The organism is Sphaerotilus sp., from assembly GCF_013299175.1.
Taxonomy (GTDB): domain Bacteria; phylum Pseudomonadota; class Gammaproteobacteria; order Burkholderiales; family Burkholderiaceae_C; genus Sphaerotilus.
This window is the reverse complement of record NZ_JAAFKF010000021.1, coordinates 1-44,146: the sequence shown is the minus strand read 5'-3', so window position 1 is coordinate 44,146 and position 44,146 is coordinate 1. Positions and strand designations below refer to the sequence as shown.

General features: G+C 67.4%; 39 protein-coding genes, 1 tRNA gene and 1 pseudogene. 27 read left to right on the top strand and 14 right to left on the bottom strand.

Translation table 11 applies throughout. From position 1 onward, the window contains the following. The 17 genes from QZW52_RS05865 to QZW52_RS05785 all read left to right on the top strand — a co-directional run. Positions 1-123 (top strand): EF-Tu C-terminal domain-related protein (locus tag QZW52_RS05865; protein WP_473964388.1); only part of this gene is annotated, 123 nt, incomplete at its 5' end. A gap of 28 nt (positions 124-151) precedes the next feature. Then, positions 152-227, top strand: a tRNA-Trp gene (locus QZW52_RS05860). 149 nt (positions 228-376) lie between these two features. Then, positions 377-760 carry a preprotein translocase subunit SecE gene (secE, locus tag QZW52_RS05855; protein ID WP_293996267.1) on the top strand — a complete coding sequence of 128 codons (384 nt, stop codon included), beginning with the start codon at positions 377-379 and terminating at the stop codon, positions 758-760. Between the two features lie 33 nt (positions 761-793). Continuing rightward, positions 794-1,360 (top strand): transcription termination/antitermination protein NusG, encoded by a 567-nt coding sequence (gene nusG / locus QZW52_RS05850; RefSeq protein WP_293996265.1) that lies wholly within the window; start codon positions 794-796, stop codon positions 1,358-1,360. Positions 1,361-1,464: 104 nt separating this feature from the next. Continuing rightward, positions 1,465-1,899, top strand: a complete 435-nt coding sequence (gene rplK, locus QZW52_RS05845; RefSeq protein ID WP_293996263.1) for a 50S ribosomal protein L11 — start codon at positions 1,465-1,467, stop codon at positions 1,897-1,899. A 2-nt stretch (positions 1,900-1,901) separates the two neighbouring features. Next, complete coding sequence (gene rplA / locus QZW52_RS05840) at positions 1,902-2,618, top strand: 50S ribosomal protein L1 (RefSeq protein ID WP_293996261.1); 717 nt, start codon at positions 1,902-1,904, stop codon at positions 2,616-2,618. A 306-nt stretch (positions 2,619-2,924) separates the two neighbouring features. Next, positions 2,925-3,467: a 50S ribosomal protein L10 gene (gene rplJ, locus QZW52_RS05835; protein ID WP_293996259.1), complete on the top strand. Its 543-nt coding sequence runs from the start codon at positions 2,925-2,927 to the stop codon at positions 3,465-3,467. A gap of 52 nt (positions 3,468-3,519) precedes the next feature. Further along, positions 3,520-3,897: a 50S ribosomal protein L7/L12 gene (rplL, locus tag QZW52_RS05830; RefSeq protein WP_293996257.1), complete on the top strand. Its 378-nt coding sequence runs from the start codon at positions 3,520-3,522 to the stop codon at positions 3,895-3,897. A gap of 331 nt (positions 3,898-4,228) precedes the next feature. Next, the gene (gene rpoB, locus QZW52_RS05825) at positions 4,229-8,356 is read left to right on the top strand and encodes a DNA-directed RNA polymerase subunit beta (RefSeq protein WP_293996255.1); all 4,128 of its coding nucleotides are present in this window, start codon (positions 4,229-4,231) and stop codon (positions 8,354-8,356) included. 11 nt (positions 8,357-8,367) lie between these two features. Next, positions 8,368-12,585: a DNA-directed RNA polymerase subunit beta' gene (rpoC, locus tag QZW52_RS05820; protein WP_293996253.1), complete on the top strand. Its 4,218-nt coding sequence runs from the start codon at positions 8,368-8,370 to the stop codon at positions 12,583-12,585. Between the two features lie 134 nt (positions 12,586-12,719). After that, a complete protein-coding gene (locus QZW52_RS05815; RefSeq protein WP_293996251.1) occupies positions 12,720-13,166 on the top strand; it encodes a Fur family transcriptional regulator in 447 nt (148 codons plus the stop codon). A gap of 82 nt (positions 13,167-13,248) precedes the next feature. Further along, positions 13,249-13,929 (top strand): metal ABC transporter ATP-binding protein, encoded by a 681-nt coding sequence (locus QZW52_RS05810; RefSeq protein ID WP_293996249.1) that lies wholly within the window; start codon positions 13,249-13,251, stop codon positions 13,927-13,929. Then, complete coding sequence (locus tag QZW52_RS05805) at positions 13,926-14,813, top strand: metal ABC transporter permease (RefSeq protein WP_293996247.1); 888 nt, start codon at positions 13,926-13,928, stop codon at positions 14,811-14,813. The genes QZW52_RS05810 and QZW52_RS05805 overlap by 4 nt, the downstream gene beginning before the upstream one ends. Beyond that, positions 14,810-15,721, top strand: a complete 912-nt coding sequence (locus tag QZW52_RS05800; RefSeq protein WP_293996245.1) for a metal ABC transporter substrate-binding protein — start codon at positions 14,810-14,812, stop codon at positions 15,719-15,721. Before QZW52_RS05805 ends, QZW52_RS05800 begins: the two co-directional genes overlap by 4 nt. Further along, positions 15,718-16,440, top strand: a complete 723-nt coding sequence (locus QZW52_RS05795; protein WP_293996243.1) for an ABC transporter ATP-binding protein — start codon at positions 15,718-15,720, stop codon at positions 16,438-16,440. The genes QZW52_RS05800 and QZW52_RS05795 overlap by 4 nt, the downstream gene beginning before the upstream one ends. Continuing rightward, positions 16,437-17,732 (top strand): ABC transporter permease, encoded by a 1,296-nt coding sequence (locus QZW52_RS05790; protein ID WP_293996241.1) that lies wholly within the window; start codon positions 16,437-16,439, stop codon positions 17,730-17,732. Before QZW52_RS05795 ends, QZW52_RS05790 begins: the two co-directional genes overlap by 4 nt. A gap of 11 nt (positions 17,733-17,743) precedes the next feature. Further along, positions 17,744-18,322 carry a DUF3299 domain-containing protein gene (locus QZW52_RS05785; RefSeq protein WP_293996239.1) on the top strand — a complete coding sequence of 193 codons (579 nt, stop codon included), beginning with the start codon at positions 17,744-17,746 and terminating at the stop codon, positions 18,320-18,322. A 32-nt stretch (positions 18,323-18,354) separates the two neighbouring features. Here the strand turns inward: QZW52_RS05785 and QZW52_RS05780 are convergent, their stop codons facing one another. After that, positions 18,355-19,101, bottom strand: a complete 747-nt coding sequence (locus tag QZW52_RS05780) for a Crp/Fnr family transcriptional regulator (RefSeq protein WP_293996237.1) — start codon at positions 19,099-19,101, stop codon at positions 18,355-18,357. Positions 19,102-19,286: 185 nt separating this feature from the next. On the opposite strand from QZW52_RS05780, the gene QZW52_RS05775 reads away from it, so the two are divergent. The 7 genes from QZW52_RS05775 (at position 19,287) to QZW52_RS05745 (ending at position 27,523) form a co-directional block, all read left to right on the top strand. Further along, positions 19,287-20,072 carry a transporter substrate-binding domain-containing protein gene (locus QZW52_RS05775; protein WP_293996235.1) on the top strand — a complete coding sequence of 262 codons (786 nt, stop codon included), beginning with the start codon at positions 19,287-19,289 and terminating at the stop codon, positions 20,070-20,072. Positions 20,073-20,082: 10 nt separating this feature from the next. Further along, positions 20,083-20,775: an amino acid ABC transporter permease gene (locus tag QZW52_RS05770; RefSeq protein WP_293996233.1), complete on the top strand. Its 693-nt coding sequence runs from the start codon at positions 20,083-20,085 to the stop codon at positions 20,773-20,775. 1 nt (position 20,776) lies between these two features. Continuing rightward, entirely contained in the window at positions 20,777-21,427 is a 651-nt protein-coding gene (locus QZW52_RS05765) for an amino acid ABC transporter permease (RefSeq protein ID WP_293996231.1), read from the top strand. A gap of 13 nt (positions 21,428-21,440) precedes the next feature. Then, complete coding sequence (locus QZW52_RS05760; RefSeq protein WP_293996271.1) at positions 21,441-22,184, top strand: amino acid ABC transporter ATP-binding protein; 744 nt, start codon at positions 21,441-21,443, stop codon at positions 22,182-22,184. Between the two features lie 68 nt (positions 22,185-22,252). Beyond that, positions 22,253-25,162: an excinuclease ABC subunit UvrA gene (gene uvrA, locus QZW52_RS05755; RefSeq protein WP_293996229.1), complete on the top strand. Its 2,910-nt coding sequence runs from the start codon at positions 22,253-22,255 to the stop codon at positions 25,160-25,162. A gap of 2 nt (positions 25,163-25,164) precedes the next feature. Beyond that, positions 25,165-26,538 carry a DNA cytosine methyltransferase gene (locus QZW52_RS05750; RefSeq protein ID WP_293996269.1) on the top strand — a complete coding sequence of 458 codons (1,374 nt, stop codon included), beginning with the start codon at positions 25,165-25,167 and terminating at the stop codon, positions 26,536-26,538. Between the two features lie 4 nt (positions 26,539-26,542). Beyond that, positions 26,543-27,523: a PDDEXK family nuclease gene (locus tag QZW52_RS05745; protein ID WP_293996227.1), complete on the top strand. Its 981-nt coding sequence runs from the start codon at positions 26,543-26,545 to the stop codon at positions 27,521-27,523. 106 nt (positions 27,524-27,629) lie between these two features. On the opposite strand, the gene QZW52_RS05740 is transcribed toward QZW52_RS05745, so the two are convergent. After that, complete coding sequence (locus QZW52_RS05740) at positions 27,630-28,658, bottom strand: GGDEF domain-containing protein (RefSeq protein WP_293996225.1); 1,029 nt, start codon at positions 28,656-28,658, stop codon at positions 27,630-27,632. A 199-nt stretch (positions 28,659-28,857) separates the two neighbouring features. Between QZW52_RS05740 and QZW52_RS05735 the strand changes: the two genes are divergently transcribed. Together QZW52_RS05735 and QZW52_RS05730 are read left to right on the top strand one after the other, a co-directional pair. Next, the gene (locus tag QZW52_RS05735) at positions 28,858-30,801 is read left to right on the top strand and encodes a putative bifunctional diguanylate cyclase/phosphodiesterase (RefSeq protein ID WP_293996223.1); all 1,944 of its coding nucleotides are present in this window, start codon (positions 28,858-28,860) and stop codon (positions 30,799-30,801) included. A gap of 87 nt (positions 30,802-30,888) precedes the next feature. Beyond that, positions 30,889-33,252: a putative bifunctional diguanylate cyclase/phosphodiesterase gene (locus QZW52_RS05730; protein ID WP_293996221.1), complete on the top strand. Its 2,364-nt coding sequence runs from the start codon at positions 30,889-30,891 to the stop codon at positions 33,250-33,252. Here QZW52_RS05730 and QZW52_RS05725 read toward each other — a convergent pair. The 10 genes from QZW52_RS05725 to QZW52_RS05680 form a co-directional block, all read right to left on the bottom strand. After that, complete coding sequence (locus tag QZW52_RS05725; protein ID WP_293996219.1) at positions 33,236-35,161, bottom strand: polysaccharide biosynthesis protein; 1,926 nt, start codon at positions 35,159-35,161, stop codon at positions 33,236-33,238. The genes QZW52_RS05730 and QZW52_RS05725 overlap by 17 nt on opposite strands. Before the next feature lie 216 nt (positions 35,162-35,377). Then, positions 35,378-35,647 (bottom strand): Txe/YoeB family addiction module toxin, encoded by a 270-nt coding sequence (locus tag QZW52_RS05720; RefSeq protein ID WP_293996217.1) that lies wholly within the window; start codon positions 35,645-35,647, stop codon positions 35,378-35,380. Then, positions 35,640-35,927 (bottom strand): type II toxin-antitoxin system Phd/YefM family antitoxin, encoded by a 288-nt coding sequence (locus QZW52_RS05715; protein WP_293996215.1) that lies wholly within the window; start codon positions 35,925-35,927, stop codon positions 35,640-35,642. The genes QZW52_RS05720 and QZW52_RS05715 overlap by 8 nt, the downstream gene beginning before the upstream one ends. Beyond that, positions 35,924-36,289, bottom strand: a complete 366-nt coding sequence (locus tag QZW52_RS05710; protein WP_293996213.1) for a hypothetical protein — start codon at positions 36,287-36,289, stop codon at positions 35,924-35,926. Before QZW52_RS05710 ends, QZW52_RS05715 begins: the two co-directional genes overlap by 4 nt. Before the next feature lie 64 nt (positions 36,290-36,353). Next, positions 36,354-37,112, bottom strand: coding sequence for an ABC transporter ATP-binding protein (locus QZW52_RS05705; protein ID WP_293996211.1), 759 nt, complete (start codon positions 37,110-37,112; stop codon positions 36,354-36,356). Between the two features lie 3 nt (positions 37,113-37,115). Beyond that, positions 37,116-37,877 carry an ABC transporter ATP-binding protein gene (locus tag QZW52_RS05700; protein WP_293996209.1) on the bottom strand — a complete coding sequence of 254 codons (762 nt, stop codon included), beginning with the start codon at positions 37,875-37,877 and terminating at the stop codon, positions 37,116-37,118. Positions 37,878-37,880: 3 nt separating this feature from the next. After that, entirely contained in the window at positions 37,881-38,888 is a 1,008-nt protein-coding gene (locus QZW52_RS05695; protein WP_293996207.1) for a branched-chain amino acid ABC transporter permease, read from the bottom strand. 40 nt (positions 38,889-38,928) lie between these two features. After that, positions 38,929-39,804: a branched-chain amino acid ABC transporter permease gene (locus QZW52_RS05690; RefSeq protein ID WP_293996205.1), complete on the bottom strand. Its 876-nt coding sequence runs from the start codon at positions 39,802-39,804 to the stop codon at positions 38,929-38,931. A 124-nt stretch (positions 39,805-39,928) separates the two neighbouring features. Beyond that, entirely contained in the window at positions 39,929-41,080 is a 1,152-nt protein-coding gene (locus QZW52_RS05685; protein ID WP_293996203.1) for an ABC transporter substrate-binding protein, read from the bottom strand. Positions 41,081-41,145: 65 nt separating this feature from the next. After that, positions 41,146-42,000, bottom strand: coding sequence for a shikimate dehydrogenase family protein (locus QZW52_RS05680; protein WP_293996201.1), 855 nt, complete (start codon positions 41,998-42,000; stop codon positions 41,146-41,148). 139 nt (positions 42,001-42,139) lie between these two features. On the opposite strand from QZW52_RS05680, the gene QZW52_RS05675 reads away from it, so the two are divergent. Then, positions 42,140-42,904, top strand: coding sequence for an IclR family transcriptional regulator domain-containing protein (locus tag QZW52_RS05675; RefSeq protein WP_293996199.1), 765 nt, complete (start codon positions 42,140-42,142; stop codon positions 42,902-42,904). Between the two features lie 7 nt (positions 42,905-42,911). Here QZW52_RS05675 and QZW52_RS05670 read toward each other — a convergent pair whose 3' ends face one another. Together QZW52_RS05670 and QZW52_RS05665 are read right to left on the bottom strand one after the other, a co-directional pair. After that, positions 42,912-44,003: a CorA family divalent cation transporter gene (locus QZW52_RS05670; RefSeq protein ID WP_293996197.1), complete on the bottom strand. Its 1,092-nt coding sequence runs from the start codon at positions 44,001-44,003 to the stop codon at positions 42,912-42,914. Between the two features lie 13 nt (positions 44,004-44,016). After that, a pseudogene (locus QZW52_RS05665) lies at positions 44,017-44,146 on the bottom strand (porphobilinogen synthase); the annotation flags it as partial.

Here is a 44,146-nt window from a genome sequence, read left to right as displayed (position 1 = left end):
GACAACGTGTCGATCACGGTCAAGCTGATCGCCCCGATCGCCATGGAAGAAGGTCTGCGCTTCGCCATCCGTGAAGGCGGTCGCACCGTCGGCGCCGGCGTCGTCGGCAAGATCATCGCCTGAGCTTCGCCAAACGCATCAATCAGGCCGCAGGGGCATAGCTCAATTGGCAGAGCGTCGGTCTCCAAAACCGAAGGTTGGGGGTTCGATTCCCTCTGCCCCTGCCAAATCTAATCGCTGACAAGCGATCAAGATTTGTTGCCTGATCGGCAGCCCGCAGGACGTATAGCGCCCTGGCGGGCTTTCCTGCTCATGGGTCTTGGTGGTTTTTGGCCCGATGGTTGTGGTCTGTCCACCCCTGAACCAAGTGAATGTGATGAACGCTCCCCAAGTCGAAACTGTTTCCACCAACGCTGACAAGACCCGGCTCATTGCTTCGGGTTTGCTGCTGCTTGGGGGGTTGGTGGCGTTCTATCTGCTCTCGGCGCAAGGGTCTTATGCCCAGTGGGCGGCCTTGCTGCTGCTGCTGGGTGGTGCTGTTGCCGTGTTCTTTGCTTCTGAATCCGGCAAGGCGCTGATCGCCTACGGTCGCGAGTCGGTGAAAGAGTTTTACAAAGTTGTCTGGCCGACCCGCAAGGAAGCGGGCCAGATGACGGGCTATGTCTTCGCCTTTGTCGTGGTCATGGCCCTGTTCCTGTGGATGACCGACAAGACCCTGGAGTGGGTGTTGTATGACCTGATCCTCGGCTGGAAACGCTGATCGCGGTGTGACGCTGTACAACAAGGGTTCAAGATGAGCGATATCCAGTCCACTTCTCCTGCTGCTGTGGCCATGCGCTGGTATGTTGTCCATGCGTATTCGGGCATGGAAAAAGCCGTGGAGCGCAATCTGCGTGAGCGCATCGATCGTTCGGGCATGCAGGCCAAGTTTGGCCGCATCTTGGTACCGACCGAAGAAGTGGTCGAGATGAAAAATGGCAAGAAATCGGTCACTGAGCGCCGTTTCTTTCCGGGTTATGTGCTGGTCGAGATGGTCATGGACGACGAGTCCTGGCACTTGGTCAAGAACACCAGCAAAGTCACCGGCTTCGTTGGTGGTGCCAAAAACCGTCCTTCGCCGATCTCCGAGGACGAGGTCATGAAGATCGTGACCCAGATGCAGGAAGGTACCGAGAAGCCCCGTCCGAAGGTGGAATGGGTAGTCGGTGAAGTCGTTCGGGTCAAGGATGGTCCGTTCACCGATTTCAACGGTGCCATCGAAGACGTCAATTACGACAAGAACAAGATGCGGGTGTCCGTCACGATCTTTGGTCGTGCGACACCAGTGGAACTCGACTTTCACCAAGTCGAGAAAGTCTGACGCTTCACGGCGGCGGATCGGGTGGCGGGTGCATGGTGTACCCGCGTATCTCACATGACGAGGAGCCTGCTTCAGTGGCGGGCGCTTGAACTCGAGGAGCCATCATGGCAAAGAAAATCGTCGGCTTCATCAAGCTGCAAGTTCCGGCAGGCAAGGCCAATCCTTCGCCCCCGATCGGCCCCGCTCTCGGTCAGCGCGGTCTGAACATCATGGAGTTCTGCAAGGCGTTCAACGCACAGACGCAGCAGGGCTTCGAAATCGGCATGAAGCTGCCGGTGGTCATCACCGCCTTCGCCGACAAGTCGTTCACCTTCATCATCAAGAGCCCGCCGGCCACGGCCCTCCTGAAGAAGGCTGCCAAGATCGAACGTGGCTCGGCCCGTCCGCATCTTGACAAGGTCGGCAAGCTGAACCGTGCCCAACTGGAAGAGATCGCCAAGATCAAGGTCAAGGATCTGACGGCTGCCAATCTGGACGCCGCTGTCAAGACCATCGCGGGCTCGGCCCGTTCGATGGGCATCAACGTGGAAGGGGTCTGACCATGGCAAAGCTGACGAAGCGCGAAAAAGCGTTGCAGGGCAAGATCGAGACGACCAAGCTGTACCCGATCGACGATGCACTGGGCCTGCTGAAGGCTTGCGCGACTGCCAAGTTCGATGAATCCATCGACGTGGCCGTGCAGCTTGGTGTGGATGCCAAGAAGTCGGACCAAGTGGTGCGTGGCGCCGTCGTGATGCCCAACGGCACCGGCAAGGTCAAGCGCGTCGCCGTGTTCACGCAAGGCGCCAAGGCTGACGAAGCCCGTGCTGCTGGCGCGGACGTGGTCGGCATGGACGACCTGGCGGCTGAAGTCCGGGCTGGCAACATCAACTTCGACGTGGTGATCGCCTCGCCGGACGCGATGCGCGTGGTCGGTCAACTGGGCCAGATCCTCGGCCCGCGCGGCCTGATGCCTAACCCGAAGGTCGGCACCGTGACCGCTGACGTGGCCACCGCCGTGCGCAACGCCAAGGCCGGTCAGGTCCAGTTCCGCGTCGACAAGGGCGGCATCATCCACGGCACCATCGGTCGCCGCTCGTTCGAAGACGGCAAGCTCAAGGGCAACCTGCAAGCGCTGCTGGACGCGCTGAACAAGGCCAAGCCGGCATCGAGCAAGGGCGTTTACCTGCGCAAGGTTGCCGTCTCGTCGACGATGGGCGTGGGCGTCCGCGTGGACATCGCCAGCGTCACCGCCGGCATGGGCACCAGCCAGAACTGATCTGATCGCAAGATCCGGAGCCTGCGCGAGTCTGGCGCAGGCACTCCGCAAGCATTTGGTGGGCTGAACGGTGCAAGCCGCTCAGGTCATCGAAGACCGCTGGCGAGACGCTCCCCGGAACTCCGGTGCGGGTGGCTCTTAATTGGCGAGGTCCGGATTCCGATCCGGCCAGAACCGGCCAGCGCAGATGGCGTACCCGCCGCAAAGGTTGACCCCGTGGTGACACGGGCTCCTGAACGGCAAGGTCGCTGAACCCGGTGTGCCCTGAGCGTGCAAGCGCGACGGGCATGTTTTAAGGAGTGGACCTTGAGTCTCAATCGCAACGAGAAAGCAGCCGTTGTCGAGGAAGTGATCGCCCAGGCGGCGAAATCACAGACCTTGACCGTGGCCGAGTACCGTGGCCTCACCGTCGCTCATCTGGATGCTCTGCGCAAGACCGCGCGCGAAAAGGGTGTGTATCTTCACGTGCTGAAGAACACCCTGGCCCGCCGCGCTGTTGCCGGAACGCCGTTTGAGGTCGCCGAGAGCCTGTTCGTCGGACCGCTGATCTATGGCTTCTCTGAAGATGCCGTGGCAGCCGCGAAGGTCGTTTCCGACTTCGCCAAGACGAACGACAAGCTGGTCATCAAGGGCGGTGCCTACGGTGGCAAGGTGCTGGACGTCGAAGGCGTCAAGGCGCTGGCCAACGTGCCCAGCAAGGAAGTCCTGCTGGCGCAACTGCTGGGCCTGCTGCAAAGCCCGATGTCCGGTCTGGCCCGTGTGCTGGCCGAAGTGGCCAAGCAGCGTGATGTCGTCGCCGAAGCGCCTGTCGCTGAAGCCGCGGCTGCTGAAGAAGCGCCCGCCGCCTGATCCCTGGTCACACGACCTGTTTTCTCGAATTCACTGTATTTAGGAGCCCCAAATGGCATTCGATCAAGAAAAATTCCTGTCCGACCTGGACGGCATGACCGTTCTGGAACTCAACACCCTGGTCAAGGCGGTTGAAGTCAAGTTTGGCGTGTCGGCTGCCGCCATGGCGGTCGCCGGTGGCGGCGGTGGTGCTGCTGCTGCTGCGGTCGTTGAAGAGAAGACCGAATTCAACGTCGTGCTGCTCGCAGCCGGCGCTCAAAAGGTGCAGGTCATCAAGGCCGTGCGCGAACTGACGGGCCTCGGCCTGAAGGAAGCCAAGGACCTGGTGGACGGCGCCCCGAAGAACGTCAAGGAAGCCATCCCCAAGGCCGACGCAGACGCCGCTGTCAAGAAGCTGGTCGACGCTGGCGCCCAAGCCGAAGTCAAGTAATTCAGCGTGCGCCACAAGCGCATCTGAATCACAGCAGGCTGGTCCGACAGGGCCAGCCTTTTTGTGCTTCTCTTGGGATTGCGGGTTAATCCTTAGAGATCACCTGAAAAAGCCGTCCGGGGTATTCTGGAAGGCTTTTTCAAGTGTTCTCTGAACCGACTGCAGAGAACCGGTTTGGTCGGACCAGGGTGCAATGCCCTGGTTGTCCGCCAGCGGCTGGTAGTGGCCAGCCACCAAGCTTCAGGCGCAAGGCCTGGTGCCAGTCGTCCCGATTTTCGGCCGAATGAACTGCTGCCTTGGCCTGGCGGCGGACTTCGACACGGAGTGATTGATGGCGCAAGCAACCCCCTATAGCTACACCGAGCGCAAGCGAATCCGCAAGAGCTTCGGCAAGCGCGCGAGCGTGCTGAACGTTCCCTATCTGCTCACCATGCAGAAGGACAGCTACGTCGCTTTCCTGCAAAAGGATGTCCCCCCGCTGAAACGCAAACCAGAAGGTTTGCAAGCCGCGTTCCTCTCGGCGTTCCCGATTGTTTCGCACAACGGGTTCGTGGAGATGAAGTTCCTCGAATTCAACATTGCCAAGCCGCCGTTCGACGTGCGCGAGTGTCAGCAGCGTGGTCTCACGTTCGCTGCCGCCGTGCGGGCGCGCTTGCAGATGATCATCTACGACCGCGAGAACTCGACCAACCAGTCGAAGGTGGTCAAGGAGATCAAGGAGCAAGAGGTCTACATGGGCGAAGTACCGCTCATGACGGACTACGGCTCGTTCATCGTCAACGGCACGGAGCGCGTCATCGTGTCGCAGCTCCACCGTTCGCCCGGCGTGTTCTTCGAGCACGACAAGGGCAAGACCCACTCGTCCGGCAAGCTGCTGTTCTCGGCGCGGATCATTCCGTACCGTGGCTCGTGGCTCGACTACGAGTTCGACCCGAAGGACATCCTGTTCTTCCGCGTGGACCGCCGCCGCAAGATGCCGGTCACGATCCTGCTCAAGGCCATCGGCCTGAACCCCGAGCAGATCCTCGCGCACTTCTTCGACTTCGACAATTTCCGCCTGATGGACTCGGGCGCGCAGCTCGAATTCGTGGCGGATCGTCTGAAGGGTGAAATCGCCCGCTTCGACATCACCGACAAGAACGGTGTCGTCGTCGTCGAGAAGGACAAGCGGATCACCGCGAAGCACCTGCGCCAGATCACCGCGTCCGAGACGCAGTTCATCAGCGTGCCGGAAGACTTCCTGGTGGGCCGTGTCATCGCCCGCAACATGGTCGATGCCGACACCGGCGAGATCGTGGCGAAGGCGAACGAGGAAGTCACCGAAACGCTGCTGAAGAAGCTGCGCTCGGCCGGCATCCGCGACGTGCAGTGCCTGTTCACCAACGAGCTGAACCAGGGCGCCTTCATCAGCCAGACCCTGGCGGCCGATGAAACCGCGGACCAGCTCGCTGCCCGTGTCGCCATCTACCGCATGATGCGTCCCGGCGAGCCGCCGACGGAAGACGCGGTCGAAGCGTTGTTCCACCGCCTGTTCTACAGCGGTGACACCTACGACCTGTCGCGCGTGGGTCGCATGAAGTTCAACGCCCGCGTGGGCCGCGATGGCTCCGAAGGTCCGATGACGCTGACCAACGAGGACATCCTTGACGTGGTCAAGATCCTCGTGGACCTGCGCAACGGCAATGGCGAAGTGGACGACATCGACCACCTCGGCAACCGCCGCGTGCGCTGCGTGGGCGAACTGGCCGAAAACCAGTACCGCTCGGGCCTCGCCCGGATCGAGAAGGCCGTCAAGGAACGCCTCGGCCAGGCCGAGACCGAAGCCCTGATGCCGCACGACCTGATCAACTCCAAGCCGATTTCCGCGGCGCTCAAGGAGTTCTTCGGGGCGTCGCAGCTCTCGCAGTTCATGGACCAGACCAACCCCCTGTCGGAGATCACGCACAAGCGCCGTGTCTCCGCCCTGGGCCCGGGCGGTCTGACCCGCGAGCGCGCCGGCTTCGAAGTCCGCGACGTGCATCCGACGCACTACGGCCGTGTCTGCCCGATCGAGACGCCGGAAGGCCCGAACATCGGCCTGATCAACTCGCTGGCCCTGTTCGCACGGCTGAACGAGTACGGCTTCCTGGAAACGCCGTACCGGCGCGTCAAGGACGGCATCGCCTCCCTGCAGATCGACTACCTGTCGGCCATCGAGGAAGGCAAGTACATCATCGCGCAGGCCAACGCCTCGCTCGACGAGAACAACCGCCTGTCCGACGAGCTGGTCTCGGCCCGTGAAAAGGGTGACTCGGTCCTGACCGGTCCGGAGCGCATCCAGTACATGGACGTGGCCCCGACGCAGATCGTGTCGGTCGCCGCTTCGCTCGTGCCTTTCCTGGAGCACGACGACGCGAACCGCGCACTGATGGGCGCCAACATGCAGCGTCAGGCTGTGCCGACCCTGCGTCCTGAAAAGGCGCTGGTCGGCACGGGCGTCGAGCGTGTGGCGGCGGTGGACTCGGGCACCGTCGTGACGGCACGCCGTGGCGGCATCGTGGACTACGTGGACACCAACCGCATCGTGATCCGCGTGAACGACGCGGAAACGGTGGCCGGTGAAGTCGGCGTCGACATCTACAACCTGATCAAGTACCACCGCTCGAACCAGAACACCAACATCCACCAGCGTCCCATCGTCAGCCGCGGCCATCTGGTCGGCTGTGGCGACGTGATCGCGGACGGTGCATCGACCGACCTGGGCGAACTCGCCCTGGGTCAGAACATGCTGGTCGCGTTCATGCCGTGGAACGGCTACAACTTCGAAGATTCGATCCTGATCTCCGAACGCGTGGTGGCCGAAGACCGCTACACCTCGATCCACATCGAGGAACTGGTGGTCATGGCGCGTGACACGAAGCTCGGGCCTGAGGACATCACCCGCGACATCCCGAACCTGTCCGAGGCGCAACTGTCGCGTCTGGACGAGTCCGGCATCGTCTACGTGGGCGCCGAAGTGAACCCGGGCGACGTGCTGGTCGGCAAGGTCACGCCGAAGGGCGAGACCACGCTGACGCCGGAAGAGAAGCTGCTGCGCGCGATCTTCGGCGAGAAGGCGTCCGACGTGAAGGACACCTCGCTGCGCGTGGACCAGGGCACGATGGGCACCGTCATCGACGTGCAGGTCTTCACCCGCGAAGGCATCCAGCGCGACAAGCGCGCCCAGCAGATCATCGACGACGAGCTGAAGCGTTTCCGCCTGGACCTGAACGACCAGCTCCGCATCGTCGAGGCCGACGCCTTCGACCGGATCGAGAAGCTGCTGACCGGCAAGGTCGCCAACGGTGGTCCGCGCAAGATCGCCAAGGGCACGGTCATCGACAAGGCCTACCTGACCGAGGTCGAGAAGTACCACTGGTTCGACATCCGCCCGGCGGAAGACGAAGCGGCCAACCAGCTCGAATCGATCAAGAACTCGCTGGAGCAGACGCGCCACAGCTTCGACCTGATGTTCGAAGAGAAGCGCAAGAAGCTCACGCAGGGCGACGAGCTGCCCGCTGGCGTGCTGAAGATGGTCAAGGTGTACCTGGCCGTCAAGCGCCGCCTGCAGCCGGGTGACAAGATGGCCGGCCGCCACGGCAACAAGGGTGTCGTGTCCAAGATCGTCCCGATCGAAGACATGCCCTACATGGCCGACGGTACCCCCGCCGACATCGTGCTCAACCCGCTCGGCGTGCCGTCGCGGATGAACGTGGGTCAGGTGCTGGAAGTCCACCTGGGCTGGGCCGGCAAGGGCATTGGCCAGCGCATCGGCGACATGCTGCAGCAAGAGGCCCGCGTGGCCGAGCTGCGCAAGTTCTTCGATGAGCTGTACAACCACTCCGGCGGCCGTCCGGAGCAGATCGAGGAACTGACCGATGACGAAGTCGTCGAGATGGCCCGCAACCTGACCAACGGCGTGCCATTCGCGACGCCGGTGTTCGACGGGGCGAAGGAATCCGAGATCCGCGCGATGCTCAAGCTCGCGTACCCGGACGACATCGCGGCGAAGAAGGGCCTGACCCCGACCCGCACGCAGGCTTACCTGTACGACGGCCGCACCGGCGACCAGTTCGAGCGTCCGACCACCATCGGCTACATGCACGTCCTGAAGCTGCACCACCTGGTGGACGACAAGATGCACGCCCGTTCGACCGGTCCGTACTCGCTCGTCACCCAGCAGCCGCTGGGCGGCAAGGCGCAGTTCGGCGGCCAGCGTTTCGGCGAAATGGAAGTCTGGGCGCTGGAAGCCTACGGCGCGGCTTACGTGCTGCAGGAAATGCTGACGGTCAAGTCCGACGACGTGAACGGCCGCACCAAGGTCTACGAGAGCATCGTCAAGGGTGAGCATTCGATCGAAGCCGGCATGCCGGAATCGTTCAACGTGCTGGTCAAGGAAATTCGCTCGCTCGGTATCGACATCGAGCTTGAGCGCAACTAAGGAGAAGATGCATGAAGGGATTACTCGACCTTTTCAAGCAGTTCACCCCGGATGAACACTTCGACGCGATCAAGATCGGGCTGGCCAGCCCGGAAAAGATCCGCTCGTGGTCGTTCGGCGAGGTGAAGAAGCCCGAGACGATCAACTACCGCACCTTCAAGCCGGAACGCGACGGCCTGTTCTGCGCCAAGATCTTCGGTCCCATCAAGGACTACGAGTGCCTGTGCGGCAAGTACAAGCGCCTGAAGCACCGCGGCGTGATCTGCGAGAAGTGCGGCGTCGAAGTGACGCAGACCAAGGTCCGCCGTGACCGCATGGGCCACATCGACCTGGCGGCCCCGTGTGCGCACATCTGGTTCCTGAAGTCGCTGCCGTCGCGTCTGGGCATGGTGCTCGACATGACACTGCGCGACATCGAGCGCGTGCTGTACTTCGAAGCCTATGTGGTGGTGGATTCGGGCATGACCCCGCTGAAGAAGTTCAGCATCATGTCCGAGGACGACTACGACACCAAGAAGCGCGAATACGGTGACGAGTTCACCGCGCTGATGGGCGCCGAAGGCATCAAGCAGCTGCTCGAAGAGATGGATCTCGACGTCGAGATCGAGAAGCTGCGCGGCGACATGACCGGCTCCGAGCTGAAGGTCAAGAAGAACTCCAAGCGCCTCAAGGTGATGGAAGCCTTCAAGAAGTCGGGCATCAAGCCGCACTGGATGATCATGCAGGTGCTGCCGGTGCTGCCGCCGGACCTGCGTCCGCTGGTGCCGCTGGACGGCGGTCGTTTCGCGACCTCCGACCTGAACGACCTGTACCGCCGCGTCATCAACCGCAACAACCGCCTGGCGCGTCTGCTGGAGCTGAAGGCCCCTGAAATCATCGTGCGCAACGAAAAGCGCATGCTGCAGGAAGCCGTCGACTCGCTGCTGGACAACGGCCGCCGCGGCAAGGCGATGACGGGTGCGAACAAGCGCGCGCTCAAGTCGCTGGCCGACATGATCAAGGGCAAGTCGGGTCGCTTCCGCCAGAATCTGCTGGGCAAGCGGGTGGACTACTCGGGCCGTTCGGTCATCGTGGTGGGCCCGACGCTCAAGCTGCACCAGTGCGGCCTGCCCAAGCTGATGGCGCTGGAGCTGTTCAAGCCGTTCATCTTCTCGCGCTTGGAGGCGATGGGCATTGCGTCCACGATCAAGCAGGCCAAGAAGGAAGTGGAATCGGGCACGCCGGTGGTGTGGGACATCCTTGAAGAAGTCATCAAGGAACACCCGATCATGCTGAACCGTGCGCCGACGCTGCACCGCCTGGGCATTCAAGCCTTTGAGCCGGTGCTGATCGAAGGCAAGGCGATCCAGCTCCACCCGCTCGTCTGCTCGGCCTTCAACGCCGACTTCGACGGCGACCAGATGGCCGTCCACATCCCGCTGTCGATCGAAGCGCAGATGGAAGCCCGCACGCTGATGCTGGCCTCCAACAACGTGCTGTTCCCGGCCTCGGGCGAGCCGTCGATCGTGCCGTCGCAGGACGTGGTGCTGGGTCTGTACTACGCGACCCGCGACCGCATCAATGCCAAGGGCGAAGGCATGATCTTCTCCGACACCATCGAACTCCAGCGCGCGCTGGACAACGGTGTGGTCGAGATCACCGCCAAGATCAATGTGCGCCTGACCGAGTACAGCCGCGCCTCGGCCGACGCCCCCTGGGTGCCCGAGACCAAGCTGGTGGAAACCACCGTCGGTCGCGGCCTGCTGTCCGAGATCCTGCCGAAGGGCCTGCCGTTCACCAACCTGAACAAGGCGCTCAAGAAGAAGGAAATCTCGAAGCTGATCAACACCTCGTTCCGCAAGTGCGGTCTGAAGGCGACGGTCGTGTTCGCCGACAAGCTGCTGCAGGCCGGTTTCCGGCTCGCCACGCGCGCCGGCATCTCGATCGCCATCGACGACATGCTGGTGCCGAAGGAGAAGGTCAAGCTGCTGGAGCGCGCCGAAAAGGAAGTCAAGGAAATCGAGCAGCAGTACGTCTCGGGCCTGGTGACCTCCGGCGAACGCTACAACAAGGTCGTGGACATCTGGGGCAAGACGGGTGACGAGGTGGGCAAGGTCATGATGGCCCAGCTCTCCAAGCAGAAGACCATCGACCGCCACGGCAAGGAAGTCGATCAGGAGTCGTTCAACTCCATCTACATGATGGCCGACTCGGGCGCACGGGGTTCCGCCGCCCAGATCCGACAGCTCGCCGGCATGCGCGGCCTGATGGCCAAGCCGGACGGCTCGATCATCGAGACGCCGATCACCGCGAATTTCCGCGAGGGTCTGAACGTTCTGCAGTACTTCATCTCCACCCACGGCGCCCGCAAGGGCCTGGCGGACACGGCGCTGAAGACCGCGAACTCGGGCTACCTCACGCGCCGTCTGGTGGACGTGACGCAGGATCTGGTGGTCATCGAGGACGATTGCGGCACCGACAACGGCATGGCGATGCGTGCCCTGGTCGAAGGCGGCGAAGTCATCGAAAGCTTGCGTGACCGCATCCTCGGCCGCGTCACCGCGATCGACGTGCTGCACCCCGAGACCCAGGAAGTGCTGGTCACCCGCGGCAAGATGCTCGACGAGGATCTCCTCGACGTGCTCGAATCCGTGGGCGCCGACGAAGTCAAGGTCCGCACCGCGCTGACCTGCGGCACGCGCTTCGGCATCTGCGCCAAGTGCTACGGCCGCGACCTCGGCCGCGGCGGCCTGATCAACATCGGCGAAGCGATCGGCGTGATCGCCGCGCAGTCGATCGGCGAGCCGGGCACGCAGCTCACGATGCGGACCTTCCACATCGGTGGTGCCGCGTCGCGTGCGGCCATTGCGTCGAGCGTCGAGGCCAAGTCCGAAGGCCGCATCGGCTTCAACAGCACGATGCGCTACGTGACCAACGCCAAGGGCGAGCTGGTGGTGATCTCGCGTTCCGGCGAAATCATCATCTCCGACCCGCACGGCCGCGAGCGCGAGCGCCACAAGGTGCCGTATGGCGCGACCTTGAACATCAAGGCCGACCAGCAGATCAAGGCCGGCACGATCCTGGGCAACTGGGATCCGCTGACGCGCCCGATCATCACCGAGTTCGCCGGCAAGATGCGCTTCGAGAACGTCGAAGAAGGCGTCACCGTGGCCAAGCAGGTGGACGAAGTGACGGGCCTGTCGACGCTGGTGGTCATCGACCCGAAGCGCCGCGGCTCCATCAAGGTCGTGCGTCCGCAGGTCAAGCTGCTGGACTTCGCCGGCCAGGAAGTGAAGATCCCCGGCACCGACCACTCGGTGACGATCGGCTTCCCCATCGGCTGTCTGATCCAGGTCCGCGACGGCCAGGACGTGATGCCCGGCGAGGTGCTGGCCCGCATCCCGGTCGAAGGCCAGAAGACACGCGACATCACCGGCGGTCTGCCGCGGGTGGCCGAGCTGTTCGAAGCCCGCACGCCCAAGGACAAGGGCACGCTGGCCGAGATGACCGGCACGGTGTCGTTCGGCAAGGAGACCAAGGGCAAGGTGCGCCTGCAGATCACCGACCCGGAAGGCCGTGTGTCCGAGGAACTCGTGCCCAAGGAAAAGAACATCCTGGTCCACGAAGGCCAGGTGGTCAACAAGGGCGAGTCGATCGTGGACGGCCCGGCCGATCCGCAGGACATCCTGCGCCTGCTGGGCGTCGAGGAGCTGGCGCGCTACATCGTCGACGAAGTGCAGGACGTGTACCGGCTGCAGGGCGTGAAGATCAACGACAAGCACATCGAGGTGATCGTTCGCCAGATGCTGCGTCGTGTGCAGATCGCCAACTCGGGTGACTCCACGTACATCGTCGGCGAGCAGGTCGAGCGTTCGGAGCTGTTCAACACGAACGAGCGCCTGCAACGCGAAGGCAAGCTGCCGGCGACGTATCTGGACGTGCTGCTGGGCATCACCAAGGCATCGCTGTCCACCGACTCGTTCATCTCCGCGGCGTCCTTCCAGGAAACCACCCGCGTGCTGACCGAAGCGGCCATCATGGGCAAGCGCGACGAGCTGCGTGGCCTGAAGGAAAACGTCATCGTGGGTCGCCTGATCCCGGCTGGCACGGGTCTGGCCTTCCACCAGGCGCGCAAGGCCAAGGAGTCGATGGACGACACCGAGCGCCGCGCCATCGCGATGCAGGAAGCGCAGGAAGCACTGGCGGCGGTCGATGCCGATGCCGCTTCTGGCGTCGATGTGCAGGGCTGACGCTTGACGGGATGACCTCGCACTGGCGCTGCTGGTGTGCGGTTTCCACCCCGAACACCCCGAGCTGGCTTGTCCACCTCGGGGTTTTTTACGCCCGGACACTGTTGCAAATGCTTTTGCATTAGCATGTGGGCATGGAACCCCGTGAACGCCAGACCCGCCAGCGCGACGCGCTCCTGCAAGCCCTGCAAGGCAGCGCCCGCGCGCTGACGCCGGTCGAACTGTGCGAGCTGGCGCAGCAGCAGGTCGCCACGCTGAACCTCTCCACCGTCTACCGGCAGCTCAACGCGCTGCAGGAGCTGGGCGTGGTGACACGGGTGGATCTGCCAGGGCAGTCGGCGCGCTACGAGGCCGCCTGCGAGCAACACCACCACGGCGTGGGCACGCACGGCGAGCAGGACCACCACCACCACCATTTCCACTGCACCCAGTGCGACCGCGTGTTCCCCATCCACGCCTGTCCCGGCACGATGTCCGAACTTGCGCCGCCCGGTTTCCAGGTCCAGCGCCATGACCTGACGCTGCACGGCCTGTGCGCCGACTGCGGCAGTGCCCCGGCCACAGGGAGTGCCGCATGTTGATGGCGAGCGCGGCGGTGCGGTGTGCGGGGGCGCTGGCGCTGGTGGCGCTGCTGTGGCTGGCGGTGGGCTGGGGGTTGTCGGCATGAGCGCGGCGGTGTTGACGCTCGACGGCGTGGGGGTGCGGCGCGGGGAACGCTGGGCGCTGGAAGGCGTCAGCGGCGTGATTCGGCGTGGTGCGATGACGGCCATCGTCGGCCCGAACGGCGCTGGCAAGAGCACGCTGCTCGACACGCTGGCGGGACAGATCACCCCGCAGCAAGGCCGCCTCACCCGCGCCGCCGGCGTGACCGTCGCCTACCTGCCGCAGAGTGCGCGCATCGACCGCAGCTTCCCCATCCGCGTCGGCGACGTGGTGGCGCTGGGCGCGTGGTCGCGCATCGGCCTGTGGAAGGCGCTCGGTGGCGGCCTGCGCCGCGAGGTGGCCGAGGCGCTGGTGGCGGTGGGGCTGGCGGGGTGTGAGCGCCGCGCCATCTCCGACCTGTCGGCGGGGCAGTTCCAGCGGGTGCTGTTCGCCCGGCTGATGCTGCAGAACGCCGACCTGATCCTGCTCGACGAGCCGTTCAACGCCATCGACGAAGCCACCACCGCCGACCTGCTGGCGCTCATCCACCACTGGCACGCCCAGGGCCGCAGCATCGTCGCCGTGCTGCACGACATGGCGCAGGTGCGGGCGCACTTCGACCAGACCGTGCGGCTGTCGCAGCGGGTGCTGGGCTGGGGGGCGACCGACGCGGTGCTGTCGGCCGACGAGGCCACCGCATGACGCTGCCGGGTCCGGGGGACTGGTCGGCCCTGCTGTTCCAGGGGATGTTCCAGCCCTTTGTCGAATTCGGCTTCATGCGCCGGGCGCTGGTGGCCGTGGTCGCGCTGGCGATGGGGGCGGCGCCGCTGGGCTGCCTGCTGGTGCTGCGCCGGATGAGTCTGGTGGGCGACGCGATGGCGCATGCGCTGTTGCCCGGCGCGGCGGTTGGCTACCTGATGGCCGGGCTGTCGCTCACGGCGATGAGCCTTGGGGGCTTCATCGCGGCGCTGCTGGTGGCCCTTGGCGCAGGCGCCGTGACGCGGCGCACCGGCCAGCGCGAGGACGCCAGTTTTGCTGCTTTCTACCTGATCGCGCTGGCGCTGGGCGTGCTGCTCATCTCCACCCACGGCAGCAGCATCGACCTGATCCACGTCCTGTTCGGCAGCGTGCTGGCGGTGGACGACGCGGCGCTGATCCTGGTCGCTGCCATCGCCAGCGTGACGCTGCTGGCGCTGGCACTGCTGTACCGGCCGCTGGTGGTCGAGAGCTTCGACGCGGTCTTTCTGCGCTCGGTGGGTGGCCCCGGTGCGCTGAGCCACAACGTGCTGCTGGTGCTGACGGTGGCGAACCTCGTCGGCGGCTTCCAGGCGATGGGCACGCTGATGGCGGTCGGTCTGATGATGGTGCCGGCCATCGCGGCGCGCTTCTGGGTGCGTGACCTGGGGCACCTCGCGCTGCTGGCGGCGGTGATCGCGGTGGTGTCGGGCTGGGTCGGGCTGCTGCTGTCGTTCCATGCCGAGTTGCCGTCGGGGCCGGCGATCGTGCTGGTGGCGGGTGGGTTCTACGCTGTGTCGCTGCTGTTCGGGCGACAGGATGGCTTGCTGCGGCGCCGGGCCACGCCATGACGACGCGCCGACACGGTCTGGTCGGTCTGGTCGGGGGGCTCGCCGCGGTGGCGTGGCCGCTGGCATGGGCACAGACACAGGACAGCAGCACCCGCCCGTTGCGCGTGGTCGCCAGCTTCTCGATCCTGGCCGATCTGGTCGCCAACGTCGGCGGCCCGGCGGTCGAGGTCCACGCCCTGGTCGGCCGCGACGCCGACGCCCACGTCTTCCAGCCCGCCCCCGCCGACGTGAAGCGCGTCGCGCAAGCCGACCTCGTGGTCGTCAACGGCCTGCATTACGAAGGCTGGCTGACGCGGCTGGTGCAGACCGCCGGGTTCAAGGGGCCGGTGCTGGTCTGCAGCGACGGCCTGACCCCGCGTCGCCTCGGCAGCGACACCGATCCCCACGCCTGGCAAGACCTCGCCAGCGCCCGCCACTACGTCGCCCGCATCCGCGACGCGCTGGTGCAGGCCCGCCCCGCGCAAGCCGAGGCCCTGCGGCGCCGCGCCGCCGACTACACCGCCCAGCTCGACGCCCTCGACCGCCAGACCCGCGCCGACTTCGCCGCGCTGCCCGCCGACCGCCGCCGCGTGGTCAGCACGCACGATGCGTTCGGTTATTTCGCCGCGGCCTACGGCATCGAATTCCTGGCCGCCCAACGCTGGAGCACCGACAGCGAGCCGTCCGCCGCCGACGTGGCGCGGCTCATCCGCCAGCTCCGCCAGCAGCGGGCGGCGGCGCTGTTCGCCGAGAACATCGCCGACCCGCGCCTGATGCAGCGCATCGCCAAGGAGTCGGGCGCTGTCGTCGGCGGCACGCTGTATTCCGACGCGCTGTCGGCCCCTGGCACGGCGGCCGACACCTACCTCAAGCTGTTCCGCCACAACGCGCAAACGCTGCTGGCCGGACTGAAGGGCGTGCCCCGATGAACATGCAGCCGAACACCGCGACCGCCCATAACCTGTTGCAGGTGAACGCGCTCGGCTACCGCTGGCCGGGCGCGGCGGCCGAGGCGGTGGACTTGCCGCGGCTGGCGCTGGTTGCCGGGGAATCGCTGTTCCTGCGCGGCCCGAGCGGCTGCGGCAAGAGCACGCTGCTGTCGCTGCTGGCGGGGGTGCTGGTCGCCGATCGGGGCGAGGTGGCCTTGCTGGGGCAGGACTGGCGCGGGCTGTCCGCCGCGCAGCGCGACCGGCGGCGGGCGGACCACGTCGGCTACGTCTTCCAGCAGTTCAACCTGTTGCCCTACCTCTCGGTGCTGGACAACGTGCGCCTGCCGTGCCGCTTCTCGCGGCGGCGGGCGGCGCACAGCCCGGCGGGCGAGGCCGAGCGGCTGCTGGAGCGGCTCGATCTGGACCCGGCGCTGTGGACCCGCCCCGCCGCGCAGCTCTCCGTCGGCCAGCAGCAGCGCGTGGCCTGTGCCCGTGCGCTGATCGGCCAGCCGGCGCTGGTCATCGCCGACGAGCCGACCTCCGCGCTCGACGAAGCCCTGCGCGACCGCTTCATGGCGCTGCTGCTGGGCGCGTGCCGCGCCGCGGGCAGCGCACTGGTGCTGGTCAGCCACGATGCGCGGCTGGCGGTGCATTTCGAGCGGCACTTGGACCTAGGCCACGGCCCGGACGTGAAACCCCACACCGGGAGTGCCGCATGAACGCGCTGTTGTCCCTGGCCGCCCGCAGTGCGTGGAACCGGCGCTTCGTGCTCGGGCTGGTGGTGGCGTCGATCGCGCTGTCCACCTTCTTGCTGCTGGGCATCGAGCGGGTGCGGCAGGACGTGCGGCACAACTTTGCACAGGCCGTTTCCGGGACGGACCTGATCGTCGGGCCGCGCACGGGGTCCGTGCAGTTGCTGCTGTACGCCGTCTTCCACCTCGGTGGCGGCACGCAGAACATCCGCTGGGACAGCGTGCAGGCGCTGGCGCAACAGCGGCAGGTGGCCTGGGTCGTGCCGATTTCGCTGGGTGACACGCACCGGGGCTTCCCGGTGGTCGGCACCACGGCGGACTACTTTGTCCACTTCCGCCACGGCGAACAGCAGTCGCTGGCGCTGGCGCAGGGCAGGGCGTTCACGGACGCCGCCGTGCAGGTCCACGACGCGGTGGTCGGCGCCGAGGTGGCGCGGCGGCTGGGCCTCACGCTCGGGCAGCGGCTGGTGCTGAGCCACGGTGACGGCGCCTTCGCCGACAACGACCACACCGACGATCCCTTCACCGTGGTCGGCGTGCTGCAGCCCACGGGCACGCCGGTCGATCGCTCGGTCCACATCCCGCTGGGCGGGGTCGAGTCGGTGCATGGGGACTGGGTGGCCGGGATGCGGATGCCGCACGCCCAGGGCGCCCCGGCGCAGGAGCATGACCACGACCACGACCCCCATGACCATGACCTCACGCCCCGCAGCGTCACCGCCGCGCTGGTCGGCTTGAAGAACCGCGCCGCGGTGTTTTCGGTGCAACGCTGGGTGGCGGGGTACGGCGACGAGGCGCTGATGGCCGTGCTGCCCGGCGTGGCGCTGGACGAGCTGTGGACGGTGGTCGGCGCGGGCGAGCGGGCGCTGCTGGCGGTGAGCGTGCTGGTGTCGGTGGTGAGTCTGGCGGGGCTGGTGGCGGTGATCCTGGCCGGCTTGAACGAACGCCGGCGTGAACTGGCGATCCTGCGCTCGGTGGGCGCGGGGCCGTGGCAGATGCTGGGGCTGCTGGCGGTGGAGGGCGCGCTGGTGACGGGCTGCGGCGTGGTGCTCGGTGCGGTGGTCTGCTACGGGCTGATCGCGGCGCTGGGTGACTGGGCCGGGTTGCACTGGGGGGTGTCGCTGCGGCTCGGCTGGCCGGGGCCAGGGGAGTGGCTGCTCCTTTGCGGCTTGCTGATGGGGGGCTGGCTGGCGAGCCTCGTTCCGGGCTATCGTGCGTATCGCCTGTCGCTGGCCGACGGGCTGTCTCCGAGGATTTGAGGAACCGCACCATGTCGAATGCGCTGAACCGCCGTCTGCTCCTGGGCGTCCTGCTGGCGGCACCGCTGCTGGTCCAGGCCGCGACACCCACCAAGGCCGTGAAGCCGGGCGGTGTCCGCGAGATCAAGTGGGAAGAACTGGTCCCGCCCGGCTGGGATCCGACCAAGACGCTCAAGAGCAAAGGCGACCTCAACCGGCTGCAGGATGGCGATCCCAAGACCTCCGCGCTGATGCGCGAGGTCCGCGAGGTCTGGGACAACGCGCCGACCCGGCCCGAACTCGCCGGCCAGAAGGTCAAGCTCCCCGGCTACCTCGTCCCGCTCGAAGGCCAGAGCGGCGAGTGGAAGGAGTTCCTGGTCGTGCCGTACTTCGGCGCCTGCGTCCACTCGCCGCCGCCGCCGGCCAACCAGATCGTGCGCGTGAAGGCGGCAATCCCCGCCAAGGGGCTGCGCAGCATGGACACTGTCTGGGTCACGGGCACGATGCGCACCGAGCGCGGCGACACCGACATGGGGGTCAGCGGCTACACGATCGACGGTGCGGTGGTGGAGAAGTACGTGGAGCCGCCGTTGCCGCCTGCGACGAAGTGAAGTGAAGTGAGGGCGGGCGGGCGGCGAGGTGTTCAACGCCCCGCGCTGTCGTCCTTGAGCGCCTGCATCAGCACGTCCATGTCCAGCCGCGCATGGCGCGCATCGACGGCATGCAGCACCCCCTCGCGCCGCAGCGCCGACACCAGCCGGCTGGCGGTCTCGAAGGTCATGTCCAGCATCGCGCCCATTTCCTGGCGCGTCGGCATCCAGATCCGCCCCTGCGCCTCGCCGAACTCGCTGAGCTTGAGCAGCAGCCGCAGCATCCGGTGGCGCGCCGGGCCGCGGGCGAGTTCGGTCAGCCACTCGTCGGCGTCGTCGAGCGCCCGCTGCCAGCGTTTCATCAGGTCCAGGGTGATTTCCGGGTGAGTGGCGGAGAGTTCGTCGATCAGCGCCCGCGGAATCCGGCAGACCTGCACCTCGGTACACGCCACCGCGTCGGCCGCATAGGTCTGGTGCAGGATCGACTCCAGCCCGAGCAGGTCGGTGCGCCCGGCCAGCCGGAGGATGCGGCGCTCGCCGGCCTCGCTGGTGCGCTCCAGCCGCAGCACGCCGCTGCGCACGGTGAACACCGCGTTGCCGCTGTCCTGCGCGGCGTAGAGCCGCTGGCCGGGTTCGAGCGTCAGGTCGGCGATGCGGTAGTGGATCTGGGCCAGCGCCGCCTCGTCGAGCGCGCCGAACAGCGCGAACTGGCGCACCCCGCAGCTCGCGCAGACCTGGGCTTGCGGGTTGTAGGGACCGGGTGCTGCGTGCTGGGGGTAGAGCGGGATGGGCTGGACCATGGGCGGGCGGTCTCGGATCAGGAACGTTCGGACACGGGGTGGAGTATGGCGTGTCCGGACCCGTGCAGGGCTGACGCGTGCGGGGCGCACAGGTGCGGTGCGCGGAGGCGGTGGAACAGGGTGGCGTGCAATTTGCAACACGCTTGTTTTGGTTTTGTTTTGCATACACCGCTGGAGACGCCCCCATGTTCCGACGCCACATCCTCGCCTTGTCCTGGTTGCTCGCTGCCCTGGCCCCCGCCGTGTCGAACGCCCAGTCGGCGCTGGACGACATCACCGCCCGCAAGCAGATCAATATTGCCATCCCGACCGACTTTCCGCCCTACGGCTTCGTCAGCACCGACCTGAAGCCGCAGGGCCTGGACATCGACATGGCGAACTACATCGCCGCCAAGCTCGGCGTGAAGGCCGAGCTGGTGCCCGTGACCAGCGCCAACCGCATCCCCTACCTGCAGACCAAGAAGGCCGATCTCGTCATCTCGACGCTGGGCAAGAACGCCGAGCGCGAGAAGGTGATCGACTTCACCGCCGCCTACTCGCCGTTCTTCCAGGCGGTGTTCGCGGCCAAGGGCGTGGCGATCAAGTCCGCCGCCGATCTGGCCGGCAAGAGCGTGGCCGTGACCCGTGGCGCGATCGAGGACATGGAACTCACCAAGATCGCCCCCGCCAGCGCCGACATCAAGCGCTTCGAGGACAACAACGCCACCGTCTCGGCCTTCGTCTCGGGCCAGGTGCAGGTGATCGCCACCGGCGCCTCGGTGGCCGGCAACCTGATGGTGCGCAACCCGCAACTGGGCACCGAGTTCAAGTTCGTGCTCAAGGACTCGCCCAACTTCATCGGCGTGGCCAAGGGCGAGGACAAGCTGCGGCTGAAGGTCAACGAGATCCTGGCGCAGGCCAAGGCCTCGGGCGACCTCGACAAGATGGCCGTGCGCTGGCTGGGTCGGCCGGCGGGCGATCTGCCGCAGTGAGGCGCGGGCCATGGTCACGCTCGATTTCGGTGCCGTGCTGGTGGAGTGGCCGCTGCTGCTGCGCGGCGTGGGGATGACGATCGGGCTGACCGTGGTGGCCGCCGTGCTGGGGGCGGCGCTGGGCGTTGCCTGTGCCTGGGCGCGTCTGCATGGCCGCCCGCTCCTGCGCGCCGTGGCGGGGGGCTATGTGGAGCTGATCCGCAACACGCCGTTCATCGTGCAGCTCTTTTTTCTGTACTTCGGGCTGCCGGGGCTGGGGGTGCGGCTGTCGCCGGAGGTGGCGTCGGTGCTGGCGATGGTGATCAACCTGGGGGCCTATGCGGGCGAGATCGTGCGCTCGGGGCTGGAGAGTGTGCCGCGGGGCCAGATCGAGGCCGCCCGCAGCCTGGCGATGACCGACTGGCAGGTCTTCACCCGCGTGGTGTTGCCGCCCGCGCTGGGGCGGGTCTGGCCGGCGCTGGTGAGCCAGATCGTCATCGTGATGCTCGGCTCGGCGGTCTGCGGCCAGATCGCCACCGCCGAGCTGAGCTATTACGCCAACCTCATCCACAGCCGCAACTTCCGCGCTTTCGAGGCCACGATCCTGGCCACCGCCGCCTATCTGCTGCTGTCGATCGCGCTGCGCCAGACGCTGCACTGGCTGGGGCCGCGCTGGGTGTTCGGCCGGGTCGCGTCGCTGGGCTGGTCGGGCGGGGGGCACTGAGTTGGTCGATTTTTCCTTGTGGGACATCCTGCGCAACCTGCTGCTGGCGGCGCGCTGGACGGTGGGGCTGTCGCTGGTGGCCTTTGTGGGCGGGGCGCTGGTGGGCGGCCTGCTGCTGCTGGCGCGGCTGGCGCGCTGGCCGGGGGCGGCGGCGTTCGTGTCGGGCTACGTGCAGCTTTTCCAGGGCACGCCGCTGCTGATGCAGTTGTTCCTGGCGTACTTCGGGCTGGCGCTGCTGGGCTGGAACGTGTCGGCGTGGGGCGCGGCCAGCGTGGCGCTGACGCTGTACGCGAGTGCCTTCCTGTGCGAGATCTGGCGCGGCTGTTTCATGGCCATCCCGCGCGGTCAGTGGGAAGCGGCCGACAGCCTGGCGCTGAGCCTGGGCGAGAAGCTGCGCCACGTCATCGGCCCGCAGGCGCTGCGGCTGGCGATCGCGCCGACGGTGGGGTTTGCGGTGCAGGTCATCAAGGGCACGGCGCTGGCCTCGGTCATCGGCTTCGTCGAGCTGACCAAGGCCGGCTCGATGATCACCAACGCCACCTTCCGTCCCTTCACCGTGTACGCCTGCGTGGCGTTGATGTACTTTGCGCTGTGCTTCCCGCTGTCGCTGTGGAGCCGGGCGCTGGAGAGGAAACTGCAACGTGCCCACTGAGAACCCTGCGGCGTTGGCCGACCCGTCCACGCTGGTGCGCCTGCGCGGCCTGCACAAATACTATGACCGCCACGAGGTGCTCAAGGGCATCGACCTCGACGTGGCGCCGGGCGAGGTCATCGCGCTGATCGGCCGCAGCGGCTCGGGCAAGAGCACGCTGCTGCGCTGCATCAACGGACTCGAAGCCTTCCAGGCTGGCACGCTGACCGTGCAGGGCGCACCGCTGCAGCACGGCAACGCCGAGGCGATGCGCCGGCTGCGCCAGCAGGTCGGCATGGTCTTCCAGAGCTTCAACCTGTTCCCGCACCTCACCGTCGGCCGCAACGTGATGCTGGCGCCGTCGCTGGTGCAGGCCCGCGATGCATCGGCGGGTGAGGCGCAGGCGCGTGACCTGCTGCAGCGCGTCGGGCTGGCCGACAAGTTCGACGCCTGGCCGGACCAGCTCTCGGGCGGGCAGCAGCAGCGGGTGGCGATCGCGCGGGCGCTGGCGATGCAGCCGAAGGTGCTGCTGTGCGACGAGATCACCTCGGCGCTCGACCCGGAGCTGGTGGGCGAGGTGCTGCGCGTGGTCGAGGGGCTGGCCGACGAGGGCATGACGCTGCTGATGGTCACGCACGAGATGGGCTTCGCCCGCAAGGTGGCCGACCGGGTGGTGTTCATGCACGCCGGGCGCATCCACGAGGCGGGCACGCCCGAGGCGCTGTTCGGCGCGCCGCAGACACCGGAGCTGCAGCAGTTCCTGTCCGCGTTGCACTGAGGCTGCACCCGCGCGAGGGGGGTCGGTATCATGGCCGGTTGCCCTCGCGCCGCCGGAAGCTGCCTGCCATGCCCCTCGAATCCTCCAAGTCGCCCGTCACGGCGCCTGCTCGCCAGTCGCTGATTTCCGTCCGTGGTGCCCGTACCCACAACCTCAAGAACATCGACCTCGACCTGCCCAAGCACGCGCTGGTCGTGATCACGGGGCTGTCCGGGTCGGGCAAGTCGAGCCTCGCGTTCGACACGCTGTACGCAGAGGGCCAGCGCCGCTACGTCGAGAGCCTGAGCGCCTACGCCCGGCAGTTCCTGCAACTGATGGACAAGCCGGACGTGGACGTGATCGAGGGGCTGTCCCCTGCCATCTCCATCGAGCAGAAGGCGACCAGCCACAACCCGCGCTCCACTGTCGGCACGATCACCGAGATCCACGACTACCTGCGCCTGCTCTACGCCCGCGCGGGCACGCCGTTCTGCCCCGACCACCGCCTGCCGCTGGAGGCGCAGAGCGTCAGCCAGATGGTGGACGCCGCGCTGGCGCTGCCCGAAGAGACGAAGCTGATGGTGCTCGCGCCCGTTGTGCGCGACCGCAAGGGCGAGTTCGTTGAGCTGTTCGAGGGGATGCAGGCGCAGGGCTATGTGCGCTTCCGGGTCGATGGCCAGATCGTCGAGGCGGCTGACGTGCCGCCGCTGAAGAAGACCGAGAAGCATGACATCGACGTGGTGATCGACCGTCTGAAGGTGCGCCCGGATGCGCAGCAGCGGCTGGCCGAGAGTTTCGAGGCGGCGCTGCGCATCGCGGAAGGGCGTGCCCTGGCGCTGGAGATGGACACGGGCCGCGAGCACCTGTTTTCGAGCAAGTTCTCGTGTCCCGTGTGCAGCTACTCGCTGTCGGAGCTGGAGCCGCGGCTGTTCTCGTTCAACTCGCCGGTCGGCGCCTGCCCGAGCTGCGACGGGCTGGGGCATGTGAACGTGTTCGACCCGGAGCGGGTGGTGGCGTTTCCGACGCTGAGCCTGGGCAGCGGCGCGGTCAAGGGCTGGGACCGGCGCAACGGCTACACCTTCTCCACGCTGGAGAGCGTGGCGGCGCACTACAAGTTCGACCTCGACCAGCCGTTCGAGGAGCTGGCGCCGGCGCACCGGCAGGTGCTGCTTTACGGTTCGGGCGAGGAGGAGATCACCTTCGTCTATGCCGCCGAGGGCGCAGGCGGCAAGAAGCGCAGCGTCAAGCGCGCCCACCCCTTCGAGGGAATCATCCCCAACCTGGAGCGCCGCTACCGCGAGACCGACTCCTCCGCCGTGCGCGAGGATCTGGCGCGGTACCAGGCCAACAAGCCGTGCGCGGAGTGCGGCGGCGCCCGGCTGCGGCGCGAGGCGCGCAACGTGTTCCTGGCGGACGCGGGCGGCCTGCCGCAGAAGGCGATCTTCGAGGTCGAGCACGCCACGCTGTCCGACTGCCTCGCCTACTTCGAGGCGCTGCACCTCAAGGGCGCCAAGGCCGAGATCGCCGACAAGGTGGTGCGCGAGATCCGGGCGCGGCTGAAGTTCCTCAACGACGTGGGCCTGAACTACCTGAGCCTGGACCGCAGCGCCGACACGCTCTCCGGCGGCGAGGCGCAGCGCATCCGGCTGGCGTCGCAGATCGGCTCGGGGCTGTCGGGCGTGATGTACGTGCTGGACGAGCCGTCGATCGGCCTGCACCAGCGCGACAACGAGCGCCTGATCGGCACGCTCCGGCACCTGCGCGACCTCGGCAACAGCGTGCTGGTGGTCGAGCACGACGAGGACATGATCCGCGCCGCCGACCACGTCGTGGACATGGGGCCGGGCGCGGGCGTCCACGGCGGCCGCGTGATGGCGCAGGGCACGCCCGACGAGGTGGCCGCCAACCCCGATTCACCGACCGGCCGCTACCTCGCGCAGGTGATGCGCATCGAGGTGCCGGGACAGCGGCGGCGCTTGCAGGACCAGGCCGATCCGCGGGTGCTGCGCGTCGTCAATGCGCGGGGCAACAACCTGAAGGGCGTCACGGCCGAGATCCCGGTGGGGCTGTTCACCTGCGTCACGGGCGTGTCCGGCTCGGGCAAGAGCACGCTGATCAACGACACGCTCTACGCCGCCGTGTCGCGCAAGCTCTACCAGAGCCACCAGGAGCCGGAGGTCCACGACGAGATCGAGGGCCTGGAGCATTTCGACAAGGTCATCAACGTCGATCAAAGCCCCATCGGCCGCACCCCGCGCAGCAACCCCGCGACCTACACCGGCCTGTTCACGCCGATCCGCGAGCTGTTCGCCGAGATGCCGGCCGCCCGCGAGCGCGGCTACGGACCCGGCCGCTTCAGCTTCAACGTCGCGGGCGGGCGCTGCGAGGCGTGCCAGGGTGACGGCGTGCTCAAGGTGGAGATGCACTTCCTGCCGGATGTCTACGTGCCCTGCGACACCTGCCACGGCAAACGCTACAACCGCGAGACGCTGGAAGTCCTCTACAAGGGCAAGAACATCACCGAGGTGCTCGGCCTGACGGTGGAGGACGCGCACGCCTTCTTCAGCGCGGTGCCGGCGCTGGCGCGCAAGCTGCAGACGCTGCTCGATGTCGGCCTGGGCTACATCAAGCTCGGCCAGTCGGCGACGACGCTCTCGGGGGGCGAAGCGCAGCGGGTGAAGCTGGCGCTAGAGCTGTCCAAGCGCGACACCGGCCGCACGCTCTACATCCTCGACGAGCCGACCACCGGGCTGCACTTCGCCGACATCCAGTTGCTGCTGCAGGTGCTGCACCAGCTCTGCGAGGCGGGCAACACCATCGTGGTGATCGAGCACAACCTGGATGTCATCAAGACGGCGGACTGGCTGCTCGACATGGGGCCGGAGGGCGGGGCGGGCGGTGGGTTGCTGCTGATTGCGGGGACGCCGGAGGACGTGGCGGCGTGCGAGGGGAGCCACACGGGGCGGTTCTTGCGGGGGATGCTGAAAACGGCGGCGTGAAGATGCAATACAAGACGATTTCACTCTTTTCGGGCGGCATGGGACTGGACCTGGGGATGCACATGACCGGGCGGTTCGAGTTGCTGGCGGCCGTGGAGAAAGTCCCCGCCTTTTGCGACACCATGCGCCACAACATCCAGGCTGGTCGGCTGAGCGTCCAGACGAAGGTCTTCCAGGGTGACATTTCGAACATGGATCCGCTGGAGATCTTGCGTGCGGTCGGCCTGCAACCGGGGGAGCTGGATGTGCTGGTTGGTGGACCGCCGTGCCAGTCCTTCAGCACGGCCGGCAAGCGTGGCACGACACAAGACCCGCGTGGCACGCTGCTGTGGCAGTTCCTGCGTTTCGTCGAGGTCATGCGCCCGAAGGTCTTCGTGATGGAGAACGTGCGCGGCCTGATCTCGGCGGCGCTCAAGCACCGTCCGATCAATGAACGCGCGCTGAGGCCGCTGGAGCCGGAGGAAATGCCTGGTTCGGTGGTCCAGATGTTTGCCCGCGATCTGCAGGCGCTGGAGGGCACGCCGTACCACATGGATGCCTTCGAGGTGAACGCGGTCAATTACGGGGCGCCGCAGATCCGCGAGCGTGTCCTGTTCATCGGCAACCGCTACAACGCGCAGGTCGATTTCCCGGCGCCGACGCACCACAACCCGGCCGATGTCGAGGCCGATGTTCAGCCTGCCCAACGCTCCCTGCTGGAGGACGGCGCACCCGAGACCGGCTTGCCGTGGCAGTCCCTTGGGGATGCGCTCGACAACCTGCATGACCCTCAGCCCGTCATCATGGATTTCAGCGAGCGCAAGAAGTCTTTCCTCGCCCTGGTGCCGCCCGGTGCGAACTGGCGCAGCCTGCCCGAAGACCTCCAGCAAGCGTCGATGGGCAAGGCATGGCTGGCCAAAGGGGGGCGATCCGGGTGGTGGCGACGCCTGACGATGGCGTTGCCGTGTCCGACGCTGGTCACGCTGCCCAACCACGCCAGCACCTCGCTGTGCCACCCGACCGAGACCCGTGCGCTGTCGGTGCGCGAGTACGCCCGTGTGCAGGAATTTCCGGACAACTGGGTCTTCAAGGGATCGGTGGCCGAGCAATACACGCAGATTGGCAACGCGGTTCCGACACGGCTGGGCCGTGTGGCGGGCGATGTGGTGGCCGGGGCGCTCGACCAGCTCCAGCGGCGTGGCTGGACACCGTATCTGGACGCGCGGGAAGGCTATCGACTGGTCTATCTGCAGTCGCACGTCCGCACCCGCAAGTGGTTCAAGGACGGCAAGACGATCATCTGGGGCGACGACGAAGGAGACGATTCCCGTTACGCCGCACCCAAGACACAGCACCGCGTCCGAACCTTGCGCGCAACCTTGTCCCAGGAGCACTGAACCGATGGCCACCTCGCATACCGGCCTTCCGAAGAAGGTTCCCCCGACGGTGTTCAGCAAGCGGCAGGTACTGGCCGATCTGGTCGCCGTGGACCGCGACCCGCAGTCGCAGGCCCGCATCCTGGCGCTGGAAAATGGATTCCGCACACGGGTCCAAGCGCACGTCGCCTCGCTGCCGCTGACCAATGCGCGTCTGGGCGCCTTCAGCACCAGCCCGTTCGTTCTGCTGATCTACGCGCATCTGAAGCAGTTCACCCGCTTGAGCCAGTTGGAGAGCCACATCCCGGCCGCCAAGCTGTTCTCGTCGATCGAAACGTCTGCTGGCCGGATGATCGAAGACGTGGCGCTGCCCGTGTATGGCTGGCAGACCGTTCCCAGCGGGATGCACACCGCCAACTCGGCGTTGGACGGCAAGTGCCTGCACGGTGCTGTGCTCAAGGCCGTGACGCTCAAGAGTGGTCCGCGGTGCCTCAACGACGAGATGAGCGAGAACTTCGCCGACAACGTCGTCCAGCACGGGCCGGCTTGGCTGCAAGAGAATGGTGCTGCGCAACTGGAGTTCACCTACGGCGTGCTCTACGGAACCCGTGCGCAGTCGAACAAGAAGGACTGGCACATCCTGCGCAAGATCGCGGCCAAGCTGCCGGCCGACCATGTGATCCAGCCACCCGATCAACGCTGGGACTGCGGCTTCGCCCTCGGGACGCACCGCGCCACGGCGACCATCCGCATTGGCAAGGATTGGTGGACGTACCTGGGTGGTTCGGACCTGTGCCTCACCGAAGTGTGCGTGGCCTTGATTCGGGCTTGTGTGTCGCCAGGGGTGGCCGATCCAGCGGACCAAAACTACGCGATTTCTGACCTTGGGGCGTTGGTGGCGTGGCCCTCAGGACATCCGCCTGTCAACGTTCTGTGTCTGCAGGCCAGTCAGCTTCCTTGGCTCTTTCTTCTGATGGTGCATTTTTGTGATGCACTGCGGGATTGATGCCGCCGAAGCCTTCTACCGGCACTTCGGCTTCACCGCGCTGACGGATGCGCGGTCCGCACACCGTGCTGTGACGTGAGGGCCGCGCTGTCGTCGGGCGTCGAAGTTATCCGGCCAGCACCGTGACCCGGTCCCGCCCGCTGTCCTTGGAGGTGTAGAGGGCCTGGTCGGCACGCTCCATGAACGCCGCACCGGTTTCGCCCGGCTGGAACAGGGTCAACCCCAGGGAGAGGGTGACGCGCGTGGTGGCCGCGTCCGGCGTCTGGCGTGGCACGCGGGCCGCCGCGACGCGCACGCGCAGGGTTTCGGCCAGGATGCGGGCTTCGGAGAGGCTGCGCGTGGGCACCAGCACGGCGAATTCCTCACCGCCGATGCGGGCGGCCCGACAGTCCTCGGGGGTGGCATCTTTCAGGATGGCGCCGATGGCCCGCAGCACCTCGTCGCCGTGCGGGTGGCCATAGGTGTCGTTGATGCGCTTGAAATGGTCGATGTCGGCGATCAGCAGGCACGGCCGCTGGTAACGCCGGGCGGGCGTGTTCGCCTCGGCCAGACAGGTGGCCAGGTGCTGATCGAAGGCGCGGCGGTTCGCCAGCCCGGTCAGGCTGTCCATGCGCGATTCCTCGTGGACCCGGCGCAGCTCGATGCGCAATTGGCCGATCTCGTTCTGGTTGTCGGACAGACGCTGCTGCATCTCGGCCACGGCGATCTGCATCTGGCGCGTCGTCTGGAGCATTTCCTCCACCGCCGGGGAGTGGGTGCTGCCGGCGAGTTCCTGGCTGAGCCGGGACAGCGAGGTGCCGTACTGCGCCGTCTGGTCGCCCGCGCGGGCAGCCGATTCGGCCATGCCGGTCAGGACGGTGGAGACGCCTTCCGCGGTGCGCTCGATCAGGGTGGCGTCCAGACCATTGCCGGTGACGAAGCGTTTGTAGAGCGCCTCGGCCATGGGCGCGTCGAGCTGCAGGTGCTGGCTCAGGTAGCGGTCCATGGCCGCCCGCAGCGCCGGGTTTTCGCCCCGCACGTACTCGTACCAGAGCGTGTAGTTCACGGGATGCAGGGCACTGCCGTGGCGTTTCATGAGCTGCAACGCCTGGCGCAGCACGTCCGTGCTGCGCTCCATGCTGTCGAGGTATCTCATCGGTGTGGTCTTCCCAGCAGTGCCCGCCATGCACTGGCGAGTGTCCGAGGATGTTAATTGGCGCCACGCGGTGCAGTCGCAGAGAGTGGACGCACTCTCGGACCCACTTCACGCGCTCACCGTTTGTCCACTGGCGCCGGCGCCTGTCCCCCTTGTCCGCAGGGGGTCGCCAAGGCGGTGGAGTTGTGACACTGGTTACATGCCTGCGCCACCGAGTCTGTTCCACCGCCTGTTCCGACGCCTGCCCCCCCTCCTCCAGGGGCCGCAGCGCGCGCACCCGGCCGCCACCCGCCACCCGGATACCGCCGCCCAACTGCTGCACGACTTCGAGACCCAGTCCGACGCCTGGAGCTGGGCCGCCGACCGCGAGGGCCGCCTGACGCACGCCGCCGAGCGCATGGCCCGCGAATTGGGCGCCGCGTCGCCGGAGCCGCTGCTCGGGGCCTCGCTGCTGCAGTTGCTGCGCTTTGGCGAGGGTGGCCCGTCGCTGGCGATGCAGCAGGGCTTCCGCGATGCGCCGTCGCCGCAGATGCCGCCGGACCACGTCTGGCTGATGGGTTGTCTGGCGGGTCGGGTGGCCTTCCGGGGCGTCGAGGTGCAGGTGTCCAGTCCCGCACGGCGCACGCTGTGGTGGTCGGTCAGCGGGGTGCCGGTCCGCGACGAGATCGGCCTGCACGTCGGCTGGCGCGGCGTGGTGCGCGATGTGACGACGCTGCACCAGCAGTCGCGCGCGCTGGAGCGGCTGGCGCACGAGGACTCGCTCACCGGGCTGGCCAACCGGCATGTGCTGCAGTCGCGCGCCGAGCAGGCCGTGGCTGCGCTGTCCCATGCGCCCGAAGCCGTCATGGCCGCGGCGATGGTGGCGGACGGCGAGGACGAGGACACGCTCAGCCCCCTGTCGCTCTACCTGCTCGACCTGGACAACTTCAAGTCCGTCAACGACCACTTCGGCCACCTCGTCGGCGACCGGCTGCTGCAGGAGGTGGCGCGGCGGCTGCAGGACTGCCTCGATGCCCGTCCGCATGGCGGCGTGCTGGCACGGCTGGGCGGGGACGAGTTCGCGCTGCTGGTCGAGCAGCCCCTGCACACCGTCGAGCGCGAGGCGCTGGCGCTGGCGCTGCTGGCGACGCTGCGCGAGCCGTGGACGCCGGAGGACCTGTGCATCGAGGTGCGTGCCAGCCTGGGCGTGGCGGCGTGGACGGGTCCGGCGCACACCGCGTCCTTGCTGCTGCAGCAGGCCGACATCGCGCTCTACGAAGCCAAGGCCGCCGGGCGCGACCTGGTGCGGCTGTTCGACGCGGCGATGGGCGAGCGCATGGCCGAGCGCCACCTGGTCATCCACGAACTCGGTCAGGCGCTGGCGTCGGCACAGCGGGCGCTGGCGCATCCGGATCGACCCGAACCCGCGCTGCCCTGCGGCCGGCTGAGCGTGCATTACCAGCCGCAGCACGATGTGGCCGACGGGCGACTCACTGGCTTCGAGGCGCTGGTGCGCTGGCGCCACCCGCAGCGGGGCTGGATCTCGCCGGCGCAATTCATCCCGGTGGCCGAGGAAACCGGGCTGGTGGTGGCGCTGGGCGAGTGGGTGCTGCGCCAGGCGTGCCGCGACGCGGTGGGCTGGGGCGGGGACGGCAAGATCGCGGTCAACGTCTCCGGCGTGCAGCTCGCCAGCCGGCACCTGGTCCGCATGGTCGCGCAGGTGCTTGCCGAGACGCGGCTGCCGCCGCAGCGGCTGGAGCTGGAAGTGACCGAAACCGCCGTGCTCGCCGACCCGGCCGCGGCGCGCACGCGGATGCAGTCGCTGCGCTCGCTGGGCATCGGGCTGGGGCTGGACGACTTCGGCACCGGCTATTCATCGCTCGCCTACCTGCGCACCTACCCGATCAACACGCTCAAGATCGACCGCAGCTTCATCACCGGTCTGGCCGCAGGCGCGCAGGCCGACATGATCCTGCGCACCATCATCCAGCTCGGCCAGGGGCTGGGCATGAAGACGCTGGCCGAAGGCGTCGAGACCGCCGAGCAGCTCGACACGCTGCGTCGGCACGGCTGTCTGCAGGTGCAGGGCTACCTGTTCGCCGCGGCGATGACTGCGCAGGATGCCGCGGAGCGTGTCATCCGAGCGCGCAAAATGACCGCCTGAAGGGTGCAAATCGCGATAATCGACGCCGTACCGATTGCGGCGCTGCCATGACTTTCTTCCTGCTTTCCGAGTGAACTGCGCATGAGCATGGGCAGCCTTTCCGCCGATTCCAGCCTCCACGGCGAAACATCCCGGTGGTCCGACGCCACCGAGCGCCGCCACCACGACGCCCGCCTGATGCAGATGCTGCTGCGCATCACGCCGATGGCGGCGCTGGTGGACTTCGGGCTTGGCCTGCTGGCAGCGTGGCTGGTGTACCCGGAGCTTGGCTGGGGCGTCCACATGGTCTGGCCGCTGGGGCTGTCGGTGGTGGCGGTCTGCTACGGGATCGACAGCCTGGCCCAACTGGGACGGCCGCTGGAGGAGCTGGCGCACCCGGCGGTGCGCCGGCGGCTGATGGTGTACGTCTCGCTGGTGGCGCTGATGTTTTCCGGGGTGGCGGTGTTCCTGTTCCCGGTGGTCAACCCGGATCGCCGCTTCCTGCTCGGGATGATGGCCAGCGGGCTGATCCCGATCGGCACGATGTCGCTGGCGCCGGTGGGCAGCGTGGCGCGGGTGTGGCTGCTGATCACGTCCACGGGGGTGTTCATCGGGGTGCTCTCGCTCGAACCGTTTGTCCGCAACATCACCTGCGCGCTGCTGCTGGTGTCGAACGTGATGCTGCTGGCCTCGCTGCAGTCGATCAGCTCCGGCGTGATCGCGCGGCTGCGGGCGGAGACGGCGGCGCTGCGGGGTCGGCAGTCGCTGGATCTGCTGCTGCGCGACTTCGAGACGCAGGCCGACGACTGGCTCTGGGAGACCGACGCGGGCGGACGGCTGCAGCATGTCTCGCTGCCGATGGCGCGGGCGCTCGGCTTCGACGACGGCGACCGGTTGATCGGCATCCGGCTGGCCGAGGTGCTGGGGGTCCGCACGGCGGTGTCGGCACTGACCGACCACCTGCGCGGCCCGAAGCCGTTCCGCGGCCTGGAGCTGACGCTGTCGCCCCACCACCCGCAAGGCACACCGTGCATCTGGAGCCTCAGCGGCGTGCCGGTGTTCGACAGCGACGGTGTGCCGGCGGGCTGGCGCGGGCTGGTGCGCGATGTCACGCTGGTGCGCGAACAGGCGCGCGAGCTGCACCGCCTGGCGCGCACCGACATGCTGACCGGCCTGTCCAACCGGCATGTGCTGCAGCAGCGGTGCGCGGAGACACGCTCCTCGCTGACGCTGTGCCTGATCGACCTGGACCACTTCAAGACCGTCAACGACACCCTCGGCCACGCGGTCGGCGACCGGCTGCTGCAGGAGATCGCCCGCCGCCTGACCCTGTGCGTGGCAGGCTGGCCGCGCCCCGAGGCGGTCGTGCTGGCGCGGCTGGGCGGGGACGAGTTCGCCTTGCTGATCGACCAGCCCTTGACCCCCGCCCTGCGCGAGGCGCTGGTGGGTTCGCTGCTGGCGGTGCTGCAGCCGGCCTGGGAGGCGGAGTCGCTGCGGGTGGAGGTGCGGGCCAGCATCGGCGTGGCCACCAGCGAAGCGGGCACGCCCGACGCCGACCGCCTGTTCCAGAACGCCGACCTGGCCCTCTACGAAGCCAAGGACGGCGGGCGCAACCAGATCTGCGTGTTCGACGCCGCCATGCGCGGCCGGATGCACCGCCGCGCCGGCGTGATCCGCGACATCGGCCTGCTGCTGGCCGCCCCCGACGCGCACCACCCCACGGCGGGGCGGCTGGCCGTGCATTACCAGCCGCAGTTCAGCCTGTGCGATGGTCGGCTGGTGGGGGCGGAGGCGCTGCTGCGCTGGCAGCACCCGCGCCACGGCTGGATCGAGCCGAGCGAGTTCATCCCGCTGGCCGAGGAGACCGGCCTGATCGTGCCGCTGGGCGAATGGGTGTTGCGGCAGGCGTGTGCCGAGGCGACGGGCTGGCCGGCGGCGGTGCGGCTGGCGGTCAATCTGTCGGCGGCGCAACTGGGGCGCGCCGGGCTGGAGGCGCTGGTGCAGACCGTGCTGTCCGAGAGCGGTCTGCCCGGCCCGCGGCTTGAACTGGAGATCACCGAGACGGCGCTGATGGACGACCCGGACCGGGCGCTGGCCTGCGTGCAGTCGCTGCGGTCGCTCGGTCTGGGCATCGCGCTCGACGACTTCGGCACCGGCTACTCGTCACTGGCCCAGCTCGCCACGCTGCCCGTGGACACGCTGAAGATCGACCGCAGCTTCGTCGCCGCGCTCGGCCGCGAGGGGAGCGGGCAGGCCGAGGCCATCGTGCGGCTGATCGTGCAACTGGCGCGCACCATGGGCATGCGGACGCTGGCCGAAGGGGTGGAGACCGAGCAGCAGCGCGCCGTGCTGCGGGCCTGTGGTTGCGAGATGGCGCAGGGGTTTCTCTGCAGCGCTGCGCTGGAGCCGCTGGCGCTGCGGGCCTTGCTGGTGCGGGGCGCGCCGCTGGCGGTGGTCAGCGGTCTGTGCTGAACGGCGTGGTGCGCGGCGTGGCGGGGGGAATTGGCCGCGCTGGCTGGTATTCGCCCACCAGCCGTGCCAGCCGCTCGCGCACCTCGTCGTCGCTGGCCACCGAGCGCGCCGCGGCCCAGTCGAGCAGCGCCTGCACATCCGCCGAGCGGTCGTCCAGCCGGGCGATGCGCAGCCGCTCGAAGCGGGTCGGCAGCGTGGCATCGGCGTCTGCAAGCAGCTCCTCGTAGAGCTTCTCCCCCGGCCGCAGTCCGCTGAAGGCGATCGGAATCTCCGCCAGCGTGTGTCCGCTCAGGCGGATCAGGTCACGCGCCAGATCGACGATCTTCACCGGTTCGCCCATGTCCAGCACGAACACCTGCCCGCCTTCGCCGATCGCCCCGGCCTGCACCACCAGCCGCGCCGCCTCGGGGATGGTCATGAAGAAGCGCGTGATGTCCGGGTGCGTCACCGTCACCGGGCCGCCGCGGGCGATCTGCTCCTTGAACTTGGGGATCACGCTGCCCGATGAGCCGAGCACATTGCCGAAGCGCACCGCCATGAAGCGCGTGCGTGTGCCCGTCTCGGCCTGTTCCGCCATCTGCGCAGCGAGCTTGGCAATCACCATCTCGGCGGCGCGCTTGGTGGCACCCATCACGTTGGTCGGGTTCACGGCCTTGTCGGTCGAGATCAGCACGAAGCGTTCGACCCCCGCCGCCGCCGCTGCGCTGGCCGCCCGCCAGGTGCCCAGCGTGTTGTTGCGCACCGCGGCGAAGGCGTTGTCGTCCTCCATCAGCGGCACATGCTTGTAGGCCGCGGCGTGGAACACGACCTGGGGGCGCACGCGGGCGAAGGTGGCGCGCAGGTGTTCCGGGTCGCGCACGTCGCCGACCAGCCGCACCAGCGGAATGTGCGGGAACGCCTCGGTCAGCTCCTGCTCGATGCGGTAGAGCGCGAACTCGCTCAGCTCGTACAGCACCAGCCGCAGCGGCCCGTAACGCGCCACCTGCCGGCACAGCTCCGAGCCGATCGAGCCGCCTGCGCCCGTGATCAGCACCACCTTGCCCGACAGGCACTCGCTGATGCCGCCCTCGTCGAGCTGCACCGGGGCGCGGCCGAGCAGGTCGTCCGGCTCGATCTCGCGCACCTGCGCCACCGCCTGCCCGTCGCGCAACTCGGCAGCAGTCGGCACGGTGACGACGGGCAGCGCGGTTGCGGCGGCCAGATCGAGCGCGCGGCGGCGGCGCTCCGGCGCGGCGGACGGCATGGCGACGATGAGGTGGGTGATGCCGTGGACCTCGCTCCAGCGCGCCGCGCTGTCGAGCGGGCCGAGCACGGGGACGTTGCCGATGCGGGCGCCGTGCTTGCGGGCGTCGTCGTCGAGCAGGCCGACCACCACCCAGCCGTGGTGCTGGATGCCGGCGATCAGCAGCTTGGCGGCGTCGCCCGCGCCCATGACGAGGGCGCGGCGGGTCTCGTGCATCGAGCCGGAAATCCGCCCGCGCATGTGTTCGTAAAGCATCCGGTAGCCGATGCGGACCATCGCCAGCCCCATCAGCGTGATCACCGGGTGCAGGGCCAGCACGGCGCGCGGCACCTGCGCGAGCTGCGCCATCAGCACGCCCACCGCCGTCACCATCCCCGCCACTGCACACGCCACCGTCAGCCGCTGCACCTCGCCGAAGCCCGAGAAGCGCCACATCCCCTTGGGCACCTTCAGCAGCACGAACACGCCCAGGTACACCGCCAGCACGGCGGCCAGCACCCAGCCGTCGTAGTCGGGCCGGGCGTTCTGCCAGCGTTCGAAGCCGAGGCGGAACAGGTAGGTGATGTTCCAGCACGCGGCGACCATCAGCGCGTCGAGAACGAGCGCCAGCGGCTCGCGGTGCGGGCGGATGCGGGTGAGGAGGGTGTCGAGGTGGTGCCAGGTCATGGGGCGAGCGGGTGCGGTCAGCGGGCGATGATCGCCGAAAGTGTCCGCCCGATCAGCTTCAGGTCGGTCCAGACGTCCGCCTTGTCCACGTACTGCGTTTGCAGCGCCAGCTTGGCCGGGTACAGCGCCACATGGCGCGGCACCTCCGACCGAGGCCGGACAGCAGCAGGTCGAGCAGGCGTTTGGACACGGGTGTTCGGCGTGTTCGGGTTCAGTTCAGTAGTGGTAGCGGCCCTGCATGAACTCGACACGATCGGCCTTCACCAGGTAGACACAGCGGTGTTCCTGCGTGAGGCGGCGTGACCAGACATCCGGGCCGAGGTACTTGAGTGGTTCGGGCTTGCCGATGCCGTCGAACGGATCACGCAGCGTGGCGCGCATCAGCTCCAGCAGCCGCCGTGCGGTGCGGCGGTCGGTCTCTGCCCAGTGCTGCAGATCCTGCAGGAATTCCGGGTGGCACACCGCGGTTCGGTCGCCCTCACGCATCCAGGTTCATCCGGCGTTGCAGTTCGTCCAGCGACGTGGGCGCCAGCGGGGTGTCATCGGCCCGCGCCCGCGACAGTGCCGCCAGCAGCCGCTCGGCGTTGCGTGGCGAGCGCAGCAGGTGGGCGGTTTCGATCAGGCTGCCCAGCTCGTCTGCCGCGATCATGGCCACATCGCCGCCCGAGCGTCGGCGCACCACGATCACCTCGCGGTCGTCCACGGCGCGGTCCATGAGCGACTTGAGCTGCTCGCGTGCTTGGCTGTAGGTGGTTTCGATGGTCATCTGAGGGCCTGCGCAGTGCAATTGAGTTGGACAGGATCATTGTACAGAACTGACCAGTACGCAGCGACAAGCCCCGGGGTTCCGCCTGGGGTCGAGCGATCAAGCCGGAACGGCTTGCCATGGAGGCTGTGAAGACCCTCAAGCTGCGCATCAAGGACCAGCACGTGGGTGTGCTGTCCTTGATGGCGCGTGGGGTGAACGGCATGTGGAACTGCTGCAATGCGACGAGTTCCCGTGCGATCCGGGAGCGGCGCGAGTTCTTCAGCGGGTTCGACCTGCGCGCTGGTCGAACGCAACACGGCCATCTTCGTCGGGAACGTGCAGGCGAAGACGATGGTGAAGACCGGGATGGCCAAGTCCACGCTGGACGCCGCCTTGAACACCGATGTGCGCGGGCATGCGCGTCTCGCAGGAGATCAGCGCAGCTCAGGTCTTGGCTGCAGCGGCGTGTGCGCCGCCGAGGAACAGCCGCTCGATGTTCGGGTCCGCCAGCAGCTCGCCCGCCGGCTTCTGCAGCACGCGCCGCCCCGACTCCAGCGCGATCGCCTCGTCCGAGATCTTCAGCGCGCTCTTGACGTTCTGCTCGACCATCAGCACGGTCGTGCCCTGGTCGGCCAGCCCGCGCAGCAGCTTGAACACGTCGGCCACCACCAGCGGCGACAGCCCGATCGACGGCTCGTCGATCAGCAGCACCTTCGGGCGGATCAGCAACGCACGGCCGATTTCGAGCTGTTTCTGCTCGCCGCCGGAGAGCGCCGACGCCTGGCTGTGTAGCCGCTCGGCGACGCGGGGAAACCGCTTGAGCACCTCGGGGATGCGCTCGTGCGTGGTCTTCATGCCCAGCGTGATGCCGCCGAGTTCCAGGTTCTGCCAGACGGTGAGCTGGCCGAACAGGTTGCGGCCCTGCGGCACGAAGGCGATGCCGTGCTGGACCAGCAGATCCTTGGCGTTCGCCCCGGTGATGTCCTGCCCGTCGAGGCGGATGTGGCCGTTGCGCACCTTGAGCAGGCCGAACAGCGTCTTCAGCACCGTGGACTTGCCCGCGCCGTTCGGGCCGATCAGCAGCGTGATCGCGCCGCGCCGGGCCTTGAAGCTCAGGTTGTTGAGGATCATGAAATCGCCGTAGCCGGCGAGCACGTTCTCGAATTCGATGGCGTGCGTGTTCGTGTTGGCTTGTCCAGACATGGCTCAGCTCCCGAGGTAGGCGTCCAGCACCTGCTTGTTGGCGCGGATCTCGGCCGGTGTGCCGATGGCCATCACACGGCCTTCGACCATGACGAGGATGCGGTGGCACAGGTCCATCACGAAGTCCATGTTGTGCTCGATGACGACGAAGCTGCTGACCTTGCCGCCCGTGCGGCCCTTCTGGTTGAGCTGCTTGAGCAGGGTGCTGATGCCGCCGACCAGGCTTGGGTTCACGCCCGCGCAAGGCTCGTCGAGCAGCACCAGGTCCGGCTCGCTCATGAACGCCATCGCGATGTCCACCAGCTTCTGCTGGCCGTAGCTCAGCTCACCGGCCTTCTTGTCGGCGACATGGCGGATGCGGAACAGGTCGATCAGCTCGTCGGCCTTCTTGCCGAGGCCCGAGTCACCGGGCGCGAACATGCGGCTGAACATCGTGCCCTGGTGTTCCTGCGCGGCGACGATCAGGTTGTCGCGCACGGTCATCTTGCCGAAGACCTGCAGCGTCTGGAAGGTTCTTCCGACGCCGCGCTGGTTGAGTTCGAGCGGGCTGAGCTGGGTGATGTCGCGGCCGTTGAGTTCGATCTGGCCGGCGTCCGGCGTGATCTGGCCGAGCACGCTGTTGAACATCGTCGTCTTGCCGGAGCCGTTGGGGCCGATGACGCCGAAGATCTCGCCGGGCATCACCTCGAATGACACGCCCGCGACCGCCTGGATGGCGCCGTAGGCTTTTTTCAGGTCCGTGACCTTGAGCAGGGGAGCCGTCATGGTTCATTGGCCTTTCTTGGCAGCTTGTTCAGCTTGTTCCGCCGCTGCGGCGGACGCCGCACGGGCAGCCGACGCTTCACGCGCCTGGCGACGTGCCTTGAGCCGATCGGGGATGCTCAGCAGGCCGTCCGGCAGCCACAGCATCAGCAGCACGACCAGCGCACCGAAGACGAACAGGTACCACGCCTGCGCGAACCGCAGCCACTCCGGCAGCAGCACGCCCACCGCCGAGCCGAGCACCGGCCCGAAGAAGTACCCCGGCCCGCCGACCACCACCATCAGGTACATCATGATCGACGCGCCCACGGTGAACGGCGCCGGCTCGATGAACTGCACCAGCGAGCCGAACAACGCGCCCGCCACGCCGGCATAGACCGCGCCGATCGCGAACGCCAGCAGGGTGTAACGCTGGATGTCGATGCCCAGGCTTTCCGCGCGGATCGGGTTGTCGCGCAGCGCCGTGAACGCCTTGCCCCACGGCGAGCGCAGCAGGCCCCACAGCAGCCCGGCGAGGATCACCGCCACCGCCAGCACGAAGTAGTAGTAGGGCAGGGCGCCGTCCAGCGAATAGCCGAACAGGCTCGGCCGCGTGATGCCGTTGATGCCGAAGGTGCCGCCAGTCAGCCATTCCTCGTTGCGCATCACCAGCCAGACGGCGGTGTTGAAGCCCAGCGTTGCGAAGGCGAGGTAGATCGCCTGCACCCGCAGCGCCGGGAAGCCCAGCAGCACGCCGATGACGAAGCACAGCACCATCGCGCTGGGCAGCCCGATCCAGAAGCTCACGCCGTGCTGCAGCAGGATCGCCACCGTGTAGGCGCCGATGCCGAAGAAGGCGGCGTGGCCGAGCGATTTCTGACCGGCGTAGCCGACGGTCAGGTTCAGGCCCATCGTGGCGATGATGAAGATGAGCCAGGTGGTGAAGAGGTAGACGCCGTAGCTCTTGAGCATGGGCGGAGCGGCGAGCAGCACGGCCAGAATGGCCAGCGCGCCGAGCTTGTGGAGTGTTTTCATGGTGGGGGTGTCCTTGGGCAGAGGTGGGGCCGGTGAGGCATCAGACCTTGCGCATTTCCTTCTTGCCCATGAGTCCCTCGGGCTTGAACAGGATCACGGCCATGAACAGCACGAGTGCCACGGCGTCCTTGTAGGCCGGCGAGACGTAGGCGGCGGCGAGGTTTTCCGCCACGCCGACGATGACCCCGCCGAGCAGCGCACCCCGCGAGTTGTTGAAACCGCCGATGATGGCCGCGAAGAACGCCTTGTTGCCCAGCCCTTCGCCCATGTCGAACTTGGCGAGGTAGGTCGGCGTCACCAGCAGCGCCGCGGCGCAGGCCAGCAGCGCGTTCACGGCGAAGGTATAGAACACCATGCGCGGCACGTTGATGCCGAGCACGGTGGCGCTCTCGGTGTTCTGCGCGACGGCCTGCATGGCGCGGCCGGTGACGGTCTTGCCGAGGAATGCCTGGGTGCCGAGCACGAGCGCCAGCGCGACGACCAGCGTGCCCACGTCGGCGGCGGTGATGGTCACGCCGGCGATGTTGAACAGCGCCTCGCCGAACAGGCCGGGGAAGGGGTGGGCTTCGGCCGAGTAGCCGGCGCGCACGCCGTTGCGCATCGCGATCGACAGGCCGATGGTGGCGACCACGATCGGCATCAGCCCGTGGCGCAGCAGCGGATCGGCGATGCCGCGCTTGAAGCCCCAGCCCAGCACGACCACACCGACCACGCAGGTGACGATGAAGGCGATCGGCAGCGGAAAACCGAACGCCGAGAACGCCAGCATCGTGAACGCGGGCAGCATCACGAACTCGCCCTGGGCGAAGTTGATGGTGCCCGACGCCTGCCACAGCAGCGTGAAGCCCAGCGCGGCCAGCGCGTAGATGCTGCCGGTGGCGACACCGGAGAACAGCAGTTGGAAGAAGTCGGTCATGGGAAGGGGACTCCTCTCGAAACGGGTCGAGGGCGAACAGCGCGGTCAAACCGCAAGCCTGCGGCCCGCCCCGACCGGATCACCGGGGGAGCGGACGCAAGCGGAGACAGGGACGCCGTGGGGCTTACTTGCCAGCGTTCAGCGCGGGCAGGACTTCCTTGACTTCCTGCTTGCCGTTCTTCACTTCGACGATGAAGCTCTCGCGGTCGAGGTCGCCGTTGTTGTCCATCGCCACGTCCATCAGCACGCCGGGGTTCTTGGCCGCCGACACCTTCAGGCCGTGCAGGGCCTTGGCGACTTCGACGCGATCGACCTTGCCGACCTTCTCGATCGCGGCCTTCATCAGGTAGACGCCGGTGTAGCCCTTGATGCCGTTGTGGTCGCTGATGTACTTGTAGTCCTGGTAGAACTTGGCCTTGAACTTCAGCATCAGCGGGTTGGGCGCATCCACCGTCAGGCCGACGTGGGCCACTGCGCCGTTGGCGGCTTCACCGGCCAGCTCGATCACCTTCTGGCCCGTCAGCGTCGTCTCGCCGACGATGGGCTTGGTGTAGCCCTGCTTGCGCAGTTCGCGCAGCGCGCGGGCCGACTCTTCTTCGTTGGTGTAGACGAACAGCGCGTCCGCATTGGCCGACTTCGCCTTGAGCACCGGCGCCGAGAAGTCGATCTGGCCAGAGTCGGTCGAGATGTCGGCCACCACCTTCACGCCGCTGGCTTCCAGTGCCTTGGTGATGGCGTCGCGGCCACCCTTGCCGAAGTCGTTGTTGACGTACATCACCGCCACGGTCTTCGCTTTCAGGCCATTGGCGATGTAGCGCGCCACCTTCGGCATGGCCGTGGTCTGCGTGAAGCTGGTGCGGAAGATGTAGGGGTTGCCCTTCTGGGTGATGGCCGCCGCCTCGCCGCCGGTGAAGTTGGGCACTTCGGCGCGCTGGGTCTCGGCCATGCTGACCATGATCGAGCCGGAGAACACCGGGCCGAACACGGCGAACACGCCGTCGTCGATGGCCTTCTGCGTCAGACCCTTGGCCACGCCGGGGTTGCTTTGCGTGTCGAGCGTGGTGGTCTCGATCTTCTTGCCGAGGATGCCGCCCGCGGCGTTGATTTCCTTGACGGCCAGCTCGACGCCGTTCTTGAAGTTGGTGCCGGCCGAAGCGCCTGCGCCCGACAGCTCGACGATGTTGGCCAGCTTGATGGCCTGGGCCTGGGCGGCGCTGGTGGCACCGAGGGCGATCAGGGTGGCCAGCGCGAGGAAGGTGTGGCGGGTATGGGTCATCGGTTGTCTCCGGTGTGGTGTTGCGAGGGTGTCAAGGATAGCGGTCGGATCGCGGTCATCGGAAGTCAGGCCAATGCCCGCAGGCTGCGGCGCACAGGGTCCAGATCACCCTGCACCGCGGCGGCGATCTCGGGGTAGCCAAAGAACTGCAGGTAGTCGGGCACCTGCTGGGCCAGCATCTCGAAACCGGGGTGGCAGACGATGCCGCGGGCGTCGCAGGCGCGTTGCAGCGGCGTGGCCTGCGGCTTCATCAGGATGTCGATGACGGTGGCCGAGGCGTCCAGCCGCGCCACGTCGAAGGGCAGCGGATCGTCCGCGTTCAGGCCCAGCGGCGTGGCGTGGACGATGAGGTCGTGGCCGGCAGGATCGCCCGAGGCCGCGGCGACCACCGGGCAGGCGGCGTGGGCCTGCAGGCGCTGCGCCAGTGCGGCGGCACGGCCGGGAACGGTGTCGAACAGCGTCAGCGTGCCCAGCGCCCGTTCGGCCAGGGACACGGCGATCGCCATGCCCGCGCCGCCCGTGCCGACCAGCAGCACACGCCGACCGGCGGTGGCCACGTCCAGGTGGTCAAGCGCCTTGACCAGGCCGATGCCGTCGAAGAGACCGCCGCCCAGCGAACCATCCGATTGCCGACGCACGGCGTTGACGGCGCCGGCCCGTGTGCCCAGCGGGTCCACGCGGTCGAGCAGGTCCAGCACGGCCGCCTTGTGCGGAATCGTCAGCCACAGCCCGCCGATGTTGGCTGCGCCGAACACCCCGCGCACGAAGTCCCCGAGCCGCGCCGGAGCCACGTCGGCCGGCACGAGCACGGCCTCGACGCCATGCGCCTGGAACAAGGGGTTGAAGACTTCGGGCGCACGCACCTGCCCGACCGGGTGGCCGAGGACCAGGAAAACGCGGGTGTGGCCGTGGATGTGCATGGGTGCGGACGATAGGGATCTGCCGCCACGCCGACAAGCGATGCTGGCCATGATTGCGCGATAATCGCGCACATGGGGCGATCACCGTTCCTTTATCGGGATTTCCCTGCCCCACAGGAACGCCGGAGTACACCGCTGCATGGACATCGACCGCAAGGACATCATCGACGGCCTGGGCAACGGCCTGCGCGTCATCGAAGCCTTCGACGAGGAGCACCCGCGCCTGACCGCCTCGGAGACCGCCGCCCACACCGGCCTGACCCGCACGGCGGCACGCCGCTACCTGCTCAGCCTCGTCCACTTCGGTTACGCGAACACGGACGGCAAACGCTTCTGGCTCGCGCCCAAGGTGCTGCGGCTGGGACAGAGCTATCTCGAAGCGGCACGGCTGCCGCGGCTGGTGCAGCCCTTCGTGCAGCGGCTGGCGATGGAGTGTGGCGAGAACTTCAACTTCAGCGTGCTCGACGGCCACATGGTCGTCTACGTGGCGCGCAGCAACAGCACGCGCATGGTGTCGATCGGTTTTCCGGTGGGAGCGCGGGTGCCGGCGCATGTGGTGACACCGGGGCCGGCGATCCTGTCCACCTTCAGCGAGCCGCGGCTGGCCGAGTGGGTGGCGCAGCACGAGTTCAGCGCCTTCACGCCCCGCACCACCACCGATCCGATCACCTTCCTGCGCGATGTCCACAGCGCCCGCGCGCTGGGCTACTGGAGCACCGAACAGCAGCTCACCCCAGGGCTGCGCGGCATCGCCATGCCCGTGAAGGACCGCAAGGGCGAGTGCGTCGGCGCCATTGGCACGACCATGCCGATGCCCGTGGCGCCGGCCAGCCGCGATGACGCAGTGCTGCGGCTGCTGCCGCGGCTGAGCGAGACGGTGCAGGTGCTGCGCGACGTGCTGTGACCCCGATTCAGCCGTGCGTGGTGCCCAGGTAGCGTTTGCGCCAGAAGAAGGCGCTCAGCCCGAGGCCCAGCAGCAGCATCAGCCCCACGGCCACCCAGAACCCGGTGGACGAATGGATGAGCGGCAGGGCGTCGAAGTTCATGCCGAAGAAGCCGGTGATGAGGTTCAGCGGCAGGAAGATCGCGGTCAGCACGGTCAGCGTGCGCATGATGTCGTTGGTGCGCTGGCCGACCGCTGAAAAGTGCATCTGCACGGCGCTCTCGATCGACGACTCCAGCCGCCGCACATGTCCCAGCACCCGCTCGATGTGTTCCAGCACGTCGCGCGAGCGCACCCGCAGCAGTTCGCGGTCACGCCGGGCGGTGGTGTCCTCGGTGCTGGGCCATTCGTCGAGTCCGTCGATCCATTCCTGGATGGCGCTGCGCTGGTCCTCGCAGATGTCCTCCAGTTGGTGCAGCGTGTTGCGCGACTCCAGCAGCGCGGTCCAGTCCACCCGGCGGCTGCGCGGACCGAGCAAGGTCTGCTGCAGCGTGGTGAGCTGGCGCGTGAGCAAGCGGCGCAACTCCAGGTAGCCGTCCACCATGTGGTTGACGATGCGCAGCATGAGGTCGGCTGCACTCGGGGGCATTCGGCTGGCGCCGTTGCCGTTGACAGTCATCTGCGCCAGCCGTGTTGCGAAGAACTCGCGCACCAGGCAATCGGCGGGATGCACGGTCAGCAGTACCCGGTCGAACACCGCGAAACCGACCGGGCTGGTGTCGATCGAGGCAAGTGCCTGCCGTGCGGTGGACACCGTGCCATGTTCGTTGTCGAGGAACAGTCCATCGCTGCCTGGAGCGGCGGCCAGACGGCGGAACACCAACAGGTCATACCACGAGGTGTAGTCGAAGTGCGACGGGAGCTGGTTGCTGAGCAGGTCAGAGAGGTGCAGGTCCACGAGCTGTCCGCCCGCGCACTGCTGCAACACGGCCTGCACTTCGCCTGCGCGCACCTCGAATTCGCGCCGCGCCGAGGCGATCCACAGGAAGCCGCGCTCGGGCAGAACCTGCGGCAACTCGGGCAGCTCGGTGCAGCGGTCGTCGATCAGGAAGACCCGCATGGCCGCGTCCACCTCAACCCTGGCGGATCAGTCGGGCGGCGTCGAGCGCGAAGTAGGTGAGCACGCCGTCGGCCCCGGCGCGCTTGAAGGCCAGCAGCGATTCCATCATCACCGCGTCGTGGTCTAGCCAGCCGTTCTGGGCG

What these genes read in the sequence shown, in the direction of transcription:
- QZW52_RS05770 (WP_293996233.1), top strand. Translation starts at nt 20,083, where the DNA reads ATGGTCACGCTCGATTTCGGTGCCGTGCTGGTGGAGTGGCCGCTGCTG.
- QZW52_RS05785 (WP_293996239.1), top strand. Translation starts at nt 17,744, where the DNA reads ATGTCGAATGCGCTGAACCGCCGTCTGCTCCTGGGCGTCCTGCTGGCG.
- QZW52_RS05700 (WP_293996209.1), bottom strand. Translation starts at nt 37,877, where the DNA reads ATGACGGCTCCCCTGCTCAAGGTCACGGACCTGAAAAAAGCCTACGGC.
- QZW52_RS05730 (WP_293996221.1), top strand. Translation starts at nt 30,889, where the DNA reads ATGGGCAGCCTTTCCGCCGATTCCAGCCTCCACGGCGAAACATCCCGG.
- rplK (WP_293996263.1), top strand. Translation starts at nt 1,465, where the DNA reads ATGGCAAAGAAAATCGTCGGCTTCATCAAGCTGCAAGTTCCGGCAGGC.
- QZW52_RS05740 (WP_293996225.1), bottom strand. Translation starts at nt 28,658, where the DNA reads ATGAGATACCTCGACAGCATGGAGCGCAGCACGGACGTGCTGCGCCAG.
- QZW52_RS05720 (WP_293996217.1), bottom strand. Translation starts at nt 35,647, where the DNA reads ATGCGTGAGGGCGACCGAACCGCGGTGTGCCACCCGGAATTCCTGCAG.
- QZW52_RS05725 (WP_293996219.1), bottom strand. Translation starts at nt 35,161, where the DNA reads ATGACCTGGCACCACCTCGACACCCTCCTCACCCGCATCCGCCCGCAC.
- rpoC (WP_293996253.1), top strand. Translation starts at nt 8,368, where the DNA reads ATGAAGGGATTACTCGACCTTTTCAAGCAGTTCACCCCGGATGAACAC.
- QZW52_RS05815 (WP_293996251.1), top strand. Translation starts at nt 12,720, where the DNA reads ATGGAACCCCGTGAACGCCAGACCCGCCAGCGCGACGCGCTCCTGCAA.
- QZW52_RS05775 (WP_293996235.1), top strand. Translation starts at nt 19,287, where the DNA reads ATGTTCCGACGCCACATCCTCGCCTTGTCCTGGTTGCTCGCTGCCCTG.
- rplA (WP_293996261.1), top strand. Translation starts at nt 1,902, where the DNA reads ATGGCAAAGCTGACGAAGCGCGAAAAAGCGTTGCAGGGCAAGATCGAG.
- QZW52_RS05735 (WP_293996223.1), top strand. Translation starts at nt 28,858, where the DNA reads ATGCCTGCGCCACCGAGTCTGTTCCACCGCCTGTTCCGACGCCTGCCC.
- QZW52_RS05715 (WP_293996215.1), bottom strand. Translation starts at nt 35,927, where the DNA reads ATGACCATCGAAACCACCTACAGCCAAGCACGCGAGCAGCTCAAGTCG.
- secE (WP_293996267.1), top strand. Translation starts at nt 377, where the DNA reads ATGAACGCTCCCCAAGTCGAAACTGTTTCCACCAACGCTGACAAGACC.
- QZW52_RS05690 (WP_293996205.1), bottom strand. Translation starts at nt 39,804, where the DNA reads ATGACCGACTTCTTCCAACTGCTGTTCTCCGGTGTCGCCACCGGCAGC.
- QZW52_RS05805 (WP_293996247.1), top strand. Translation starts at nt 13,926, where the DNA reads ATGACGCTGCCGGGTCCGGGGGACTGGTCGGCCCTGCTGTTCCAGGGG.
- QZW52_RS05680 (WP_293996201.1), bottom strand. Translation starts at nt 42,000, where the DNA reads ATGCACATCCACGGCCACACCCGCGTTTTCCTGGTCCTCGGCCACCCG.
- QZW52_RS05790 (WP_293996241.1), top strand. Translation starts at nt 16,437, where the DNA reads ATGAACGCGCTGTTGTCCCTGGCCGCCCGCAGTGCGTGGAACCGGCGC.
- QZW52_RS05800 (WP_293996245.1), top strand. Translation starts at nt 14,810, where the DNA reads ATGACGACGCGCCGACACGGTCTGGTCGGTCTGGTCGGGGGGCTCGCC.
- QZW52_RS05795 (WP_293996243.1), top strand. Translation starts at nt 15,718, where the DNA reads ATGAACATGCAGCCGAACACCGCGACCGCCCATAACCTGTTGCAGGTG.
- QZW52_RS05685 (WP_293996203.1), bottom strand. Translation starts at nt 41,080, where the DNA reads ATGACCCATACCCGCCACACCTTCCTCGCGCTGGCCACCCTGATCGCC.
- rpoB (WP_293996255.1), top strand. Translation starts at nt 4,229, where the DNA reads ATGGCGCAAGCAACCCCCTATAGCTACACCGAGCGCAAGCGAATCCGC.
- QZW52_RS05705 (WP_293996211.1), bottom strand. Translation starts at nt 37,112, where the DNA reads ATGTCTGGACAAGCCAACACGAACACGCACGCCATCGAATTCGAGAAC.
- rplL (WP_293996257.1), top strand. Translation starts at nt 3,520, where the DNA reads ATGGCATTCGATCAAGAAAAATTCCTGTCCGACCTGGACGGCATGACC.
- QZW52_RS05810 (WP_293996249.1), top strand. Translation starts at nt 13,249, where the DNA reads ATGAGCGCGGCGGTGTTGACGCTCGACGGCGTGGGGGTGCGGCGCGGG.
- QZW52_RS05670 (WP_293996197.1), bottom strand. Translation starts at nt 44,003, where the DNA reads ATGCGGGTCTTCCTGATCGACGACCGCTGCACCGAGCTGCCCGAGTTG.
- QZW52_RS05780 (WP_293996237.1), bottom strand. Translation starts at nt 19,101, where the DNA reads ATGGTCCAGCCCATCCCGCTCTACCCCCAGCACGCAGCACCCGGTCCC.
- uvrA (WP_293996229.1), top strand. Translation starts at nt 22,253, where the DNA reads ATGCCCCTCGAATCCTCCAAGTCGCCCGTCACGGCGCCTGCTCGCCAG.
- nusG (WP_293996265.1), top strand. Translation starts at nt 794, where the DNA reads ATGAGCGATATCCAGTCCACTTCTCCTGCTGCTGTGGCCATGCGCTGG.
- QZW52_RS05745 (WP_293996227.1), top strand. Translation starts at nt 26,543, where the DNA reads ATGGCCACCTCGCATACCGGCCTTCCGAAGAAGGTTCCCCCGACGGTG.
- QZW52_RS05695 (WP_293996207.1), bottom strand. Translation starts at nt 38,888, where the DNA reads ATGAAAACACTCCACAAGCTCGGCGCGCTGGCCATTCTGGCCGTGCTG.
- QZW52_RS05675 (WP_293996199.1), top strand. Translation starts at nt 42,140, where the DNA reads ATGGACATCGACCGCAAGGACATCATCGACGGCCTGGGCAACGGCCTG.
- QZW52_RS05750 (WP_293996269.1), top strand. Translation starts at nt 25,165, where the DNA reads ATGCAATACAAGACGATTTCACTCTTTTCGGGCGGCATGGGACTGGAC.